39 protein-coding genes, 1 tRNA gene and 1 pseudogene are annotated in these 41,095 nt (G+C 59.4%); 22 read left to right on the top strand and 19 right to left on the bottom strand.

Features of this window, described 5'->3' with window-relative positions; translation table 11 throughout:
• Positions 1-34: 34 nt before the first annotated feature.
• A tRNA-Tyr gene (locus ACEW8J_RS01090) sits at positions 35-120 on the bottom strand.
• Positions 121-256: 136 nt separating this feature from the next.
• On the opposite strand from ACEW8J_RS01090, the gene rlmB reads away from it, so the two are divergent.
• A complete protein-coding gene (rlmB, locus tag ACEW8J_RS01095) occupies positions 257-1,003 on the top strand; it encodes a 23S rRNA (guanosine(2251)-2'-O)-methyltransferase RlmB (protein WP_373489782.1) in 747 nt (248 codons plus the stop codon).
• Positions 1,004-1,005: 2 nt separating this feature from the next.
• A complete protein-coding gene (locus ACEW8J_RS01100; protein ID WP_373489783.1) occupies positions 1,006-1,731 on the top strand; it encodes a hypothetical protein in 726 nt (241 codons plus the stop codon).
• A gap of 639 nt (positions 1,732-2,370) precedes the next feature.
• Here ACEW8J_RS01100 and ACEW8J_RS01105 read toward each other — a convergent pair.
• Complete coding sequence (locus ACEW8J_RS01105) at positions 2,371-2,688, bottom strand: 2Fe-2S iron-sulfur cluster-binding protein (protein WP_373489784.1); 318 nt, start codon at positions 2,686-2,688, stop codon at positions 2,371-2,373.
• A 92-nt stretch (positions 2,689-2,780) separates the two neighbouring features.
• On the opposite strand from ACEW8J_RS01105, the gene ACEW8J_RS01110 reads away from it, so the two are divergent.
• Positions 2,781-3,398, top strand: coding sequence for a DNA-3-methyladenine glycosylase (locus tag ACEW8J_RS01110; RefSeq protein ID WP_373489785.1), 618 nt, complete (start codon positions 2,781-2,783; stop codon positions 3,396-3,398).
• 18 nt (positions 3,399-3,416) lie between these two features.
• Here the strand turns inward: ACEW8J_RS01110 and ACEW8J_RS01115 are convergent, their stop codons facing one another.
• Genes ACEW8J_RS01115 through ACEW8J_RS01130 form a run of 4 tightly spaced genes read right to left on the bottom strand, consistent with a single transcriptional unit; the run spans position 3,417 to position 7,045 of the window.
• Positions 3,417-4,193: an SDR family NAD(P)-dependent oxidoreductase gene (locus ACEW8J_RS01115; protein ID WP_373489786.1), complete on the bottom strand. Its 777-nt coding sequence runs from the start codon at positions 4,191-4,193 to the stop codon at positions 3,417-3,419.
• 19 nt (positions 4,194-4,212) lie between these two features.
• Positions 4,213-4,737, bottom strand: a complete 525-nt coding sequence (locus ACEW8J_RS01120; protein ID WP_373489787.1) for a hypothetical protein — start codon at positions 4,735-4,737, stop codon at positions 4,213-4,215.
• 2 nt (positions 4,738-4,739) lie between these two features.
• The gene (locus ACEW8J_RS01125; protein WP_373489788.1) at positions 4,740-6,275 is read right to left on the bottom strand and encodes an ABC transporter permease/substrate-binding protein; all 1,536 of its coding nucleotides are present in this window, start codon (positions 6,273-6,275) and stop codon (positions 4,740-4,742) included.
• A complete protein-coding gene (locus ACEW8J_RS01130; protein ID WP_373489789.1) occupies positions 6,272-7,045 on the bottom strand; it encodes an ATP-binding cassette domain-containing protein in 774 nt (257 codons plus the stop codon). The genes ACEW8J_RS01125 and ACEW8J_RS01130 overlap by 4 nt, the downstream gene beginning before the upstream one ends.
• A 109-nt stretch (positions 7,046-7,154) precedes the next feature.
• On the opposite strand from ACEW8J_RS01130, the gene ACEW8J_RS01135 reads away from it, so the two are divergent.
• On the top strand, positions 7,155-7,988 hold the full coding sequence (locus ACEW8J_RS01135) for an SDR family oxidoreductase (RefSeq protein WP_373489790.1): 834 nt from the start codon (positions 7,155-7,157) through the stop codon (positions 7,986-7,988).
• A gap of 3 nt (positions 7,989-7,991) precedes the next feature.
• Here ACEW8J_RS01135 and ACEW8J_RS01140 read toward each other — a convergent pair.
• Positions 7,992-8,297 (bottom strand): annotated as a pseudogene (locus tag ACEW8J_RS01140) (4a-hydroxytetrahydrobiopterin dehydratase); the annotation flags it as partial.
• A 43-nt stretch (positions 8,298-8,340) separates the two neighbouring features.
• On the opposite strand from ACEW8J_RS01140, the gene ccmA reads away from it, so the two are divergent.
• Positions 8,341-8,967 (top strand): heme ABC exporter ATP-binding protein CcmA, encoded by a 627-nt coding sequence (ccmA, locus tag ACEW8J_RS01145; protein WP_373489791.1) that lies wholly within the window; start codon positions 8,341-8,343, stop codon positions 8,965-8,967.
• The gene (locus ACEW8J_RS01150) at positions 8,967-9,614 is read left to right on the top strand and encodes a heme exporter protein CcmB (protein ID WP_373489820.1); all 648 of its coding nucleotides are present in this window, start codon (positions 8,967-8,969) and stop codon (positions 9,612-9,614) included. Before ccmA ends, ACEW8J_RS01150 begins: the two co-directional genes overlap by 1 nt.
• A gap of 16 nt (positions 9,615-9,630) precedes the next feature.
• Here ACEW8J_RS01150 and ACEW8J_RS01155 read toward each other — a convergent pair whose 3' ends face one another.
• A complete protein-coding gene (locus tag ACEW8J_RS01155) occupies positions 9,631-10,272 on the bottom strand; it encodes a TetR/AcrR family transcriptional regulator (protein WP_373489792.1) in 642 nt (213 codons plus the stop codon).
• 148 nt (positions 10,273-10,420) lie between these two features.
• On the opposite strand from ACEW8J_RS01155, the gene ACEW8J_RS01160 reads away from it, so the two are divergent.
• Genes ACEW8J_RS01160 through ACEW8J_RS01170 form a run of 3 tightly spaced genes read left to right on the top strand, consistent with a single transcriptional unit; the run spans position 10,421 to position 16,488 of the window.
• Entirely contained in the window at positions 10,421-11,911 is a 1,491-nt protein-coding gene (locus ACEW8J_RS01160; RefSeq protein ID WP_373489793.1) for an efflux transporter outer membrane subunit, read from the top strand.
• Positions 11,912-13,255 (top strand): efflux RND transporter periplasmic adaptor subunit, encoded by a 1,344-nt coding sequence (locus ACEW8J_RS01165; protein WP_373489794.1) that lies wholly within the window; start codon positions 11,912-11,914, stop codon positions 13,253-13,255.
• Positions 13,252-16,488 (top strand): efflux RND transporter permease subunit, encoded by a 3,237-nt coding sequence (locus ACEW8J_RS01170; RefSeq protein WP_373489795.1) that lies wholly within the window; start codon positions 13,252-13,254, stop codon positions 16,486-16,488. The genes ACEW8J_RS01165 and ACEW8J_RS01170 overlap by 4 nt, the downstream gene beginning before the upstream one ends.
• A 28-nt stretch (positions 16,489-16,516) precedes the next feature.
• On the opposite strand, the gene ACEW8J_RS01175 is transcribed toward ACEW8J_RS01170, so the two are convergent.
• From ACEW8J_RS01175 to ACEW8J_RS01185, 3 genes are read right to left on the bottom strand one after another with little or no spacing between them, the layout of a single operon-like run.
• Positions 16,517-16,816, bottom strand: a complete 300-nt coding sequence (locus tag ACEW8J_RS01175; RefSeq protein ID WP_373489796.1) for a DUF1971 domain-containing protein — start codon at positions 16,814-16,816, stop codon at positions 16,517-16,519.
• A complete protein-coding gene (locus ACEW8J_RS01180; RefSeq protein ID WP_373489797.1) occupies positions 16,816-17,259 on the bottom strand; it encodes a hypothetical protein in 444 nt (147 codons plus the stop codon). The genes ACEW8J_RS01175 and ACEW8J_RS01180 overlap by 1 nt, the downstream gene beginning before the upstream one ends.
• Positions 17,253-17,717 (bottom strand): group III truncated hemoglobin, encoded by a 465-nt coding sequence (locus ACEW8J_RS01185; protein WP_373489798.1) that lies wholly within the window; start codon positions 17,715-17,717, stop codon positions 17,253-17,255. The genes ACEW8J_RS01180 and ACEW8J_RS01185 overlap by 7 nt, the downstream gene beginning before the upstream one ends.
• An 83-nt stretch (positions 17,718-17,800) precedes the next feature.
• Here ACEW8J_RS01185 and ACEW8J_RS01190 point away from each other — a divergent pair, with 83 nt between their 5' ends.
• The gene (locus tag ACEW8J_RS01190; protein WP_373489799.1) at positions 17,801-18,226 is read left to right on the top strand and encodes an Rrf2 family transcriptional regulator; all 426 of its coding nucleotides are present in this window, start codon (positions 17,801-17,803) and stop codon (positions 18,224-18,226) included.
• A 77-nt stretch (positions 18,227-18,303) separates the two neighbouring features.
• The gene (locus ACEW8J_RS01195; protein WP_373489800.1) at positions 18,304-18,768 is read left to right on the top strand and encodes a MarR family winged helix-turn-helix transcriptional regulator; all 465 of its coding nucleotides are present in this window, start codon (positions 18,304-18,306) and stop codon (positions 18,766-18,768) included.
• Here ACEW8J_RS01195 and proB read toward each other — a convergent pair.
• Positions 18,765-19,931, bottom strand: coding sequence for a glutamate 5-kinase (proB, locus tag ACEW8J_RS01200; protein ID WP_373489801.1), 1,167 nt, complete (start codon positions 19,929-19,931; stop codon positions 18,765-18,767). The two genes, ACEW8J_RS01195 and proB, sit on opposite strands and share 4 nt — an antisense overlap.
• A 180-nt stretch (positions 19,932-20,111) precedes the next feature.
• Between proB and ACEW8J_RS01205 the strand changes: the two genes are divergently transcribed.
• On the top strand, positions 20,112-20,894 hold the full coding sequence (locus ACEW8J_RS01205; protein WP_373489802.1) for a pyrroline-5-carboxylate reductase family protein: 783 nt from the start codon (positions 20,112-20,114) through the stop codon (positions 20,892-20,894).
• Between the two features lie 271 nt (positions 20,895-21,165).
• Here the strand turns inward: ACEW8J_RS01205 and putA are convergent, their stop codons facing one another.
• Together putA and ACEW8J_RS01215 are read right to left on the bottom strand one after the other, a co-directional pair.
• A complete protein-coding gene (putA, locus tag ACEW8J_RS01210) occupies positions 21,166-24,645 on the bottom strand; it encodes a bifunctional proline dehydrogenase/L-glutamate gamma-semialdehyde dehydrogenase PutA (protein WP_373489803.1) in 3,480 nt (1,159 codons plus the stop codon).
• Between the two features lie 248 nt (positions 24,646-24,893).
• Positions 24,894-25,211, bottom strand: a complete 318-nt coding sequence (locus ACEW8J_RS01215; RefSeq protein ID WP_373489804.1) for a hypothetical protein — start codon at positions 25,209-25,211, stop codon at positions 24,894-24,896.
• Positions 25,212-25,377: 166 nt separating this feature from the next.
• Here ACEW8J_RS01215 and ACEW8J_RS01220 point away from each other — a divergent pair, with 166 nt between their 5' ends.
• The 7 genes from ACEW8J_RS01220 to ACEW8J_RS01250 all read left to right on the top strand — a co-directional run bounded on the left by ACEW8J_RS01220 (position 25,378) and on the right by ACEW8J_RS01250 (position 32,331).
• On the top strand, positions 25,378-27,321 hold the full coding sequence (locus ACEW8J_RS01220; protein ID WP_373489805.1) for an AsmA family protein: 1,944 nt from the start codon (positions 25,378-25,380) through the stop codon (positions 27,319-27,321).
• Positions 27,322-27,466: 145 nt separating this feature from the next.
• On the top strand, positions 27,467-27,853 hold the full coding sequence (locus ACEW8J_RS01225; RefSeq protein ID WP_373489806.1) for a hypothetical protein: 387 nt from the start codon (positions 27,467-27,469) through the stop codon (positions 27,851-27,853).
• Between the two features lie 196 nt (positions 27,854-28,049).
• Positions 28,050-28,580, top strand: coding sequence for a sigma-70 family RNA polymerase sigma factor (locus tag ACEW8J_RS01230; protein WP_373489807.1), 531 nt, complete (start codon positions 28,050-28,052; stop codon positions 28,578-28,580).
• Positions 28,573-29,313 carry an anti-sigma factor domain-containing protein gene (locus ACEW8J_RS01235; RefSeq protein ID WP_373489808.1) on the top strand — a complete coding sequence of 247 codons (741 nt, stop codon included), beginning with the start codon at positions 28,573-28,575 and terminating at the stop codon, positions 29,311-29,313. Before ACEW8J_RS01230 ends, ACEW8J_RS01235 begins: the two co-directional genes overlap by 8 nt.
• 175 nt (positions 29,314-29,488) lie before the next feature.
• On the top strand, positions 29,489-30,025 hold the full coding sequence (locus tag ACEW8J_RS01240) for a fasciclin domain-containing protein (protein WP_373489809.1): 537 nt from the start codon (positions 29,489-29,491) through the stop codon (positions 30,023-30,025).
• A gap of 234 nt (positions 30,026-30,259) precedes the next feature.
• Positions 30,260-31,798, top strand: a complete 1,539-nt coding sequence (locus tag ACEW8J_RS01245) for a hypothetical protein (protein ID WP_373489810.1) — start codon at positions 30,260-30,262, stop codon at positions 31,796-31,798.
• The gene (locus tag ACEW8J_RS01250; protein ID WP_373489811.1) at positions 31,792-32,331 is read left to right on the top strand and encodes a hypothetical protein; all 540 of its coding nucleotides are present in this window, start codon (positions 31,792-31,794) and stop codon (positions 32,329-32,331) included. The genes ACEW8J_RS01245 and ACEW8J_RS01250 overlap by 7 nt, the downstream gene beginning before the upstream one ends.
• A 127-nt stretch (positions 32,332-32,458) precedes the next feature.
• Here ACEW8J_RS01250 and ACEW8J_RS01255 read toward each other — a convergent pair whose 3' ends face one another.
• From ACEW8J_RS01255 to ACEW8J_RS01265, 3 genes are all read right to left on the bottom strand, one after another.
• Complete coding sequence (locus tag ACEW8J_RS01255; protein WP_373489812.1) at positions 32,459-32,674, bottom strand: hypothetical protein; 216 nt, start codon at positions 32,672-32,674, stop codon at positions 32,459-32,461.
• A gap of 3 nt (positions 32,675-32,677) precedes the next feature.
• Positions 32,678-32,845, bottom strand: a complete 168-nt coding sequence (locus ACEW8J_RS01260; RefSeq protein ID WP_373489813.1) for a hypothetical protein — start codon at positions 32,843-32,845, stop codon at positions 32,678-32,680.
• A 597-nt stretch (positions 32,846-33,442) separates the two neighbouring features.
• Positions 33,443-33,604: a DUF1328 domain-containing protein gene (locus tag ACEW8J_RS01265; protein ID WP_373489814.1), complete on the bottom strand. Its 162-nt coding sequence runs from the start codon at positions 33,602-33,604 to the stop codon at positions 33,443-33,445.
• 548 nt (positions 33,605-34,152) lie between these two features.
• Here ACEW8J_RS01265 and ACEW8J_RS01270 point away from each other — a divergent pair.
• Both ACEW8J_RS01270 and ACEW8J_RS01275 read left to right on the top strand, forming a co-directional pair.
• On the top strand, positions 34,153-35,325 hold the full coding sequence (locus tag ACEW8J_RS01270) for an acetyl-CoA C-acyltransferase (RefSeq protein WP_373489815.1): 1,173 nt from the start codon (positions 34,153-34,155) through the stop codon (positions 35,323-35,325).
• A 49-nt stretch (positions 35,326-35,374) separates the two neighbouring features.
• Positions 35,375-36,304 (top strand): acyl-CoA thioesterase, encoded by a 930-nt coding sequence (locus ACEW8J_RS01275; RefSeq protein ID WP_373489816.1) that lies wholly within the window; start codon positions 35,375-35,377, stop codon positions 36,302-36,304.
• On the opposite strand, the gene ACEW8J_RS01280 is transcribed toward ACEW8J_RS01275, so the two are convergent.
• Both ACEW8J_RS01280 and ACEW8J_RS01285 read right to left on the bottom strand, forming a co-directional pair.
• Positions 36,293-38,050, bottom strand: coding sequence for a class I adenylate-forming enzyme family protein (locus ACEW8J_RS01280; RefSeq protein WP_373489817.1), 1,758 nt, complete (start codon positions 38,048-38,050; stop codon positions 36,293-36,295). The two genes, ACEW8J_RS01275 and ACEW8J_RS01280, sit on opposite strands and share 12 nt — an antisense overlap.
• A gap of 30 nt (positions 38,051-38,080) precedes the next feature.
• Positions 38,081-40,117: a 3-hydroxyacyl-CoA dehydrogenase NAD-binding domain-containing protein gene (locus ACEW8J_RS01285; protein WP_373489818.1), complete on the bottom strand. Its 2,037-nt coding sequence runs from the start codon at positions 40,115-40,117 to the stop codon at positions 38,081-38,083.
• 716 nt (positions 40,118-40,833) lie between these two features.
• On the opposite strand from ACEW8J_RS01285, the gene ACEW8J_RS01290 reads away from it, so the two are divergent.
• Positions 40,834-41,028: a winged helix-turn-helix domain-containing protein gene (locus tag ACEW8J_RS01290; protein ID WP_373489819.1), complete on the top strand. Its 195-nt coding sequence runs from the start codon at positions 40,834-40,836 to the stop codon at positions 41,026-41,028.
• Positions 41,029-41,095: the final 67 nt, after the last annotated feature.

A 41,095-nucleotide genomic window follows, 5' to 3' on the forward strand; every position in this document is an offset into this window, starting at 1 on the left:
GGTTTGTTGGTTCTCTGCGGCCCCTAGAGGGGGTTGGTGGACAGGATAGGATTCGAACCTATGTACGCTTACACGGGCAGATTTACAGTCTGCTGCCTTTAACCACTCGGCCACCTGTCCATCCGGGCATCCAAGGCCGCCATTGGCGACAAGAGCGGCTCAATGACGAAGGCAGGACAAACTGTCAATGCCTGCCCTTGCAAATTGACAGAAAAAAAGGGCTGTCCGCAGGCTGCTTAGCCGCTAGAGGGGGAAAATGGCACGCAAGAACAAATCAATCAAGAAAACCGGTGGCGGACTCAAATTCTGGGGGCGGCACGCGATCGAGGCGGCGCTCGACAATCCAGAACGGGTGATCAAGAAAATATCGATCACCCGCGAGGCGCTGGCAACGATAGAAATTCCGTCGGACATCGCAGTCGTGATCTGCGATGTCGCCGATCTCGGCCGGGTGATCCCGCGCGACGCCCCGCACCAGGGGATGGTCGCCGATGTCGACCCCCTGCCCGACCGCTGGCTGGGCGAGATTCTCGACGAACAGAGCGACCGGCCGCTGCTGCTGCTCGACCAGGTTACCGACCCGCATAATGTCGGCGCGATATTGCGCTCCGCCGCGGCCTTTGATGCCGCTGCGATCATCACCCAGGACCGCCATGCCCCGCCGGAATCGGGCGTGCTGGCCAAGTCGGCTTCGGGGGCGCTGGAAATTGTTCCCTGGGTCCGGGTGGTCAACCTGTCGCGGGCGCTCGATGAAATTGCCGAGGCCGGCTATTGGCGGATCGGACTGGATGGCGACGCCGCTGACGAACTGGAAAGCGCGATGGGCACCGGCAAGCTGGCGCTGGTCATGGGCGCGGAAGGCGAAGGACTGCGGCAGAATGTCGCGGCGCATTGCGATACGCTGGCGCGGCTGCCGATGAGCAGCAAGATGGAAAGCCTGAATGTTTCCAATGCCGCGGCCATTGCCTTATATGCGGAGTATACCAGAAAAAAGGGGGAGTGATCATGGGGAAATATTGCAAATCGGCGCTGGCTCTGGCCGCGCCCTTGCTGCTGGCCGCTTGTCTGCTGTTGCCGGGAAAGTTTGAATCGCAATTGCGATTGATGAACGACGGGACCTACAGTTTCACTTATGTTGGCCAGATGCAATTGGCCGAAGGCGATGACAAGCCGATGGATTTGCCCTCCGCCGATGAAGAGTCGATCCCCGGTAGCGGAGCGGAAGAAGAGCAGAAAAATGCAGCCATGCGCTCGATTCTCGGCGGCGCGGTTCCCGGTGATGACGAAGGCCTGAAAAAATTTGCCGCCCAGCTCGCCAAATATGACGGCTGGAACAGGGTCGAATATATGGGCGATAACCTGTTCGAGGTCGAATATGCGGTGAGCGGTCATTTCGACCAGATGTTCGCCTTTCCCACGATTCCAGGATCGACCATGCAATTTCCCTTCGTCCAGATCATCCGGCGCAGCGGCGGCGAGCTGGAAATATTGACCCCGGCCATGGCAGGGCCGGGCGGATTGGCCGGTGCGATGGGTCCGATGCCCATGGGAGAAACCAAGATGCAGCCGATTGATGGCAGCTTCACCATCGTGACGGACGGCGAAGTGTTGAGCAACAATACCGGGGATGGCCTCTCGATCAGCGGTTCGACCAAGACCATGCGCTGGCAGGTTGATGGCATGAGCGGTCCGGACGGCAGTCCGCGGGCGATTGTCAAACTGGCGAAATAGTCGCCAAAGTTTGTCAAAGTTGGGGCCTATGAACGGTTTCGCGCGCCGGGGTGCGGAGAGTGGGCGTGTCGGACACACGCGAAGACGCGAAGGCGCAAAGCGGAAGGCGCCAAGGGAATTTGTGCGGTCTTTGATCCCTGGTGGCTTTGTGGCTTTGTGCGAGCCCAAGCTTTACATCGACGCACATTTTTATTTTCTGTGACCTTTGCCCCGCACCCGCCGATTTCCTAGCTATGTTGGACGCCCGCACCGCCCCGAGTGTGACCTTTCGGCGAGGGCGAAACCGGTCCGGCAATGATACGGATTGCTTATTCAAATTGTCAAAGAGCCTGTCCCGGGAATGGGCCGGGATCGGTGGCGATAATAGCCGATTGGATCGGGTGTAGGACAGCGGTTTTTGCACCTTCTCGCTTGAGGGAGAAGGATAGGAAATCTTGCCACCGGAGCGTCAGCGCAGGCGGCTAGATGCAATTGGATTAGGTTGCACCGTTGGTTGGTTGCTGTGCCACTGAGGTCCGGTACACCCTCGCCCAGCTTCGACCAGACAGTCCTTCGACAAGCTCAGGACTGCCAAGTCTGCGCAACCCTCTCCTTCACGGGAGCGGGGGTCGTCACATTCATTCTAATTGATCGGGAAATTCAGTCTTCTTCGGCGATCCGGACTTTCAGGCCGTCGAGATCATCCGAGACTTCGATCTGGCAGCTGAGCCGGGAAAATTCGTCGCGGTGGTCGCTGCTTTCGAGCAGGTCATCCTCGTCTTCGCTCATGTCCGGCAATTTGGCTTTCCAGTCGGCGGCGACATGGACATGGCAGGTGGCGCAGGAGCAGCAGCCGCCGCACAGCGCCAGCAATTCGTCAAAACCATTGTCGCGAATCGCTTCCATGACGCTGATTCCGCTATCGACGGAAACCGCTTTTTCTTCGCCGTCGCGGCCGGTTACGTGAATCGTTGGCATAGCTACCCCTTAGTGACTGTTATTTGAAAATCCCGCACGCTATGTCTGGACCGTCCGAAAGAATCAAGGGCCGAAAAGGGAACGGGAAATCGATGGGCCTATCAAAAGAAATGATCAGGGCCGGGCTGGACCATGTCAGCGCTGTCGAACCGAAGCTGGCGGCGGCGATTGCCCAATCCGGTTATCCGGAACCGCGGATCCGTCCGGAAGGCTATGAAACCCTGCTCCGCACCATCGTCGGCCAGCAGGTCAGCGTGGCCTCAGCATCGGCGGTCTGGAACAGGCTGGAGGCGCGTCTGGGTGATGGCTGTCCGCCGGAAGCGCTGATTGCCACCGAATTTGACGAACTGCGCGCCTGCGGCCTGTCGCGCCAGAAACAGGGCTATGCCAGAAGCCTGGCGGAGCTGATCCTCTCCGGCGGACTCGACCTCGCCAATCTTCCCGAGGATGATGAAGCGGCGATTGCGCTGCTCACCACGATCAAGGGTATTGGCCGCTGGTCCGCCGAAATCTATCTGCTGTTTGCCCAGGGTCGCCCCGATATCTGGCCAGCCGGTGATCTGGCAATCCAGGTCGGCGTCGGTGATTTTCTGGGTCTGCCGGAACGGCCTTCGGAAAAGGGCGTGCGCCAGATGGCCGAGGCCTGGTCCCCGCATCGCGGTGCCGTGGCGATATTCACCTGGCACCATTATCATGTGATGGTGATGTAGCGATCCTTTAACCGGGGCCTAGAGATCCAGCGGGTGGTTCCACCAGGCGGTGTCGCTGAAGGCGCGCATGTCGAGTTCGAAGGTCCAGGAGGAGCGGTGCTGGTGGGCGACATGGAAATAGGTGTCGGCAATCGCGCTTGGCTCCATGATCTCATCCTTGCCATTGGCCTTGGCATCCCGCAATTCGGCAAAGCGTTCCGGTCCGAGCAGCTTGCCCAGTGTATCCGGCGCGTTCACGGCGCTGTCGATCAGGATATGAGCGATATGGATGTTCTGTGAGGCAAATTCGGCGTTGAGCGACTGGCAGAGCATGCGCCGGCCGCCCATGGCGGCGGCGTGACTATGCTGCCCGGCGTTGCCGCGGATGGCGGCCGTGGCCGATGTGACCAGTAGCGCGCCACCGCCCCGTGCGACCATTTTCGGGAACAGCTTTTGCGCCACCCGGAAAACACCGAGATTGCCCATGCGCCAGCCCAGTTCAAAAGTCCTGAGCGGGGTGTCCGCCAGCGTCCGGTTGCCGATCTGTGCGCCGAGATTATAGACCAGAACATTGATCGGCCCGATGTCCGCCTCGACATCATCGATCAGCTTTTCGATCGACCCTTCATCCACTGCGTTGAGCAGATGGCCCGAAGCCTTGCCACCGGACGCCTCGATCTCGGCGACCATGTCGTCGAGGCCATCCTGATCACTGCGCCGGCACAGTGCGGCATGATAGCCATCTGCCGCAAATCTCTTGCCGACATGACCGCCAATCCCTGCCCCGGCGCCGATTATCATGCAAACGTCGGTCATAGATCAGGTCCTTTTCCGGTCATTTGAGAAACGGATTGAGCCGCATGACTTCTTCCATGAAGGAGCGCGGCTTTTTCCAGTTGGCGGTGTTCAAGTTGGTCCTGAGCTCCAGCACCTTGATGACATCATTGATGAAATGGACGCAATTCCGCTTGTTGAGGCTGTAGCTTTTTTGCGGAATGGCCTCCCATTTCTGCACCACCGCCATCATCTTGCGATATCTGCCGTCGTCGATTTTCACGGTGAAATGCGGGTTGCTGCTGGCGATATAGTCCGCCGAGGGTGCCTTGACATGGCCGTTGACCGAGCCGAACAATATGCTTGGCGATACGTTGACGGCGGTAAATCCAAAGGCGGTGTCGACTTTCCTGCCATCCGCCAGTGCGCCCTTGGCGACAAAGAAAGCGTGCGGGAAATTCTTGCCGAAATCATGCGAATAGAAAGTGACGGTCACTTCGGCCTTTGCCGTCACCGAAAAGCAGGCGATCAGCAGCGTCGCGACCAGAGCGGCCATTTTCAACAGATGTGCAAAACCAGATTTCACGGTCATTCCTTCAATTTGTCATTCAGCCAGCGCGCGGCGCCGGTCGGCGTCTTCTTGTCGGCTTTGCGGTCGACCATATAATTGGCTTCGCGCATATTTTCCACCGTGATTGCGCCGATCAGCGGATTGAGTGCCTGCACCAGTGCATCGTCGTTGCCGCGTTCCGGCGCCAGCAGCATTATTGCTTCATAGGAGGGGACGGCGCCCTTGCCGTCTTCCAGCACGACAAAATTATTGGCGGCGATCCGGCCATCGGAAGAAAAGGCGGAAATCACGTCCACTTCGCCGCTGGCCAGAGCCGGATACATGAAAGTCGGGTTGAACGAACGGGCGTTCCTGAAACGGATCGGGTAAGCGTCCTGGACCATTTGCCACTCGGGCCGTTCGAGAAATTCGACATCGGTGCCGAAGGTGAAATCGCTTGATACCCGCGCCAGATCGTCCAGCGTCCTGAGCGATTTGTCCCTTGCATCTGCGGACCGCACGGCAAAGGCATAGGTATTTTCAAATCCCAGCGCCCCGAGCATGGTGACGCCATGTTCAGCGCTGGTCCATTGCTTGATCGTGTCGAGCATTGTCCCCTTCGGCGGGCGGTCGGTGCGCTGCATCTGGTTGGTCCAGAGCGTGCCCGAATAATCGACATAGACGTCGACATCGCCCGCCGACAGGGCCTGATAGACGACCGCGGACCCCAGACCGTCCCGGTAGCGGACGGTATAGCCCGCTTCTTCCAGCCGGGAGCCGATCAGCCGGGCGAGGATATATTGCTCGGAGAAGCTTTTCGCGCCAATCACCACGACATTGTCGCGCGCGATCAGCAGCGGCAAGGTCGCGATCACCAGTCCCGCCGCGATCAGCGCCGTTCCGGCTAGCGCCAAGAGTCTGCGGCGCTCGCGGATTCCCCGTTCGATTAGCCCCAGCAGCAGATCGACCGATATCGCCAGCAACGCCGAGAACAGGCAGCCGGCGAGCACCAATGTCCAGTTCTGCGTCTGCAGTCCGGCAAAGATCAGGTCGCCCAGGCTCGGCTGGCCGACAGTGGTCGACAGCGTCGCCGCGCCGATCGTCCACACCGCCGCCGTCCGGATGCCGGCCATGATCGTCGGCGCCGCCAGCGGCGCTTCGACATATTGCAATTTTTGCCAGGCGGTCATGCCCAGCCCGTCTGCTGCCTCGCTGGCTGCCGGATCGACGCCGGTCAGGCCGGTCACCGCGTTGCGCAGAATCGGCAGCAATGCATAGAGCGTCAGGGCGAGCAAGGCCGGCAGGAAACCGAAAGCGGAAATGCCGCCGCCGATCAGCGCCGACAGGCCGAGCAGCAAAGGATAGAAAAGCGCCAGCAAGGCGAGGCCCGGGATGGTCTGGATGAGGCTGGCAACGGCCAGAGCGATCGCGGCAATTCTCGGTGAGCGCGCCGCCCAGATGGCCAGCGGCAGGCAAATGACCATCGCCAGCAGCAGGGCGGAGAAACTGAGCTGGACATGCGCCGCCAGCAGCTCCGGGACGCGGGCCAGCGCCTGCTTCCAGGGGCCGTTCATGATTTCCTGCTCAGCGCGATCAGATGCGCGGCCTGGGCGCGGGGAATGGCGACCAAAGCTTCCGCTTCCTCGCCGGCATCGCCGGAGAGAAGTTCGGCCGGCGTGGCATCCGCCCGGATCTGGCCGCCGTCCATCACCAGGATGCGGTCGGCGAGATAGAGTGCTTCGGCCATGTCATGGGTGACGATGATCGTGGTCAGGCCGAGCTTGTCATGCAGCGCCTTGTACTGGTCGGTCAGATTGTCGCGGGTGACCGGATCGAGTGCTCCGAACGGTTCGTCCATCAGCATCAGGCCCGGCCGCGTCGCCAGCGCGCGAGCGACGCCGACCCGCTGTTGCTGGCCGCCGCTCAGCTGATCGGGCATCCGGCTGGCCATTTCCCGGGGCAGTTCGACCAGATCAAGCAATTCGGCGACGCGCGCATCGCGGCCTTCCTTGTCCCCGGCCAGCTCGAGCCCGATGGCGATATTGCGGGCAATGGTCATATGCGGAAACAGGCCGATATTCTGGAACACATAGCCGATCCGGCGGCGCAGGATATGGGGGTCGATCGAGTCGGCCGCTTCCCCGCCAATCCGGACCGTGCCTTCGGTCGGTTCCACCAGCCGGTTGATCATCTTGAGCAGGGTGGATTTGCCCGAACCCGACAGGCCGACCAGGGCGACCAGCGTGCCAGCGGCGATTTCCAGCGATACCGAGTCGACCGCGCGAACCGTAGCGTAATGGCGGCTCAGCTGGTGCAGGCTGATCGAAGGACCGGAAACAGGCATCGAGATATATTGTGACGCGCTTTGCCTTGCATGTCCAACCCCACTTGACGAGACTGGCAAAAACGGCTCGAATAAACATCAATGTCAATAACGAGGCGGGAGCGGATTCATGGGCTATCAGAGCGGGCAAAAGACGATCTTCATCACCGGCGGCGCGTCCGGTCTGGGCCGCGAAGTCGGGCGCTATTTCGCCGAAAAGGGCTGGTTCGTCGGGATTGCCGATGTCAATGACAAGGGCATGAGCGAAACGGCGGAACTGCTGCCCGAAGGGCAGAGTTCGATCCACCGGCTGGACGTGACCGACCGGGCGCAGTGGCAGCAGGCGGTGGCCGAATTTGGCGCGATCACCGGCGGCAAGATGACGGTGCTGTTCAACAATGCCGGGATAGGCGAAGGCGGCGCGATCCAGGAGATGGAAGATGCGGCGATCGACCGGATGATCGCGATCAATCTGACCGGGGTGATCAGCGGCACCCGCGCCTGTTTCGAGATATTGAAGGCCACGCCGGACAGCTGCGTCCTCTATACCGCGTCAGCGGCGGGCATTTACGGGGTGGCCGATCTCAGCGTCTACAGCGCAACCAAATTTGCGGTGCGCGGGCTGGCCGAATCGCATGATATCGAGTTTCGCAAATATGGCATCAAGTCGCGCTCGCTGATGCCGGGATTCATCGACACCAATATCATTTCCGCGGTGGTCGAGGGCAGCAACCAAAGCGGCAAGCAACGGCTGGAAGAAGCGGGCGTCATGGTCAGCCCGGTGTCGATCATCGGGCCGGCAGCCTGGGCTGCGGTGCATGGCGACAAGGTGCACACACCGGTCAACAAGATGGCCAGACAGCTGGCCTTTGCCGCGCGCTGGATGCCCGGCCGGGTGCGCAAGCAGTCGGTCAGCCTAGCCAGCAATCTCGGCGATGTGCTGGCCGGTGCGGACGAAAAATAGCGGCTAGAGGCAGTCCCCTACCACCTTGGCCAGATCCACGTCCCGCTGCGACAGGCCGCCCTTGTCGCCGGCATCATGGGTGGTCAGCGTGATGTCGACCTTGTTGTAGACATTGAACCATTCGGGATGATGGTCGGCCTTTTCCGCGTGCAGGGCGACGCGGGTCATGAAGGCAAAGGCTTCGGTGAAATCGCCAAATTTGAACGAGCGGCGGATCGCGTCGCGCTCCGGATCATATTCCCAGTCAGAGAGCTCCGCCAGAGCCGTCCTGCGTTCGTCCTCGGTCAGTTGCGCTACCATATTGTTGCTCCTTGCTTGGCTTTCGCGCCAATTCGTGCCTTAAGTCTGAGCGATGAACGAGGGACAGTCAACCGGAAGCAGCGATCGGCTCGGGGCCGAAGCATTGGGCTGTGTGCGCGGCGGCCGGATATTGTTTCGCGGACTGCATTTCGCGCTGGAGCCGGGTCAGGCGGGATTGCTCACCGGGCCGAACGGAGTCGGCAAATCGAGCCTGCTGCGGCTGCTGGCGGGATTGCTCGCGCCGGCGGCGGGATCGTGCCAGGTCCCCGAGGCAAAGGCGCTATGTGATGAGCGGCTGGCGCTGGACGAGCAGCTGCCGCTCGAACAGGCCTTGCGCTTCTGGGCGAGGCTGGACGGCAAGGACGATTCGGATGTGACATCGGCGATGGAGCGCGCGGGGCTTGGCTATCTGGCCGAAGTGCCAGTGCGCTATTTCTCGACCGGACAGCGACAGCGGGCGCGGCTGGCGCGAACCTATCTGGCGGACGCAAGGCTGTGGCTTCTCGACGAGCCGGCCAACGGCCTTGATAGCGATTCGGTCGCGCAACTGGGGCTGGTGCTGCAGCACCATCTGGATGGCGGCGGGACCATTCTGACCGCCAGTCATATCCCGTTGCCGATCGCCTTTGATCTCCACCTGCGGCTGGAGCCGCTGGAAGAATTGGAAGCTTATTCATGATCGGCAGTCTCGCCACGATCATCTGGCGCGATGTGCGGCAAAGCTATGCCAGCGGCGGAACCTGGCTGCCGGTAATCTTCTATCTGTCGGCGGCGACGCTGTTTCCCTTTGCCGTGGGTCCGGACCGGGAACTGCTGCTGCGAACAGGTGGCGGGATATTGTGGATCGCGGCGTTGCTGGCGACGCTGCTACCGCTCGACCGGCTGATCCAGCCCGATCTGGAAAATGGCGTTCATGATCAGCTGATTGTGCGCGGTTTTTCAGATGAAATCTTAGCAGCAGCACGGCTGGTCTCGCACTGGCTGGCGTTTGGCCCGCCGCTGTTGCTGGCAGCCTTTCTGGCGAGCGGCCTGATGGGCCTGGAAGGCGCGGCTCTCGGTATCTTGCTCGCCAGTCTGGCGATCGCGACTCCGGCGCTGGCGGGGCTGGCGGTAATGATCGCGGCGCTGACCGCGGGCCTGAAAGGGGCCGGCGCGCTCGGCGGATTGCTGCTGGTGCCGCTGGCGATCCCGCTGCTGATTTTCGGCGCCGGCAGCCTGTCTGCACAAGGGGGCAGCGCGTTGCTGTTTCTTGGCGCGATATCGCTGTTGCTGGTGGCGATCACGCCCTTTGCGGCGGGCGCGGCTTTGCGGGCGGCCAGGGAATAAGGGCGGACGCGTACGGCTAATTCTGGTGGATCAGCATCCATGCATCGACGGCGCGCTCGGCGCGCTCGCGGCGTTCTTCGGGGGTCAGACTGATTTTCTCGCCGTAGCGCAGAAACACGTCGATTCGGCCGAAGACAAGAGCGGCAAACATTTCCGCCGATGATTGCGGGTCGGCGCTCTTGATTTCGCCTTTGTCGATCGAACTTTGCAGGAGCGTGATCAGATTTCCGAGCAAGGCACGCGGGCCGTTGTCGAGAAAATATTGCCCGATCTTGGGATCGCGGTTCACTTCCGCGGCAAGGATTCGATCAAAGCGCACGATTTCGTCCCGCATCACGAAATTCATCATGCTCTCGGCGGCCAGGATCAGCGTCTCCCGCAGACCCATGGTTTGCAAATTTTCGACGACATAATTCTGGCTCATATCGCAACATTCCGCCTTGACCACTTCGCCGAACAGATTTTCCTTGCTCTGGAACCAGCTGTAAACCGTGACTTTCGAGACTTCGGCGCGGGCGGCGATGGCTTCGATGCTGGTCGCGGAAAAACCGTTGGCAAAAAACTCGACGCGGGCGGCAGCGAGAATCTTGGCGATTTTCCGCTGGCTCGACGGCCGGTCCGTTCGTTCTATCCCGATATTAATATCCGTGACTGCCACGGTCCCATCCTCTCTTCGCCATTTTCAATCTGTTATGATATATCAAAATGAACGTCATCGTACAAATCAAACGTTGACGTTCATTTCTATTGTTGGCATATTATCGAGACTTGGTAAAGTCCAAGCAGCTCCAATCGCGGATGACCCTGTGACCAACCGATCCCGAAGTCGCCTGTTTCTGATATGCGCGATAGCGACGGCGGTCAGCGGTTGTGCGAGCCTGGCCCCCGAGTCCGCAGCGCCCGGGATTGCTGCCGGCGTTCCTGCGGCATTTGATCACAGCGAAACCGCAGGACCCTATCAGCCATCCCGCTGGTGGGCCGCCTTTGAGGACCCGGTGCTCGACAATCTGCTCGACGAGGCGCTGAGCCGGAATCTTGACCTGGCAGAAGCCTCGGCTCGCTTGCGGGCCGCGGAAGCGCAGGCGCGCCTCTCCAGAAGCGGTCTGTTTCCGCAGGTCAATGCAGGGCTGAACAGCAGCTATTCGGATTCCCCCACCGCTGGCACAAACTTTGGTGCCATCGCCGGCGGAGCGCGGCTGCAGAACGAGACCTATTCCTCCAGCCTCGCCTTTTCCTACGAACTCGATATCTGGGGCAAACTGCGCAATCAGGCGCGCGCCGGGCGAGCCGACGCGATTGCCGCTGCCGCCGATCTGCACGCGGTCCGTCTGGCGGTGCTGGCGGAAACCATCACCAGCTATTTCGACCTTGTCGACACCCGCCATCAGATCGCGCTGACCACCAGGATTATCGATGTTCTCGGGGACCGCGTCGAGCAGACCGAAGACCGCTATCGCCGCGGGCTGGTCACGTCCTTCGAGCTTTATCAGGTCCGCCAGGATTTCCGCAATGTGCAGGCCAGCCTGCCGCAACGGGAGGCGCAACGGACCGCGACCGAGGGCCAGCTGGCCGTGCTGGTCGGCCGATATTCCAACAATATGGATGAACTGCTCGGCAAGGACCTGACGCCAAAGCTGATTTTCGAGTCGGTGCCTGCCGGCCTGCCGATCGATCTGCTGGTCCAAAGACCGGACGTATTCGCACAAAGCCAGCGGCTGGAATCGGCGCGCTATACTCTGGGCGCGCGGCGCGCCGAACGCTTCCCCTCGCTCAGCCTTTCTGCGGGGACTGGCAGTCAGGCCGGGACGCCTTCGGGGGTGTTCGATATTTTCGACAATTGGGTATTGAACCTGGGTGCCGGCCTGACCGCACCGCTTTTCCAAGGCGGGCGGATCACTGCCAATATCGAGATCGCCGATGCCCAATATGCCCAGCAGACCGCGGCCTATGCGCGCACCCTATTGACCGCTTATCAGGAAGCGGGGACCGCCATCGAACGCTATGAAGAGGAACGGCAACGCTACCGGTTCCTGTTCTCGCAACTCGATGAAGCGAGAGGAGCGACAGAGCTGCAGTCCCGCCGCTTTGCCAATGGCGTCGGCAGTTATGTCGATTATCTCGATGCGCTCAGAGCGCAATATCAGGTGCAGTCATCCTTGTCGTCGGCGGCGCGCGACGTTGCCCTGGCGCGGATGGGCGTGCATCGCGCGCTGGGCGGCAGTTGGGACGAATTGCCAGAAGACCCGGACCAGTCAGCCATTGTCGCCGACCCTCAAGCCATTCAGGGAGAAGAATAAGTGCACAGGCAACGCGTAATCGGCGGCTTGATCCTGCTCGTGGCAATCGTGATCGCTGCCACATTGATCCTGCTCCGATCCGATCCGGAAGAGAAGCCGCCGGAGGACCTGATTCCGCTGGTCCAGGCTGTGCCGCTGGAAATACGTTCGGGAAATCTGATGGTCAGCGGCGCCGGCACGGTGCAGGCGCGCGAGGAACTGACGCTGGCGGCAGAAGTGGCCGGCAAGCTGGTCTATGTCCATCCGGACCTGCGCGAAGGGCAGCGGGTGGCGAGCGGCGCCACCCTGTTTCGCATCGATACGTCGGATTATCGCAACGCGGTACAGACGGCACAGGCCGATGTCGCGTCGCAAGGGGTGGCGCTGATGCAGGCGCAGGAGGAAGTGGCGCTGGCCAAGGCCGAACTGGAGCGCTTCGAGCAACGCGGTGTCAGCGGCAATGCTTATGCCAGCGTCGACCGCAGCGATTATGCTGCCCAGATATTGCCTCCGGACATATTGTCGCAGAAAGCGCAACCGGGCAAGCCGCAGGCCAGACAGAATATCGCTACCAACGGCCTGGCAACCCGGCAGCCGCAGCTGCAATCCGCGCGTGCCGGACTGCGGCGCGCGCAGGCCAATCTGGCCAATGCCCAGACGGCCTTGCAACGGACCACGGTTCGGGCACCGTTTTCCGGCATTGTCCGCACCGAACAGATCGCGCTGGGCAGCTATGTGCAGCCTGGCCAGTCGCTGGGTTCGATGGTGGCGACCGCAGATTATGAAGCGGTCATTCCGCTGTCGGCAAGCGAGGCGGCGTTGATTCCGGGATTGTTCCGAGCGGGGTCCGGCAATCGGATCGAAGCATCGGTCTTTGCCGATTATGGCGGCATTCGCTATCGCTGGCCGGCCTATGTCGACCGGGTCAACGGGTTGCTCAATCCGCAAACCCGCACGATCGATGTGTTTCTGCGGGTTCTCAATCCCACCGGCAGCGGCGCGCCAGCCGCTGTGCCCGAAAATGAAGGAAAATCTGCGACGGCATCCGGTGCCCCTCCGCTGCTCGTCGGCAATTTTGTCAATGCCGAGATTACCGGGCAGGCGCTCGATGCCTATGCGGTGCTGCCGCTGGCAGCCTTGCAGGCGGGCAACAAGATCTGGCTGGTCCGGGACGGAAAATTGCACATTGTCACCGTCGATATCTACCAGCGGACCGACAAGGTTGCGTTGATCAGCACCAGTGGACTGGGCAGCAAGCCGGTTGTCGTTACCGGCAATCTGAAAATCGCAACCGAGGGACTGCGGGTCAGGATTGCCGCGCCGCGTGAGCCAGAAAAAGCCGCAACAGCCAAGCCCGCGCGATGACGAATTCGACCGACCCTGATCCTGCCCAGCCGGAGCAGCCGAGCAAGGCCATCATGGAGCAGCGCGGCGTGGTCGCGTTCATGGCGCGCAACGGCGTGGCCGCCAATCTGCTGATGATCTTCCTGTTCGTTGCCGGCATCGCATCCTACCGGACGATCGTTCAGGAGGTTTTCGCCGAGAACAGCCTCGATACGATTCAGATCAGCGTGACCTATCCCGGGGCGACGCCGGACGAGATCGAGGAATCCATCGTCCAGAAGATCGAGCAAGCGGTTGAAGCGGTCGAGAATGTCAAACAGGTCAAGTCCAATGCGGCTGAAAATACCGGCACGGTGTCGGTCGAACTCAAGCTCGGAACCGATATCAATCGGGCGCTGGATGATATCAAGGCCGAAGTGGACCAGATCCAGTCCTTTCCGGATGATGCGGAAGAACCCAAAATACGCGAACTGACCACGCGCCAGAGCGTGGTCCGGGTGGCGATTTTCGGCGATGTGTCGGAGGAAGCGCTGAAGGAAACCGCCTATCGGCTGGAGGACGGGCTGGCGGCCCTGCCCGAAATTTCCTTTGTCGATACCAGTTCGATCCGCGATTACGAGGTTTCGATCGAAGTGCCGCAAGATACGTTGCAGGCCTTTGGCCTGTCGCTCAATGACATAGCGCGAACCGTTGCCGCGAGCAGTCTCGATAGTCCGGCCGGGTCGATCGATACGGTCAGCGAAGAAGTGCGCGTGCGCACGATCGGTCAAAATTACAACCAGCAGAATTTTGAGGATATCGTGCTGGTCAGCAATGAAAATGGCGCTCTAATCCGGCTCGGACAGATCGCCAATATCCGGGACGAATTCGAGGATTCCGATCTGGTGTCGCTGTACAACGGCAAGCCGGTCGCCTTTGTCGAGGTTTTCCGGACCAGCGATGAACGGGTGCTTGATGTGTCTCGTGCCACCCTGGACTATCTCGAGGGCGACTTCGCGCATTCGCTGCCGGAGGGCATTTCCTATGCGATCTGGAGCGACGACAGCGAGTTGCTGAATGATCGGCTGAGCCTGCTGCTGAAAAATGCGGCGATCGGCCTGTTCCTGGTTCTCATCGCGCTCACCCTGTTCCTCGATATCCGGCTGGCGGGCTGGACCGCCCTGGGCATTGGCGTGACCTTTGTCGGCGCGATTTTCCTGCTCGATCTGGCCGGGTCCAGCATCAACATGTTCTCGCTGTTCGGTTTCATTCTGGCCCTGGGGCTGGTGGTCGACGATGCGATCGTTGTCGGCGAGAGTGTCTATGCCCGGCGCGAAAGCGGTCGCACCGGCATGGGGGCTGCGGTCAGCGGCGCGCGGCGCGTGACGATGCCGGTGATCTTTGCCGTGCTGACCACTGTCGCTGCTTTCTCGCCGCTGTTCGCGATCGGCGGCGTGATCGGCAAGATATTGGCCGACATTCCGCTGGTGGTGGTGTCGGTGCTGTTCCTGTCGCTGGTCGAAAGCCTGCTGATCCTGCCCAACCATCTCAGCCATCTGCCCGCACCCGGTACGCCGACACGCAATCCTGTCACCCGCTTTTTCGAGCGGGTTCAGGCCAAGGTGGATGTCTATTACCAGGCCTTCGTCAACGGACCGCTCGATCGGGCCGTGAGATTTTCCGTGCGCATGCCGTTCGTGATCCTGGCCGGCAGCCTCGCGCTGCTGATCCTGATCGGATCGCTGGTCCCGGCAGGCATTATCAAAAGTTCCTTCTTTCCGGCGATCGAGGCCGATGTCGTAACCGCCAACCTGGAAATGCCAACCGGAACGACGATCGCGGAAACCGAGAGAATCGCCCGGCTGATCGAAGCGGGTGGCCGCGAAGCCTATGCAAAATTTGAAGCGCAAACCGCTGATGAATCTCCGTCACCGTTGCGCGGGATATTCACCCTGATCGGACAGTCGCCGCGCGCCACCGGACCCGAAGCCCAGGGCGGCAGTTTTGCGTCCAATATCGCCAGTGTGCAGTTCAGTTTCATACCGGGCGACCAGCGGGAACTGGCTTCACGGGATTTCGAAAATGCATGGCGCGAGACCGTCGGACCGATTGTCGAAGCACGATCACTGGCCTTTGCGTCGGACCTGATTTCGATTGGCGCACCGGTCGACGTGCAAATTTCCGATCCCGATCCAGCCGTGGTGGAAGCCGCTTCCGAGAAACTGATCGAAAGGCTCAACCGCTTTTCCGGCGTCTTCGATATCGAGAGTGACCAGGATACGGGGCTGAAGGAAATCCAGCTGCGACTGAAACCCGAGGCCCGGTCGCTGGGCGTCACCCTGCAGGATGTCGCGCTGCAGGTGCGCGCGGCTTTCTTCGGGAGCGAAGCATTGCGGGTACAGCGGGGCAAGGAAGATATGCGCGTCTATATCCGGCTGCCCGAAGCGGAACGCAACTCGATCGTCGATGTCGAGCGGTTCCGGGTGCGGGTGCCGGGGGGCGAAGTGCCGCTTGCCATGCTGGCGGATGTGTCATTCGGTTACGCTCCCTCGGTCATCCGGCGGACCGACGGCCGCCGGATCACGACGGTGACCGCCGATATCGACACCAATGTGGTCACCAGCCAGGAGATTGCGGAGGCGCTGACCGATGACATCATGCCCGCGCTGCAGGCGGACTATCCGCAATTGCTGTACAGTTTCGGGGGCGAGCAGCAGGAGCAGCAGGAATCCTTCGGGGACCTGGGGATTGCCTTTCTCGCCGCCTTGCTGATGATCTATGCGTTGCTCGCCATCCCGTTCCGATCCTATCTGCAGCCGCTGATCATCATGGCGGTGATTCCGTTTGGCGTCATCGGCGCGCTGATCGGCCATCTGATCCTCGGTCTACCGCTCGGCGTGCTCAGCATATTCGGCATCATCGCGCTGTCCGGCGTGATCGTCAACGGGTCGCTGATCCTGATCGACTTCATCAACGAGAATCTGCGCGACGGCATGGAGATCGAGGAAGCGATCATCAATGCAACGAAATCGCGCTTTCGGCCGATCATGCTGACGTCGCTGACAACCTTTCTCGGCGTTGCCCCGATCACCTTTGAAACCAGCCTGCAGGCACAGTTTTTGATTCCGATGTCGGCCAGCCTGGGCTTTGGCGTATTGTTCGGCGCGATCATCCTGCAATTGCTGATCCCGGCGCTGACGATGATGGAATATGTCGGGAAGCGGCGCGCGAAAACATATTGGAACAATCTGTTTGCGAAGCGCTCCGAGGCGTGATGGCTCGGGATCAAGTCGCCGGCAGCGGTCAGTCCTCTGCGCCCGAAAAGGGATGGGCGCGGTAGAATTCGACCTGCATTGTCATCGGGCCGACCAGTCTGACGAAATGCCGCGCCTGCGGCGGAATCGGGGCGGGATCGTCGACCGTGACGAGGCGTTCAGAAGGCGGATCGAGAAAGATCAGCTCGACCTCGCCTTGCAGGACGCGGAGCAATCCCCAGGTGCCCTCCTTGGTGCTATGCTCGTTGCGCAATTTGTCCGGCAGGCTGTTCTCGTCGAATATTGGGGAAGCGCCATAAGGATCGGCTGGTGTCGACGCGCCGGTCATCAGACCAGAGCCCGGATGACGGCAAAGGCGCAGGCAAAGACGGCCAGCAATATCGGTACCGTCAAAATCTGGGCATAAGCAGCTGAATAGTCCATCCAGCCCGTTTGCGTTTCGATTCCGCCGGGGGTCTGAGCCGCAGGCAGTAATTTTCGTTCGGCCGCGCTGACATTGTTCAGGACCGCCGCCGTGCCGAAATACATGACGGTATAGGCGATGCTGATCACGAGCGAGAATATCGCAGCCGTGCCGTGACCGGTGGCGACGAACAAGGCCGTGAAAAACAGAGCATAAGAACCGAACATCGTTACCCAGACCGAAGCGGGCAGTTCAAAATTACGGCTTTCGTGCGAAGGTGCGCGATATCGCTCGGAAAGGTCCTGCATTTCAGCGGTGATTTCAGCGGTGATCGCCTGGCCGCCTTCCATCTGAAAATCCATCAACATGATTGCTTCTCCTTTGGTCTGGAAATGGACTCGAGACCATCGCGCTGGACCTTGATGCCAGTCAGCAGGCTGGACGCGATACGGTCAGCGGCCTCACGGAAAACCTGCGCCGCCGCATCATTGGACAGGACGTCATCCAGCGTCCGGTTCCAGAGCACCAGCCAACGGTCGAAATGCAGATTGTCGAGGCCCCCGACGGCAATATGCTTGAGCATGGGATTACCCCGGAAACGCCCGGACTCCAGCGTTACCGAAGCCCAGAAATCTTTCATCCGGGCCAGATGCGGCGTCCAGTCTGCGACATGGGCCTCGAATATGGGACCGAGCAGTGCATCACTGCGAATGGCACCATAGAAAGTCTCGACCAGATTGGAGATCAGCGTATCATCAATGCCCAGCGCATGGGCTTGAGCCATCTTCTTCGCTCTGGCGCGTTCGGCATAGCTTGGTTCGGTCATGATTTCGACTCGGTTAAGATGCATTTCATATGCACTGTTTATGCTGCTTTGTATTAGAATGCAATATATGATATGCATCTTTTATGAGATTATCCGTTCACACCGATTATGCGCTGCGCACGTTGATGTATCTGGCCGCCCATGACGGCCACCAGTCGATCGCCACCATTGCCGATCAATATGGCATTTCCAAAAATCATCTGATGAAGGTTGCCCAGCGGTTGGTGGCCGAGGGCTTTGTCGACAGCATTCGCGGACGCAGCGGCGGATTGTTGCTGAACCAGCCCGCCGCGGCCATCAACGTCGGTCATGTCGTCCGGACATTTGAGGAATATGGCGGCTTTGTCGAATGTTTCGATCAGGCTGGCGGTGACTGTATTGTCACTCCCGTCTGCGGTCTACGGCATGTGCTGGCCGACGGAATCGAGGCCTTTCTGCGCCATCTGGACGGATATAGCGTGGCGGATCTGATCGGCGACAGGACCCGGTTCCGATCCGTCTGGGAATGAGGACGGATCGGTCGCCAGACCATTAAAAACTACAATCTGCTGGGCTATTGACGGCAAAAGCCTGTATCGGATCGGGCATGTCAAATTCAAACGCACTTCTGGTGGCCCTGCGCCAGATCAACCGGGCAATCGATCTGCACTCCAAGAAGCTGGAGAAAGAGACCGGTCAGACCACCCCGCAACTTTTGCTGTTGAAGGCCCTGGTCGAGGAGGGTCGGGCCAAGCCATCGGTAATCGCTAAATCGGTCCATCTGTCGCATGCGACGGTCACGTCGATTGTCGACCGACTGGAGAAATCCGGCATGGTGACGAGGGAAAAAAGCGAGAATGACGGACGGTCGGTGGAAATCATACTGACCGAAAAGGGCAGAACATGCATCCAGAACGCCCCGGAATTGTTGCAGGAAGATTTTCTGCTGGCCCTGTCGAGACTGGAACCATGGGAGCAGAATCTGCTCATTTCGTCTGTCCAGCGGATCGCGGTGATGATGGACGCCAATCGCATCGACTCCGCGCCCATTCTGGAGATTGGCGAAATCTAGTCCAGGCGCGTCACGTCCGTCATACCCTCGCCAGAGGGTAGATCCCAGGGCAGATGCCGATCATCAAGGACAATCATATTCTTGTCGGTGATCAGCGTGCCGCCCGTTTTATATCCCAGGAGTTGCATCGCTGACAGGCTGGGATTGCGGGCCAGCGCCATGGTTTCGTCGGACGAGAAATTCGTCAGCCCCCTCGCCAGCTCGCTGCCGGACTCGCCGTAAATATGAATGACGTCGCCCTTGACATAGGGACCCTGGATCGAGAGCACATCTTCCCGGCCAATATGACGCGGGCCGGATTTGAAGGCTTCGGCCGTCTCCGCCTTGACCACGATGCTTCCCGCCATCTGCAGCCGGTCGGACAGCCAGTTGGCCCAGGCCGATTCGGGCCGTTCATTGGCCAGAATCCTGGTATGCCGTCTTTGCCCGTTCAGCACGGAGGTCACTGGCTGCTCATATTCGCCATGCGCGATCAGTGTCTCGCAACCGGCATTCTGCGCCATGTGCGCCGCCTGGATCTTGGTCAGCATCCCGCCACTGCCGAGGCTGCTCACGCCCTCGGTCACCGCCAGATAGGGGGAAACATCGCTCAGCTCCTCGACCAATTGGGCTCCCGGTTCGGACGGGTCCCGATCAAACAGGCCATCGACCTGGGTCAGGATGACCAAGATGTCCGCCTGCAGCATCTGCGCTATTTTTGCCGATAGCCGGTCATTGTCACCCACCCGTATCTCCTGGGTCGTGATCGTGTCATTCTCGTTGATGATCGGCATGATATCGGCAACCAGAAGCCGATCGACGGTGTTTTTGGTATTGAGGAACCGATTGCGATCCTCCAGGTCGCGCAAGGTCACCAGCACCTGGGCAATTTCGAAATTATATTCATGAGCGACTTGCTTGTAGCCGTTGAGCAGGAGCGGCATGCCGCACGCGGCAGCGGCCTGCTTGTCTCGCAGACCTGCGGTCTCCGGCCGCTCGCCGATCATATTCATCCCCAGGGCAACCGACCCGGACGAACATAATATGACTTTTGCACCGCTTTCCCGCAGCCGGGCGAGGTCTTCCAGCAAATTATGCATGAAAGCCCAGCGCGGCGTTAGCCGTTCTGCATTGGCAAGCAGGCTGGACCCGACTTTAACAACGATTGTTTTGCCTTGTACCATTCGATATATGCCCTTCTTCACTGGTCATCGAGGTAGGGAGTGATCCCGCCCAGTGCAATAATTTAGTGATCAAAATATCTGTTTTTGCGGGAAAGCTTTAATAAATAGCATTTGTTGACATGTGTGTTTTGTATTCTAAGTATATCGAGATGCTCCTTATAACATAAGCAAGAGACTGATTTGAAAAAAATATTGCTCCTCGGATGCGGGAACATGGGTGGTGCGCTGCTCAAGGCCTGGGCCGACAAAACCGATCACAGGTTCACCGTCGCTGATCCGGCCGATCCGGATCTGCCAAAAGGCATGGCCCATGCCCGCTCTGCCGATGATCTGGACGAGACCAGTTTCGACTATCTGATCGTTGCGCTGAAGCCGCAGCTGATTGACGATGTGCTTCCCGCCTATTTGCCGCATCTGGCGCCGTCGGGCGTGATCAGTTCGATCGCCGCCGGATATTCCGCCGAACGGCTGGCGGCGCATGCGCCAGGTCGAGCGGTGATCCGTATCATGCCCAATCTCCCCGCCCTGATCGGCAAGGGCGTCAGCGGCCTCTATGCGCATGGCAGCGTCACCGACGCGGCGGCAAACGAGATAGAGGCGCTCGCCACATGCTCCGGCGAAATCGTCTGGGTGGACAGTGAAGACATGCTCGATCGGCTGACAGCGGTGGCCGGAAGCGGACCCGGCTACATATTCGAGATGCTGCGCGCCTATGTCGAAGCCGCGGAAAATCTGGGCTTCAATGAAGCCGACGCGCACAAGCTGGTGTTGGGAACCGTTCGGGGCGCGCTGGAACTGGCGCAGCAATCCGACCAGTCGCTCGAGGACTTGCGTACCAGCGTCACCAGCAAGGGCGGCACCACCGCAGCCGGCCTCGCGGCATTGAACGGAAATGATGAATTTTCCTCGCTGATCCGCGATACGCTGGCGGCCGCTTACCAGCGCGCGCTGGCACTCAGATAGAAGACGCCAGTTCCCCTGATGCGCCCATGCCGCTGGCGCAGCAGGGGCTGGCGCTGAATGATGTCTATGACGAGGTGTTCACTCAGGTGGTGTTCCCCTGTCGACCGGGACATTTGTGGATCCCTGCCGCGAGACCCATGAGCAATCCGTTCACCCTGGCCGCGTCAAAGAGCGCTGTCTCCGAATACAGATATCGGGTTTACACCGCCATCGAAGTTCCCCGGTAGGTCCGTGCCAGATAACGGGAATCCTTGGCATCCGGCAATGGCCCTCAGGTCAGCAGGGACACATTGCCCCCTGCGGCGGTCGTGTCGATGCAGACATGGCGTTCGACCAAACATTGGCTGGCAAATTCTTCGTCGGTGACAAGCGGGATCAACGGTCCGTCGCGTTCCGCCAGCGCCATGCGGATGGCGCGGATATCATCGCTATCGCTCCAGCAGACAATGGCATCCAGACCGGTCAGGCGCGACAGATATTCGCGCGGGACAAAGCCGTCGAGAGTCTTGTCTCCGGTGGCACCGGGGACGCAGACCAGGGGTTCACAGCCCTGCTGAACGATGGTCTGCGCCTGTTGCATCGCATCGTTCGATGTCGGCCCGAGGCACAAAATCTTGCCGCGGGCATAGGTGAACAGCTCGTTCGATTCGCCGGTTGGCCCCGGCATCATGTCCCGGCTCTGCGGCTGTGTGCTGGCAGCGGGGAGCTTGTCCAGTGCCGCCTGTACTGCCTCCTCATCAAGGATCTCACCGTGATGGGCCGGCATCATCAGCCGGGAGCTTGCATAGAAGCGCGGCAGATAATGCGGTCCTCCAGCCTTCGGGCCCGTACCGGACAGGCCTTCTCCACCGAACGGCTGAGACCCGACCACCGCGCCGACCTGGTTGCGATTGACATAAATATTCCCGACCTTCAACGCGCTGGTCAGCTTGTCGATGCGGCGCTCGATCCGGGTCTGCAGGCCAAAGGTCAGCCCATATCCGCGATTGTTGATATCGCGGATGACGGTGTCGAGCTCGTCATTCTCGAATGTGGCAACATGCAGGACCGGGCCGAAAATCTCTTCTGCCAGATCGTTGATTCCGCCGACCTTGATCACCGCCGGGCCGACAAAATGGCCTTCCTGCGGGCAGTCCAGCTGGATCAGCAAGCGGCCTTCCTTCTGAGCGGAGGCGATATGCGCGCTGATCTTGTCCTGCGCCGCCTGATCGATGACCGGGCCGATATCGGTTGCCAGCCACCAGGGATTGCCCAGTTCGAGGGCGGACATTGCCCCGTTCAGCATTTTCAGAAACGGTTCGGCGATATCCTTTTGCAGGTAGAGCACCCGCAAGGCGGAACAGCGTTGCCCGGCGGACTGGAAAGCGGAGGTGATGATATCGCGCACCGACTGTTCCGGCAGCGCAGTCGAATCGACGATCATGCAGTTCAGACCGCCAGTCTCGGCGATCAGCAGCGAATCCGGCTGGCCATTTTCGGCGATATTGCGGTGGATGGTCTGCGCCGTTGCGGTCGAACCGGTGAAGCACACGCCATTGATGCGGGGATCGCCGCTGATCGCGGCCCCGACGGTTGCGCCAGGGCCCGGCAGCAGCTGCAGCGACGCCGCCGGGACGCCTGCTTCGTGCAGCAAATTGGTTGCGAGCGCCGCGATTAACGGAGTCTGGTCCGCCGGCTTCGCCAGCACCGCGTTACCCGCAGCCAGGGCCGCCGCAATTTGGCCGGTGAAGATCGCCAACGGAAAATTCCAGGGCGAGATGCAGCTGATGATGCCGCGCGGCTTGTCCTCCGGACGTTTCTCCGCTTCCTTGGCATAATAGCGCAAGAAGTCGACAGCCTCGCGCAATTCGGCGATCGTATCAAACTGGGTCTTGCCCGCTTCCCGCGCCAGCAAGGCAAAAATTTCGCCGTGATGCTGTTCATACAGATCGGCCGCACGCCGCAGGACCGCCGCCCGCTCGGCAACGGGTGCGTCCCAGATGCGGGCATCTTCGATGGCATCGTCGGCCTGCTGTTCATCCGCCTCGATCACTTCGCCGATCTGATTGTCGCTGAACGCCGGATTGAATATCTTCCGCGCGCAGCCGCTGGTGACCGGCCGTGTCGTGATCGGAGACGCGCGCCACAGCTTTTCGGCAAAGGGCGCGCGTTCGGCTACATAATCATTCATGTCGGTCCGGTTGGCCAGATCCCAGCCGCGCGAATTGACGCGTTCCGGCTGATACAGATCAGCAGGCTGCAATATCTTCGAACGGTGCGCCTGCTGATCGGCGTCCAACGTCTCGAACGGATCGGTGGCGATCATTTCGGCTTCGACGGAATGATTGGCCAGCTGGTTGACGAAGGACGAGTTGGCTCCATTTTCCAGCAGACGCCGGACCAGATAGGCCAGCAATTCGCGATGTTTCCCGACCGGCGCATAGATTCGCGACCGCACTTTTTCATTGCGCAGCAGCGCTTCGTGCAAGGTTTCGCCCATGCCGTGCAGCCGCTGGAACTCATAATCCTGATTGTTGCCCGCCATCTCCAGGATGGCGGCAACGCTGTGCGCATTATGGGTGGCAAATTGCGGGTAGATGCGGTCGGTCATCTTGAGCAGCTGGGCGGCGCAGCAGATATAGCTGATGTCGGTTGCCGATTTGGTCGTGAACACCGGAAAGTCGGGCACGCCATCCATTTGCGCGCGCTTGATCTCGCTGTCCCAATAGGCGCCCTTGACCAGCCGCACCATGATCTTGCGGTCAAGCTGGGTCGCCAGACAATATAGCCAGTCGAGCACGAAGCTGGACCGCTTGCCAAAGGCCTGCACGACGACGCCAAAGCCGTCCCAGCCGGCGAGGCGCGGATCGCTGAGCACCATCTCGATCATGTCGAGCGACAGGCCGAGACGAAAGGCTTCCTCGGCATCGATATTCAGGCCGATATTGGCGTCGCGCGCGGCGCGCGCCAACTCGCCGACCCGGTCTGCGAGAGCGGGAACCGCCTTGGCCTGCTGGCTCATCTCGTAGCGCGGATAGAGTGCCGACAATTTGATCGAAAGCCCGGGATTCTCCCGCAGATCATCGGAATCGGCGACGCTCGCGATTTCCCTGATCGCGTCGGCATATGCAGCAAAATATTCATCGGCCCCTTCCTGGGTGATCGCTGCCTCTCCGAGCATGTCATAGGAATAAGTCGCGCCCTTGGCTTTCCATTTCTTCGCCCGCTTGAGCGCCAGCTTCATGTCTTCGCCGAGCACGAACTGATTGCCGAGTTCCTTCATCGCCTGCCGCACCGCGGCCCGGATCACCGGTTCGCCCAATCGCTTGATGGCGCCGCGCAAGGCATCCAGCGGCCCGCGGCTGGCTGGCTGATGGATCACGCTGCGTGTCATCTCCAGCGCGTAGGTCGACGCGTTGACGAGCGAGCTTTCGGACTGGCCGATATGTTCGCGCCAGTTGGAGGGGCCGATCTTGTCTTCGATCAGTTCATCGATCGTCTGATTGTCGGGCACACGCAACAAGGCCTCTGCCAGCGTCATCAAGGCAAGCCCCTCGTCGGTCGACAGGCCATATTGGCCGAGGAAGCTTTCGGTCAGGGTCGGACCCGAAGCGCTGCGGACATCCTTGACCACCTGGATCGCCCGCTCCTGAATCCGCTGGCGCGTGTTCTTGTCGGGGCCGAAGTTCGAGATCAGATATTCGAGGATCTCTGCTTCATCGGTGCGATGATGGGCGCGAACCTTTTCCCGGTAATCAATCAGTGTATGCATTGGTCAAAATTTCCCTGGCAGATTTGCCGATATTTTCTGGATCTATAGCTGCGAATATCACCGTGAACCGGACAATGAGCAAAGCAATGGTCGTGGTGATCAGCTGAGTGTGAAACAGCGAATATCGCATTTCCGGTTTCGAACGCAACCTTTGTCGCGTCGGCCCCTTGCTGATAGCAGAAGATGGCCATCCTGTTGCCGATGCCAGGAGACAAGAGCCCGGGACAGAATAAGTAGCGCGCTCCGGCTCAGCCATAGCCGATCAGCGCGACAATGATCATGAACAGACCCCATGCGACAAGCCCGCCCGCGAATATCGCGCGCCGCGAGCGCTTGTTCAGAATAATCTCGCCGCCACGGGCCTTGCCGCTTTCTATCTCCTGACCTTCCATGTCCCGGTCTGCGGCGGCGGAATGATCCGGTCTCTTCGGCGCGCGCTTTTGTTCCATGACAGGATAATGCGTTGCGGACCGGAAAGTTGCAGACATTTTGGGCCGGGATCTTGTGCCGATCCGAACCGGCAGGCAGCTGGCAACCTTTGTCGAGACAAAACGTATTGCCGTCATGGTCAACTTCCATTCCGGAATTCACGCCGCTGTTAAAGGACGAGAGCCGATGACTCCGATAGATATGCAGCATATGTATTCGACAGAGCGACAGTCGGACAGAGCGCCAGACGCAGGCGGAATGGGCCAATATTGTGTCCCTGCCCCAACGATTGATCGCTAGTTCATGAACGATAATGCCAGTCAACCTGCCTTATTTGCTCGGCGGCGGACGCAGATCATATTGGCGACAATCGCAACCTTTCTGCTTCTGGCCATATTGTTGCTGGGCGCTGTCCCGGCCAGCGTCTTGCGCAGCGTGATCGTGCAGGAATTGCGGGGCGCGTCAGACCGGGATGTAGAAATAGGCAGTGTCAGCCGGGACAGTGTCTTTTCCTATTCGCCGGTGATCACCGTGCATGATGTCCGTATCGCGCAACCCGCCTGGGTCGGCGAAGGCGATCTGCTTCGTCTGAAATCCGTATCGGCGCGGATCAGCGTGTTCGCTATGCTGATGAACAACGCCAGACCGGATCGCATCAGGATCGATGGGCTCACCCTGTCTCTGGTCCGGGATGAAAATGGTCGCCGCAACTGGGACGATGACGATTCAGATCGGGAAAAGGAGAAAAGCAGCAAGACGCCCGTGTTGACTGACCTCGATATCAGCGATGCCTATTTCCGTCTGGTTGACCGCAAGCGCGGGCTCTCCCTGAACGGGCCGATCTCGGTCAATGCCAAAGACGGCCTTCGCATCGAAGCCAGCGGAACATTTTTGCAATCGAAAGCCAGTTTCCTGTTCTCCGGCGGCGCGATTGCCGGAATCGATCCCGAGGCTGACTATCCCTTCAAAATGTCGCTGCGGTCGCCAGCGCTGAATCTGACCGCAGACGGTCACATGCAGGGCGTGTTGAACACCAACCGGTTCAGCGCTTCGCTATCCGCGCGCGCGCCAACGCTCAAAAACCTGGACCGGATCATCGAGGCGGGGCTGTTCGGAACCCAGCCGATCAATTTGCGCGCCACTGTCCGTCATCAGGACAGGGACTGGTTTGTAAACGGATTGAACGGCTCCATCGGTCGCTCGAGACTGTCCGGCAAGGCAGATATTCGCAAGCGTGAGGGGCGCACGAAGATTGACGCCGAAATCAGAGCCGCCGTGCTCGACTTCGACGATCTGGCGGACGATGCAGGACTGGCGCGCGCGGCAGCACTGACGCGGCGCATCGGCCCCCGGATCCTTCCCAACACCCGGATCAACCTGTCAAAAATGGGGCCAACCGACGCGCATCTGGACTTTGCCATCGACCGCCTCGCCTCCCGCCGGGAAACGATTTTCCGGTCGATGAAGGGCCGGTTATCGCTCGATCACAAGCTCGTCGAGATCAGCAATCTGGCCGTCGGCCTGAAAAGCGGACAAATGACGGGCAGCGTCCGGATCGATCACCGCAGCGGCGCACCGAAACTGGCAACCGATCTGACGCTGACGGGCGCATCCCTCTCCGACCTGATAGGCAATGGCGAGATCGTCACGGCATCGATGCGCGGCCGGGTCAAATTGGCCGGCTCTGGCGATACCGTCAGGGAGGCGCTCGAGAAAGCCGACGGCAAGGCGGCGATGGTCGCTTCCGGCGGCAGTGTTCGCGCGACCGTGGCCCATGTTCTGGGGCAGAATCTGAGCGGAGCCGTCGGCAAGATTATCGATGACCCGAAAGCGCGGGTCCCGCTACGCTGTCTGGTCGCCCATTTCACTGCGCAAAACGGCGTTCTGACCCCTTCGCCCCTGGCTATTGATAGCGAAATCTCGATCGGACGCGGTGACGGGAAGATTACCCTTGATGGCGAAACCATATCCTTGGTCCTGCGCGGTGGAGCGAAAGGCAAAAGTGCCCTGCGCATCGTCGATCCGATCCGGATCTCCGGTACATTGACCGATCCGCAAGTGTCGGTTGCCGGGCTGGGCAAGGCCGAGGATGCTGAAAAGCCGTCCGTCGGTGATGTCCTGAAAGTAGCGACAAAGTCGATCGGCAGTGCATTGGGGATTGGTTCGAGCGACAAGCAGGATGCGGCCTTTATCGAAAAACCGAAGTCCCTGAACTGCGAGGCCCTTGTCGCCGAGGCGATGCGCTAGAACGATCCGCCGGACTGGATAGAGCAACCAGTATTATCTGCGGCCCGATCCAAAAAAATCTGTTTCCGATCAAGGCTGCGGCGGAACGACTCCGTCTTGTGTTTGCACAGGGAAATTTGTCCCGCCATTCACAATGAGGATTTACATGCGCAAATATCTACTCGCATCGAGCTGCCTGTTCGCTGTCGCTTCCATCCCCGCTCATGCGGAAACCAGCATCGCGACCGCCACCACCACGCCGGTCCGGACCTCGACGATCAAGTCCGGTGCTGCTGACGATATCAAGATCACCTCGGCCGGATCGATCAAGCCGACATCGGGTGTTGCGGTCACCATCGACAGCGACAACAAGCTGACCAACGAGGGTACGAAAACGAAACTGCCGGCATTGCCGATTGAAATGAACGGATCCCGCCCATCGGCACCAGCGACGCTGAAAGACGAAGGTGCCGATACCGAAACCATCCTGAAGCAGATGGGCTATTCCGCGGACCAGATTTCCGCGCTCCGCGCCGAAGGGGTTGCGCAATAATATATGGATCGGATTGATTAACTGCCCTTACCCGACATCTTCGCAACGCCAGCGCGAGGGTTGCCTCTTGCATCCAGCAGGATAAAAATACTCGTTTTCACAACAACATATTGCATGATTCCAAATATGTCCCCATTCTGAGCCGATGCGAGCTAAAGACCATATTGGGACAAACGCACAGCAGGCTAGAGAGTCGTTGCTCGAAATCATGGCCCGGGTCGCAATCCGGGACCGGGCAGCGCTCGAAGAACTTTATCAACTGACCTCGGCGAAACTATTTGGCATCTGCCGTCGTATCTGTGGAGACAGAAGCGCGGCGGAGGACGTATTGCAGGAAGTATATATCAAGGTTTGGCATCGTGCCGATCAATATCAGGCGGGGAGCTATAGCCCGATTTCCTGGATGGCGGTTATCGCCCGCAACGCTTCGATCGACTGGCTCCGGAAAAATGGTCGGCAACATCATGATGATGACGCAGCCATCGACATTGTGGCCGATGAGGCGCCGCTGGGCGATGCCGTGATCGAAGAGGAGCAGCAGCGCGAACGGATCAGGGATTGCCTCGAAGGTTTGGAGGAAGAACAGAATCTGCCGATCCGTTCGGCCTTTTTCCGAGGATTCACCTATTCCGAGCTCGCCAAACGGGCCGAGGTCCCGCTGAGCACGATGAAAAGCCGGATCAGACGGGGATTGATGAATTTGAGAAAGTGCCTGGAAGATGGTTGATCTGCCCCAGGATATGGACAGCAGCGAACTGCTGGCGGCGGAGCTGGTACTGGGCTTGCTGGAAGGCGAAGACCTGACCAATGCCCTGCGCCTGCGCTTGTCGGACCCGGGTTTCAGGCAGGATGTTGACGCGTGGGAAAAGAGGCTGGCACCGCTGCTGGATCTGATCGCGCCGCAGGCTGCCCCCGACCACGTCTGGCAATCCATCCATGCGCGGCTCGACGCCTCCCAGGCCGAACCCGCCGACCGAATCTCGCTGTTGACGTTCCGCAGCCGTTTGAACCGCTGGCGCGCAGCAGCCCTGGCTGCGGGCACGATCGCCGCGTCGCTGGCCTTGGCCCTGCTGGTCCGCCCTCCTGCGGTGATCGTACCGGAAAATCCGGTGCAGCAGGAAGCGCCCGCGCAGATAATCGCCCAGCTTTCCGGTGAGCAGGAAGGCCTATTTGTAGCCACCCGCTTTGACCCGCTGAGCGGTGAGATGAACGTGACCACGCAAGGCTTGAAAGCCGACGAGGGCGCCCCGGTCCTGTGGGTGGTACCGGCAGACGGAACACCGCGTGCCCTGGGAATATTGCCGGTCAATGGTGCGGGAGCGATCGCCATAGAGCCAGGCTTCCAGTCCTTCGTGCAATCCGGCGCGCTGCTGGCATTGACGATGGAAGACCCGCTGGGCGCGCCGTTTGTGGCCCCGACGACACCGATCATCGCGACCGCGACCATTTCCAAAATCTGAGAAAATTTGCGTCCAAACACTGCCGCGCGACGTAGCTGTCGGTGATCCGGAAATATCTTTCCGGTTCGTCGCAATCATTTCATTGCATTTGAAAGGACTTTCCATGTCGTTCCGTTCCCTATCTTCGCTTTCCCTTCCTCTTTTTGCTGTCGCGGTTTCCCTTTCAGCCTGTACGATGTCCGACCAAGGCGGCAGCGCGGTTGCTTCAAGCGCTTCCGCAGCCAATAGCGCCAATCCGATGGTCGGCGGTGCCGCCATGTATCCGACGCGCAATATTGTCGAAAATGCCGTGAATTCGGCCGATCACACAACATTGGTGGCCGCCGTCCAGGCAGCGGGTCTGGTCGAGACCCTGTCCAGTCCCGGTCCGTTTACCGTTTTTGCGCCGACCAATGCTGCTTTTGATGCCTTGCCCGAAGGCACGGTTGCGACCCTGCTCCAGCCGGAAAACAAGGCGACCCTGACTAGGATCCTGACCTATCATGTGGTCGCGGGCCGGATGACCGCAGCGGATCTCGCCGCAAAAACGAGAATGACCGGCGGCCAGGCGGAACTTACCACCGTTGCCGGCGCCAAACTGACCGTCTCGCAGTCACCCAGCGGTGGCTGGATGTTGACCGACACCAAAGGCGGCACCGCCAATATCACGATCGCGGATGTGATGCAGTCCAACGGCGTCATCCATGAAATTGACGCTGTCGTCATGCCCTGACCATTGGTCTCCCTCTCTGGCCCCATGGCCAGAGAGGGGTTCATGGCCATCGCCTGTCGACAGGCTTTGGCGGTCGCCCTTTCTATCTGACAAATACAGGCCATCATCTTGATCCGGGCGCTGAGGGGTAGAATTATTTTACTCTAGCTGCATCTTTTTGGCATCCGTCTGCGTTACTGCAGATGTGAACTGCGCATTTCTAGAACCAAGTCACTAAATCTGAAGGGGATTTTCATGTCTAAGCATATCAAATTTTTCAGCCGTACTATCATGATCACGGCAGCAACCGGCGCGATCGCGATCGCGAGCCCAGCCTGGGCCGATGCCACCGCGCCCTGTAACGAAAATGCCGGACCCGATGGTATCCCCGGCACCGCGGATGATCCGGTGAACACGCTGGAATGCGGTGTCGGTGCGGATGGTCGCGGCGATGGCTCGGTAGCCATTGGCGGCGGCGCAGTTGCTGACGGTGTCGATGCCGTCGCCGTGGGAAGCGACAATGCCGGAAGCGCGCCGGCTCGCGCAATCGGGAACTCGACCACCGCCATTGGCGGGGAGGCTCTCGCCATGGGACCGGGGGCCACGGCACTCGGCTGGCGTTCGGTCGCCAATGCGGAACGGGCGACGGCTTTGGGCCATCTCGCTCAGGCCACCGCCTTGCGGGCGACCGCGGTCGGTGAAGCGGCGATGGCACTGGGCGTCGAATCCGTCGCGCTGGGCAATGAGTCGGTTGCCGACGGGATTGATGCAGTAGCCATCGGGACCCAATCACGGGCCACGGGCAATTCCACGACCGCGGTTGGCGGTGAAAGCATCGCGACCGGACCGGGCGCGACCGCTTTCGGCTGGCGGGCGCAGGCCAATGCGGAACGCGCCACGGCATTGGGTCATCTGGCCCAGGGCAATGGCCTCCGCTCCACTGCGGTTGGCGAAGCCGCCGTTGCCAATGGTGAAACGTCCGTCGCCATGGGCAATCTGGCGTTTGCCGATGGTGCGGATGCGATCGCCATTGGTGATCAGACGATTTCCAATGGTACGTCGAGTACGGCGGTTGGCGGAGAAGCCCGTGCAATTGGCATTGCAACCACCGCATTTGGCTGGCGCTCTGCTGCTTTGGCCGAGCGCGCGACCGCTCTCGGACATCTGGCGGTTGCAGGCGGTGTCCGCTCGGTTGCCATCGGTGAGGCGGCCAATGCCGGCGGTGACGGTGCGATTGCCCTGGGCAATGAATCCTCGGCCGCCGGGGTGAACTCGATTGCCATCGGCAATGGCGCGACCGCAACCAATGACGGGCAAGTGGTGGTCGCCAATCTCGATACCAGCACGGCATCGCAAGCCGGAACGCTATCGGTCGTGACTGCCGATGCCAATGGCACATTGGGCCTCAGCAGCGGATTTGCCAGCAGCGCCATCGTGGCGGCGAATACTGGCCAGATCAACGCCAACCGCGGACTGATCAACGCCAATAGCGGAGCGATTTCGGCGCTTCAGGGGCAAACGGCGGCGCTGTTCGATCTGACCGAAGTCAATCGCGTGGATATCCGCAAGGCCAATGAAGGTGTGGCGATCGCCCTCGCGATGGAATCGCCGGTGCTGTTGCCGGGCAATTCCTTCGGTGTTGCCGGCGGCTTCGGTTACTATCAGGAGCGGGTGGGCGGTTCGGCCTCCTTCGCTGCCCGCATCGGCGACAATGCCGCCTTTACCGGCGGTGTCGGTGTCGGTTTTGATAGTGGCGAAATTGGTGCGCGTGCCGGATTCCAGTTTGCATGGTAATCCGGATCACATCTGACGACAGAAAAATACCGGGGCGACTCGCTCCGGTATTTTTCCTGACATTGGCCATATTGTTCAGCTCGGGCCAACCGGTTCGCGCGCAGACCGCCGAGCCGCCGGTTTCCAGCCAGCCGGTGCCCAATGGCCTGGAACTTTCCAAGCTGATCTGGAGTACCATGGCGGCGGTCGATCATGCCAATCAGTCGGGCAATTATTCGGTGCTGCGCGACAATGCGGCACCGGGCTTCCAGCTATTGAACAATCCCGCACGGCTGTCGGAGATTTTTGCCGGCCTGCGGGCTAGCCGGTTCGACCTTTCCAACAGCTTGCTGCTGGCACCGACCTATTCTGCGGCGCCGGCGGTGGTGGAAGACAATGTCATCCGCGTCCAGGGCGCTTTCGGCTTGCGGCCGACGGCCATTTCCTTTGATCTCTATTATCAATGGGTTGAAGGAAAGTGGCGGCTCTATGGTGTTTCCATCGGCCAGGAAAGCATTGCCAATATCCAGCCGGAAGCTGCGCCGAGGAGATAAGCTTCGCATCCCTTGCGCCGGTGCTCTTGGTGAGCGATCGATCGATGTATCGGGACCCTGTGCCGTGTTCCGGCGCGTCCTGTCGGCCGGGCCGGCCGGGAGCATGAGCAGGGACTATCGCATTGCCTCAGGCCCTTGGCTCTGAAATGAATACAGACTTTATGACCAGAGCGATCACGGACGGACGAACGAGCTTGCCGATCAGACGCACCAGTTCATGGCCCCCTATCTCAACGGTGCAAGGCATCGCATTGGCGACGCCCGACATGATCAGTCTTCCCTCCTCGATATGGCTCTCGCGAACCTCCACGCCAAGCTTTATCGCGGGTGTCTTGACCAACATGGCTTATGCCGACGCTGGCAGAAGCGCCAATGGCTCAAGTGCCAGCGCGGCACGGGCCGCACCGCGTCCGGTAATCATGGCCTCCGTCAGGTAGGAGCCGTTCTGATACAGGTCGGAAATGAACGAGCCCAGCTCGCCCGCTTCGAACAGCCTGGGGATGACATGATCCACTCCCTTTCATCGACCATCTTCGTCAGATATCCGCCACCTGAGTAGATAATTTGTCCGGACATTGTCGAACAACTTAGGTTTAATTGTCAACAACCGGAGGTGGTGTGCCATTGGTAGCCTCGCCTAAGCTTTGGCTGGGGAATGCGCTTTCGACGGATCGACTCATCGACCCGGCTTTTTGATGCAGATTTTGGCATGGCAGAGCCCGAAATATCCGTCGGGTATGTGGCGAGTGCGCTACTGGCAAGGCCACGCTATCGGTGAGGGGGGAGTCCGATCTGAACAATCCGGCCAACAGCAGCACAGAAAATCTGCAGCGGCCGGCGCGAAGATAGGAGCAAAAATATCTTGACCCAAATCTCCGGGATCGGCTCGACCCCCCTCAATGAGCAGTGTTGTCTATTTCAGTGAAATCAGACATTCCGCTTCCGTCCCAAAAGCTGTTGGTCGGAATAACGCCCAGTTTCGGCTATATTGCATGATTGCATGACGAAAATTTTGGCCAAGAACTGCCGAAATTCGTCATGCAAACTTACCCCTTCCCGATGACTAATCACCAAGAAATATATCTGAACGTCCTTCTATGTTTAATGTCGGCTAGACCTTCGTGTTGACGCCAAGCAAATGCAGAACCAGCAAGATGACAAAAATTACGGCGGCACCATATGCGAGATACATAGCAAAGCCAGCGACCCCGCCCAAGCCTAAGACCGCAGCAATTATAGCGATAACAAGAAATATGATTGCGTAGCGTAACATGAGCATTCTCCATGACCGTTGATGATGATCTTATAACTCTGATCGATCGTATAAGTTGCACGGGGTTGATTTAATTCCCTCCCATTCAGGAAGAGCTGGCCAGCGGCGGATCAGCTAGGACCTGCCGACAAGTTCACGCATCCACAATCGGATTGGGCGTTTCAAGCGTCCACATCGAGGTGACGGCCTGAAAACGCCGCAGTACGACATTGAGTTGCTCAATTGACATGGGTGGTCCGATCTATAAGCTCATGGTGAATTTTCAATTGTTTTTTAGCCGAGAAAATACCGCATGACGGCAAGCTTCGACAGTTTAAAACTACGCCTACCGAATCGATGTCGCTCAACATGCGCTTCGTGCTAGCCGCCTGCTCGGCTGTCGGCAAAATCAGCGTTACGAAAGTAGAAACCGTTCATTCAAATTGGAAAAAATGGCCGACGCTAGCTGAGTAACAGATAATTTAGTCCAACCTCTTGTCAACCCGGACCCAAATATTCCAAAGTACTTAACAATTGTGATCGTTGTAAAACTAACAGGAGAATTCAGCATGCGCGACGCTGTCATCGTATCTTATGCCCGCACAGGGCTCGCCAAGGCGGGTCGCGGCGGTTTCAATATCACACCGCCGATGACGATGGCGGCGCATGCGATCAAGCATGCAGTCGCCAAGTCTGGTGTTGAGAGTGATTTTGTCGATGATTGCCTGATCGGCAATGTGGCGCACGGCGCTCCCAATATCGGCCGCAATGCGGCGCTTCTCGCTGACCTTCCCAAGACGACTGCTGGAGCGACAATCAATCGCTTTTGCTCCTCCGGCATGCAGGCTATTGCCATGGCCGCAAACCATATTCGCGGCGATGGCGCCAACTGTGTTGTGGCCGGCGGCGTGGAAAGCATCTCGATGCAGGGGCCCCGGGCACCAGAAGGCAGTATAGACGAGGAAATCCTGAAGATTGCACCGGCGATCTTCATGCCCATGATCGAGACCGCCGATATTGTCGCAGAGCGCTATAATATCAGCCGGGAATATCAGGATGAATATGCCCTGCAATCGCAGCAGCGGATGGCGGCAGCCCAGCAAGCCGGGCTTTTTGCCGATGAAATTGTTCCGATGCAGACCAGGATGAAACTGGTCGACAAGGAAAGCAAGGAAGAGACAATTGTCGATTACACGGTCGATCGCGACGAGTGCAATCGTCCCACCACGACCCTGGAAGGCCTTGCCAAGCTGCAGCCGGTGATGGGCGAAGGCAAATATGTCACGGCCGGCAATGCCAGCCAATTGTCGGACGGAGCCGCCGCCGTGCTGATGATGGAGGCCAAGGAGGCAGAACGGCGCGGACTGCAACCCCTGGGGCGCTTTGTATCCTGGGCGGTTGCCGGATGCGAGCCGGATGAAATGGGCATCGGTCCGGTATTTGCCGTCCCCAAGCTGCTCGAACGGCAGGGCCTGACCGTGGACGACATCGATATCTGGGAACTGAACGAAGCCTTCGCGAGCCAGTGCCTCTACAGCCGAGATCGTTTGGGCATTGACCCGGAGAAATATAATGTGAATGGCGGCTCCATCGCCATCGGCCACCCGTTTGGCATGACCGGTGCGCGCTGTGCCGGGCATCTTTTGCAGGAAGGCCGTCGGCGCGGTGCCAAATGGGGCGTTGTCACCATGTGTATCGGCGGTGGGCAGGGCGGCGCCGGATTGTTTGAGATATATTCCTGAACCGTCTCCATAATTGCCAGTCGGCTCATATTGAGGAATCGAAAAAATCTTGGATAAACTAACGGACGAACAGGTCGAACGCCGGTTGTCGGAGGCTTTGGCCCATCGCGCTTCCGTGCCTGCGGAAAAGTTGATAAACGGATTGCTCAGCACCCTCGATCTCACGGCGGATGCTGTTGACGAATTTGTGTTTCCGGCGCTCAAGTCGAGCGCGCGCGAACGCATTTTTGGTGGTCAGGTGATCGCCCAGGCGATTGTCGCCGCGGACCGCACGGTCGACGATGAAAAGAGGATCCACTCGCTCCATTCCTATTTTCTGCGGGCCGGGGATGAGACGAAACTGCTGCATTTCCGGGTGCATCGTGACTTTGACGGGCGCAGCATCTCCAATCGCAGGGTTGTCGTCCGGCAGGATGACAGGGTCATCTTCAACCTGACCGCCTCCTTTCAAAAGCCCGCCGAAGGTCTCGCCCATCAAATAGCGATACCGGACGTGCTGCCTCCCGAGCAATGCCCGCATGCGATGGAAGAGATTGCTCGTAACCCGCTGGTGTCGGACGACCAGATAGAGCGGATGAGCATGCCGCGACCCTTTGATGTCCGGAGCGTCAGTCCGGCAGGCAAAAACCGGACTGCGCGCCAGTATCAGTGGTTCAGGACGGTGGCGCCGCTGCCGGATGATCCGCTTATCCACCGCGCTACCCTGGCCTTCGCATCCGATATGGGGCTGCTCTCGACCTCGATGATTCCGCACGGGTTGCACTGGACCACGCCCGGATTATTCTCGACCAGCCTCGACCATGCGATGTGGTTCCATGATGACTTCAGAGCCGACCAATGGATCTGCTATGTCATGGACAGTGACTGGACGGGCCATGCGCGCGGCCTCAATCGCGGGTCCCTCTTCACGCAGGACGGCATCCTCGTCGCGTCGGCGGTGCAGGAAGGCATGATGCGCCTGATGCCATCAAGCGACTGAGGCCTCGAAAAGCGACTTCAGATCCTTCTTCAATATTTTGCCGTTGGCGTTGCGCGGCAGGCTGTTGGTGCTGAACAGGATTTTCACCGGCACCTTGAAATTCGCCAGCCGCTCGCGCACCCATTGCTGCAATTCCGCCTCGGTGGCGGTTTGCCCTGGCGACAGCTGGACAATCGCCGCCGGCTCCTCGCCCAGCATCTTGTGATCGATCCCGATCAGGGCGGCGTCCATAACGGCAGGATGATCGTAGAGGACATTCTCGACTTCCGAGGAGTAGATATTCTCGCCGCCGCGGATGATCATGTCCTTTGCCCGGTCAACAATATAGCAGAATCCCTCATCGTCCAGTCGAGCGAGATCCCCGGTGCGAACCCACCCATCGACAAAAGTCTCGGCGGTTGCCTCCGGACGTTTCCAGTAGCCTTTCACAACCATCGGGCCACGTGCCCAGAGCTCGCCCACTTCGCCCACCGGCATTTCCCCGCGCCCGTCATCGCTCATCACCTTCAGGTCGGCAGCGGCCACCGGCGGGCCACAACTGGTCGGGCGATTGAGATAATCCTCGGCGCTATGGGTCGTAACCGTCGCCATGGTTTCGGTCATGCCCCAGCCATTGCCGGGCAGCGCGCCAAAGACTTCGTAGATCTTCCGGGCCAGCTCCGGCGCCGACGGCGCTCCGCCGTAGCTGATCGAGTCGATGGAAGAGAGATCATATTTCTGGCGATCCGGATGCTCGATCAATTGCCACGCAATAAACGGGACACCGCCGGTGGCATTGACCTTTTCCCGTTCGATGATTTCCATCGCCCGGACCGTGTCCCACTTGTGCAGGAATACCATCTTGTGGCCGCCGTGAACGGTCGGCATCATGATCGCCGAGCAGGCCGTGCAATGGAACATGGGCACAACCGTCAGGCCCACCCGGATGGTCGGTTCCGGCAGCTCGTTCCCCCGGCGCAGTGCTGCCGCTGCCGCGGAATAGGCGACAGACAGCGCGTTGGTTGTCAGGTTGCGATGCGTGCCGAGCGCGCCCTTGGGCTGCCCGGTCGTACCGCTGGTGTAGAAAATGGTCGACGGATCATCCGGGGCGAGATCGACGGCGGGCAGGTCCTGATCGGGCAGATCGGCATAGTCATTGGGCCGCCCGATGATATCTTCCAGCGCGCGGGCCGGAGCGGCCAGCGGGCTCTGGCCGCGCGCGACGATGACATGGTGCAGTTCCGGCAGCTCGCTCAAATGCGGGGAAATCCGATGCCATCTTTCATCATCGCACAGCAAGACACTGGTACCGGAATTCTCCAGACCGAAAACCAGTTCCTGGTCCGTCCACCAGGCATTGAGAGGGACAGCGATCGCGCCAATCGACGTTGCGGCAAAGAAAATCACCGGCCATTCGGGCAGATTGCGCATTGCCAGCGCGACCCGGTCTCCTTTGGAGACGCCGATGTTCTGCAGTTCGGCAGCCAGGGCGGCGACAGCGCGATACCAGCTGGCATAGGTGACGCGTTCGTCTTCCATTATCAGAAATTCGCTGTCACCATGGCCGCGCGCGTGGTTCGCCAGAGCGGCGAGACTGGGATGGGCGTTTTTCCAGACGCGGGTTGCAATGCCGTCGATATCGACTGTTTCCATTTCAAACGGTTGTCCCGGCGCGCACAATAAGGCCTTCACCTCATCGCGCGACCGCACGGGCCATCCGTCGGTCGGCACCCACTTTTCGAGTGACTCTACAATATCAGCGGACAAATATTTCTCTCCTGATTTGGGGCAGCGTCGCTACCCGTTGAATCGCTCGCCCTTGCTCGCCTTCTCGTGCAGCATATCCGCTACCGGCAGATTGTGCTTCTCCAGTCCGGCTACGATCTTGTCGAGCCCAACCGTATCGGCCCAGAACATCGGGCCGCCGGTGTACAATGGCCAGCCGTAGCCGTTGATCCAGACCACATCGATATCGCTGGCGCGTTGCGCCATGCCCTCTTCGAGAATTTTTGCCCCTTCGTTGACCATCGGATAAAGCAGCCGCTCGCGGATTTCCTCCTTCGAGATTGCGCGCTGTTCCTTGCCGGCCCTAGCCGCAAATTCGGCGATAATCTGTTTGACTTCATCGGAGGGTGTCCGATTGCGCGCCTGATCATAATCATAATATCCCTTGCCGACTTTCTGTCCCCAGCGACCGGCGGCGCACATGGCATCACGAAGCGTTTCGATCCGCTCCGGATCCCGATGCCAGCCGATATCCACACCGGCAAGGTCGGACATCTGGAATGGCCCCATCGGAAAGCCGAATTCGAGAAGAACATCGTCGACTTCCCAGTAATTGGCCCCTTCCATGATCATGAGATTGGCCTGTTCCTGGCGCGGGCTGAGCATCCGGTTGCCGATAAAGCCGGGGCAGACACCGGATACCGCCGCGACCTTGCCGATTTTCTTCGACAGTTTCATCGCCGTCATCAGCACGTCATCAGCGGTTTTTTCGCCGCGCACGATTTCCAGCAATTTCATCACATTGGCCGGCGAGAAAAAGTGCAGGCCGAGAACATATTCAGGGCGACCGGTCACCGCAGCGATCTCGTCGATATTCAGGTAGCTGGTGTTGCTGGCAAGGATCGCGCCCGGTTTCACAATGGAATCGAGCTTGGTGAACACTTCCTTTTTGACATCCATATTCTCGAACACGGCCTCGATCACCAGATCACAATCGGCAAGATCGTCATAGGAGAGAGAGGGTGTCAAAATGGCCATTGCATCCTCGACCTGCTGCTCCGTCATGCGTCCGCGTTTGGCGGTGTTCTCGTAATTTTTACGGATCACGCCGACCCCCCGGTCGAGCGCTTCCTCCTTCAGCTCGACAATGGTCACGGGAATGCCGGCGGACAGAAAGTTCATCGCAATTCCGCCGCCCATCGTCCCTGCTCCCAATATGCCGACCTTCCGGATCGGGATGAGATCAATGGCGGGATCAATGCCGTCAATCTTGTTGGCGGCCCGTTCGGCAAAGAAATAGTGGCGCATGGCCGCGGACTGGGTGCCGGTCATGAGCTTCGTGAAAAGCTCGCGCTCTTTTTTCACGCCTTGTGCGTAAGACAGCTCGCCTGCCGCCTTCACCGCCTGGATCGCTGCTTCCGGTGCCTCGAACCCGCGAATCTTGCGGCCGTATTTTTGCCGGAACTCGTCGAATATTGCGGGATTCTCTATCCCGTCCCGGTTGGCCGTGCCCTCGGAAGATCGCGGAGGGGCCTTGCCGATCTGTTCGCGGGCAAAGGCAATGGCATCCTCGGCGAGGCTGTCTTCACCAACGATCTTGTCGACCAGTCCGATGGCATGCGCTTTGGCCGCCGAAATCGGATTGCCGATCACCACCATCGGCAAGGCGGCTTCTGCGCCAACCACCCGGGGGAGGCGCTGGGTTCCGGCAGCGCCGGGGATCAGGCCAAGCTTGACCTCGGGCAGGCCCATTTTTGCTGACGGCACGGCTACCCGGTAATGGCAGGCCAGGGCCACCTCGCAACCGCCGCCCAACGCTGTCCCGTGGATCGCCGCCACAACCGGCTTGCTGCTTGCCTCCAGCCGATCAAGCGCATCCGCAAGATTGGGGCCCGTCATCGGCTTGCCGAATTCCGTGATATCCGCTCCGGCAAAAAAGGTCCGTCCATCGCAGCGGATGACCACCGCTTCGATCTCGTCATCCGACAGCGCTTTATCAATCCCGTCGACCAGTCCCTGGCGCACGGCCGCGCCTAGCGCATTCACCGGAGGATTGTCTGAGATGATAACCAAGACATTTTGTTGCTTTTCAATATTAACGACGGACATTCATTTTCCTCCAAGATCATGGTAAAAAGCAGAACAGATGCGAAGCGGCATGTCAATTGTGCGCATATTACGGGCTGGATTTACGAGTATCGCAAATGGAAGCAGTTCGAAATCAGGGCCTTATAATCAGATTTTTAATTGCCGATGGACTTAGGGAGATCCTCTGGTGCCATCGAAATAATCAGATCAATGGAACTGCGGCATTTCCTGAATAACAAACTGGCCTTCGGTCAGGGCAAACTGATGAAGTAGCATTGATTATAGAAGGAGTGGATAGCTCCGGACTGACCAATGCAACTCTATCTAAAGACGTTATTGAGCGGATGCACGATCTCGAAGGTCAAGGTCTTCTGGAAGAAATATCGGATGGAATGGCCATTGACCAGATCTACCGGGACGCCCTGATAGTGGAGCGGCTCAGGTCCCAGCGCACGTTTCGCGTTCGAACCCAAAGTTTGCCCGACGCAAATCCTCGAAAGCGGCACGCCTCGCCGCTCGCACGCATCAACGACGGACCTGATGAGGAAGGTTACTTGGCCCGGTGATTGCCCCATCATTTCCAAGAAAAGGGGTTCCGGCGTCGGTGAGCTTGCGAGTACGCTCGAAACTCCTTCCGCAATTTCGTCCAGTCGTGCCGTCGGACGTGCGTGAGTTGGAGCCCGTGGGGTGTCAACTGGCCGTCTTACGGGTAAACCATTGGCAGCCTTGCGGTTTTGATGTTAGCAAAAGCCATAGCGATTCCAGATTATCAATCTCTGATACTTCCTGTTTTGCAATTTTCTAAAGAGGGCGAAACCAAGGTCCCGATTGCCGCTAAGAAAATCGTAGATGGCCTCGGACTAACGCAAGAAGATCGCGACGAGATGCTCCCGAGCGGAAAACAACGTTTGCTATACAAAGATATTGATTGAAATTGGTATGACAGAGAGTGGTCTAAACCCTATCGATAAGACCATTATTGCACCAGACGGCCGCATT

The organism is Parasphingorhabdus sp., assembly GCF_041748495.1.
In the GTDB taxonomy this organism is placed as follows: Bacteria; Pseudomonadota; Alphaproteobacteria; order Sphingomonadales; family Sphingomonadaceae; genus Parasphingorhabdus.

Coding starts and splice junctions, on each gene's coding strand:
- rlmB (WP_373489782.1), top strand. CDS start 257: ATGGCACGCAAGAACAAATCAATCAAGAAAACCGGTGGCGGACTCAAA.
- ACEW8J_RS01100 (WP_373489783.1), top strand. CDS start 1,006: ATGGGGAAATATTGCAAATCGGCGCTGGCTCTGGCCGCGCCCTTGCTG.
- ACEW8J_RS01105 (WP_373489784.1), bottom strand. CDS start 2,688: ATGCCAACGATTCACGTAACCGGCCGCGACGGCGAAGAAAAAGCGGTT.
- ACEW8J_RS01110 (WP_373489785.1), top strand. CDS start 2,781: ATGGGCCTATCAAAAGAAATGATCAGGGCCGGGCTGGACCATGTCAGC.
- ACEW8J_RS01115 (WP_373489786.1), bottom strand. CDS start 4,193: ATGACCGACGTTTGCATGATAATCGGCGCCGGGGCAGGGATTGGCGGT.
- ACEW8J_RS01125 (WP_373489788.1), bottom strand. CDS start 6,275: ATGAACGGCCCCTGGAAGCAGGCGCTGGCCCGCGTCCCGGAGCTGCTG.
- ACEW8J_RS01130 (WP_373489789.1), bottom strand. CDS start 7,045: ATGCCTGTTTCCGGTCCTTCGATCAGCCTGCACCAGCTGAGCCGCCAT.
- ACEW8J_RS01135 (WP_373489790.1), top strand. CDS start 7,155: ATGGGCTATCAGAGCGGGCAAAAGACGATCTTCATCACCGGCGGCGCG.
- ccmA (WP_373489791.1), top strand. CDS start 8,341: ATGAACGAGGGACAGTCAACCGGAAGCAGCGATCGGCTCGGGGCCGAA.
- ACEW8J_RS01170 (WP_373489795.1), top strand. CDS start 13,252: ATGACGAATTCGACCGACCCTGATCCTGCCCAGCCGGAGCAGCCGAGC.
- ACEW8J_RS01175 (WP_373489796.1), bottom strand. CDS start 16,816: ATGACCGGCGCGTCGACACCAGCCGATCCTTATGGCGCTTCCCCAATA.
- ACEW8J_RS01180 (WP_373489797.1), bottom strand. CDS start 17,259: ATGTTGATGGATTTTCAGATGGAAGGCGGCCAGGCGATCACCGCTGAA.
- ACEW8J_RS01185 (WP_373489798.1), bottom strand. CDS start 17,717: ATGACCGAACCAAGCTATGCCGAACGCGCCAGAGCGAAGAAGATGGCT.
- ACEW8J_RS01190 (WP_373489799.1), top strand. CDS start 17,801: ATGAGATTATCCGTTCACACCGATTATGCGCTGCGCACGTTGATGTAT.
- ACEW8J_RS01195 (WP_373489800.1), top strand. CDS start 18,304: ATGTCAAATTCAAACGCACTTCTGGTGGCCCTGCGCCAGATCAACCGG.
- proB (WP_373489801.1), bottom strand. CDS start 19,931: ATGGTACAAGGCAAAACAATCGTTGTTAAAGTCGGGTCCAGCCTGCTT.
- putA (WP_373489803.1), bottom strand. CDS start 24,645: ATGCATACACTGATTGATTACCGGGAAAAGGTTCGCGCCCATCATCGC.
- ACEW8J_RS01215 (WP_373489804.1), bottom strand. CDS start 25,211: ATGACGGCAATACGTTTTGTCTCGACAAAGGTTGCCAGCTGCCTGCCG.
- ACEW8J_RS01220 (WP_373489805.1), top strand. CDS start 25,378: ATGAACGATAATGCCAGTCAACCTGCCTTATTTGCTCGGCGGCGGACG.
- ACEW8J_RS01225 (WP_373489806.1), top strand. CDS start 27,467: ATGCGCAAATATCTACTCGCATCGAGCTGCCTGTTCGCTGTCGCTTCC.
- ACEW8J_RS01235 (WP_373489808.1), top strand. CDS start 28,573: ATGGTTGATCTGCCCCAGGATATGGACAGCAGCGAACTGCTGGCGGCG.
- ACEW8J_RS01240 (WP_373489809.1), top strand. CDS start 29,489: ATGTCCGACCAAGGCGGCAGCGCGGTTGCTTCAAGCGCTTCCGCAGCC.
- ACEW8J_RS01245 (WP_373489810.1), top strand. CDS start 30,260: ATGTCTAAGCATATCAAATTTTTCAGCCGTACTATCATGATCACGGCA.
- ACEW8J_RS01250 (WP_373489811.1), top strand. CDS start 31,792: ATGGTAATCCGGATCACATCTGACGACAGAAAAATACCGGGGCGACTC.
- ACEW8J_RS01255 (WP_373489812.1), bottom strand. CDS start 32,674: ATGTTGGTCAAGACACCCGCGATAAAGCTTGGCGTGGAGGTTCGCGAG.
- ACEW8J_RS01265 (WP_373489814.1), bottom strand. CDS start 33,604: ATGTTACGCTACGCAATCATATTTCTTGTTATCGCTATAATTGCTGCG.
- ACEW8J_RS01270 (WP_373489815.1), top strand. CDS start 34,153: ATGCGCGACGCTGTCATCGTATCTTATGCCCGCACAGGGCTCGCCAAG.
- ACEW8J_RS01285 (WP_373489818.1), bottom strand. CDS start 40,117: ATGTCCGTCGTTAATATTGAAAAGCAACAAAATGTCTTGGTTATCATC.
- ACEW8J_RS01290 (WP_373489819.1), top strand. CDS start 40,834: ATGTTAGCAAAAGCCATAGCGATTCCAGATTATCAATCTCTGATACTT.